The following is a 57,671-nucleotide window of genomic DNA, read 5'->3' on the forward strand; positions in this document are numbered from 1 at the left end:
CGGAATAACTGTTTGAGCAACAACATTTCCTCCGCCCAAAAAGGTACTCAGCATAAACGCCAAAAAACACAGGAGCGTTTTGGCGGTCTGAACGTGCAGCAACAATTGATTTTGCTTAGGGAGAGCGAACTGCATGTTATATAATGCGTTCATTTAAAGAAGGTAAGAAAATCTTACTATTTATCAACTATGGGCAAACCCCAGACGTGGAATACCGTATTTACAACTAATATGGCACCAAAAATCAAGCTCAAACTTGGCCACGGCAAAAGATCTGGCTCTCTAAAACCTGATGAACGATCTTTCCCAAGCGCCAGGCACCGTTGTCTCTGGGCCCACTTCATACTCTCATGGACCTTAGGTAATTTAATGAATCACCTTGCTATTTTCACACATGACTAGACAGGAAGCTTAGATTCAGACCAGCGAAGTTGATCAGTGACATGTCCTTCGTCTAAAAGCGTTCTCAACTGACTCATGCGCACAAATCGTGGTTTTGTTAAGATTTCATCAGTGATTTTCGCTGATTGATACGCTTCGTAGATTTCCTTCGCCCCTGCACGTGCATCCCAGCGTGGTTGAAAGCCTGGAATCTTACGGCTAACCTTACTGCAGTCAACTCGATAGCAGCGCTTATCCGGACCGGCTCCCTCAGCATATTCTATTTCACAACCAGGGACAGTTTCTTTCACAATTTCCCCTAACTCACGAATTCGATAGTTTTCCTGTGTGCGTCCAATATTAAATGCTTGATTATGAATGACGTCTACTGGGGCTTCAAGCACTGCTAAAAATGCTCTTGAAACATCCTCAACATGCACAATCGGACGCCAAGGAGTTCCGTCACTCTTCATAAGTACACGACCTGTTGTCACGGCAGACGCCATCAAATTATTAAGGACAAGGTCCACTCGAAGTCGAGGGGAAATGCCATACACCGTCGCATTCCGTAAGAATGTAGGATGAAAAGTGCTATCAGCAAGTTTTTGCAGGTCTCTTTCTACCCAAACCTTTGATTCGCCATAAGGCGTAACTGGATTCAGCGCTGAATCCTCGGTAAGGAAATTATCTCCAGAAGCACCATAATTGCTGCAAGAGGAGGAAAAAAGAAAACGAGAAACACCCGCAGCTTTAGCCTTCTCAGCAAGCCGGACGGAAGCTGCATGGTTAATTTCATAAGTAAGAGTTGGATCGAGGTCTCCTAAAGGATCGTTGGACAGCCCGGCCAAATGAATGACCGCATCAAATCCTTCTAGCTCAAGGGCAGATGTATCACGTATATCGATATTGAGAGAAGGAATTCGCGGAACATCATAATCACCAAAGATACAGTCTGCAAAAAGATCGGTATCTAACCCTATGACCTCATGACCATCGGCGAGCAGCATAGCAACAAGAACGCTACCAATATAGCCATTCTGACCAGTAACTAAGACTTTCACCATTTACCTCCCTGATTTCTCATACTCTCACATAACCGAGTGCCAAATTAAAAAACCATCTGTGCAATTTTACAGTCAAGATAACGACAATGAAGCCTTGAAGCACAATGATCCGTAGAAAAGATCTACAAGCAACAGGAGGAAACGAATTAGAGCTTCAACGAATATAAGCATTGTTGTTCTTCTTGTTGCTGAATCGACCAAACATTCTACATTTCGAAAACCTCTTGAGACTTAACGAATAACCGTTCTCGCTAAAAGAAAATTTCAAGGAAGTATTCTCATACCGGTTCTCGTCTGTAACAACAAACCGTCACAATTTGAAAATGATTCAACTTCAATCTTTGCCAGAATTACGTCGCACGCACTATGAAGTTTAAACTTATCCTGTCATTTATTTGGCTCATCATTCCTCGACGATCGTCTTCGTCAATACTCAACTAGTCGTTCGGATAAGCATTTGACAGGCAGACAAATGAGATCTTACTTATTGTAGAACAAATCTTGCTCGCATCTGGGACATCGGCAAGTAAACCGCATTTGACCTAGACCAATCGCAATGCCCAGAAGCCTTTTTTCATTTATCTTTAGGAAAATCCCGCACCGAAGAAAGATAGGTATTGTTTATAAATTAACAAGCTACTTGAATTCATCTTGTAAGTGCAACTCGTCACGTGGTCTTGGTCTGGCCTTGCGACACATTTAGAGAGACAAAAATGGCGGGCCACCCTGGCTTGACGAAATCTCAAAGGGGAGGCTTCGGTGAGGGAAGCAACCCGACAACATGGATTGACGATGGCCGGGATGGAGGGCTGGTATAAGCAGTTTTTACTGACTGAGCATAGGTTGAGACGGCATCCCAAGAACAAAGAGGTGCTTAAAGAAGAGCGGATCAACAAACTCAAACTGAAAATCGGGTACTTGGTCGTCGAGAACGATGTGTTACGGGTACGGGACGCGGCATCTCAGTGAATTTCTGCATATACTGCTTGACTCCAGAAATTCTCGAAGCCATTACCATGTTTGTGTTTCGTCACAAAGCGTTTGGAATGATTCATGCGGTAATGTTTGAATTCAGAAACATCGAGAACATTCGAGGAGTGAGAGGTGTCCGTACCGATGATGTGTTCCGGAATGATCCGCTCCCGCATAACGCCCATGAACGTCTTGGCTTTCGTATCCGGAATCACGTCCGTGTACGAACACCCGCCCCCACATTATGAATTTCCCAAGGCTGGCACATTCCCGGCTGCCCCTCGTCTACACGTTCCTTTTCGTGGGATCCCAATATAACTTGCATTGACTTCGATTGCCCCGTCGAGCGGTAGGTCATCCTGGAGCGTTTGAGGAATGATTTCTCGTACCCAATGAAAGTATTAGGCCGCAGTGTTTTTACTCACGCCCACTAAGACTGGAGCCGTCCAAGCTGTCGCCCTAGATACAAAGCCCTCAATCAACCGCACCAACTTTACTTGGTTGAGCCGACTCTTTCGCCTTCAATCACCCTAAAATCACTCTGTGATCGAGGATGGCTCCTCTTCTGTTCCTCCCGATTACACAACGAGTCTCGCGCGAGCATCGCAATGCCACATGAGGCTAAATGTAAAATGACATGAGTCAAAGAGACCAAAGCCACAAAATGGGGTCATACTCGACTTAAAATGATTCCCTTGATCGTGGGACAGGATAGTTCCTATTTTCTTTGTGACAATGCAACCCCATTTTACTAAAGAAAAATAAAGAGAAGGGGTGTTACACTGTCACAGGATCTATTGGAGATGAAAATCAATCAAATTTCATTAAAGCCTTCTGCAATTGCTTGTGCCTTAGGAACAGTGGCGATACTTTTGGTTCTGGCTAGTATCGGAGGTCAATTAATGACCTATCTAACTGGTCATAACCATATTTACGGACTTGTGTTGTTATTTAACGTTGACGCTGAGGTAAATATTCCGTCTAGCTTCTCAACGTTTTTATTATTCTTCTCCGCCCTACTACTTGCAATCATCGCCATTCTCGAAAGGAAGCAACTTAGATCTCATGTGTTGTATTGGGCAGTCCTTTCATTAGGATTTTTGATTATGACAATGGATGAGGCATTGTCATTTCATGAGAGATTGATTTATCCGATACGCGACCTGATTGGCGCTGACAGTTTCGGTATCTTTTATTACGCCTGGGTCATTCCATTTATCCCCCTTGTTCTCATTCTTATTCCGTTCTATGCAAGGTTTTTGTTACAACTTCCTGAAAAAACCAGATTGGCCTTCTTCGTAGCTGCGGCTCTATATCTCGGAGGGGCTATTGGGGTTGAACTCATCGGAGGGTACTATGTGGAATTACATGGGAAACACAATTTGACTTACAGCATGATTGTTACGGTTGAAGAAAGCCTTGAGATGGGAGGGGTGATATTATTTATTTGGGCACTTTTGGTCTATATAGCTGATAATTACCAAGAAGTGCGATTCCGGATTGAGTAAACCCCAGGATTTTGAAGTATTCATGATAGCGAAAATGACCCGAAAAATGAACCTTTTTAATTAAAACCTCGGAATCACTGTTCAGGCTACCCATGTCCATTGAATTCATGCAGCAGCACATGTCCATTGAAGATGTGCGTATTGATTCTCTACGTTTACTGTGCGAAGGGAAGAGTATCGTAAGAGTATCGAAGATATTCGTTGCGCACATGAGCCGATAGACAAAGAGGCCTTACTCCTTTCACCTGGTCTCCGTCTCACGGTTAATGGCTTTGTCTTATTGAACTCGAACCGGGATGTAAGCACGGTTGTTTGAACCGCTCACCTCATTAATATCGTTGCCTGTATCGACGATAATTGCCATCCAATAGTTTGAACCGGATTTTATATTATTCAGAATGATTACCGGAATAGTTGTGGTATGCACCTCAACTGGCTGGATTGAGTCACATGACCCACATCCAATGCGTGTATCACTTAGCTGATACCACCATTTATTAAGATGTAGATTAGTGCAGACGTTTGGATGGGTCTGATTGCCATGATTTTCAATCATGAATTCTGGTGGTATGGCATTGTCTGAACTCACACGGCACCCAGGTTTGCCCGTGAAAGTAATCCCTTGCAACGTCCGCGTCTTTTGCACTGCTTCGCGCGCGCTGCCATGGCCTGAACATTCACCAGTGAATTCTTGCACATCACGCTTGGCTCGAATCCAGAAATTCTCGATGCCATTGCCATGTCTGTGTTTCGTCACAAAGCGTTTGGAATGATTCATGCCGGTTTGAACTCAGAAACAGCGAGAACATTCAAGGAGTGAGAGGTCTCCGTATCGACGATGCGGTCTGGAATGATTTGCTCCGGCATGACGCCCATGAACGTCTTAGCTTTCGTATCCGGAATCACGTTCGTGTACACCCGCCCCCACATTATAAGGCTTCCAAGACTGGCACATTCCCGGCTACCCCTCGTCTACACGTTCCTTTTCGTTGGCTCCCGAAATCACTTTCATTAACTTCGATTTCCCCGGCGAGACGTAGGGCATCCTGAAGCGTTTGAGCAATGATTTCTTGTACCTGATGAACGTATTAGGCCACAGTGTTTTTATTTACGCCCACTAAGACTGGAGCCGTCCAAGCTGTTGCCCTAGCCACAAAGTCCTCAATCCAACTGCACCAGCTTTATTTGACTGAGCCGACGCTTTCGCCTTCAATCACCCTAAAATCACTCTATGATTGAGCATAGCCCCATATTTGGTGGCACATGAAAATCCTACAACAAGGTTTGTGGGTGGGTGACAGGACTTGAACTTACAGAAGGCCTTGGACCGAAAACATAATCGTATTACTATAAAAATCGAATTGATTCTGACTTGAAGCTCTTCTCTCAAATGAATACGCGAGTTTAAAACCTAGCCATTTCACCGTTCGGTAGTCCAGCTCTATTCTCCATCGAAATCGATCATCATTTCTCGAACCCGAAAAGTCGCTATTGGAATAAAGAAAGGACCCTCTGCTCGAAAGCCCTTTTCTGAATACCTTGCGCGCAGTAATCCCAATTCCCGTCTGTGTAAATGTTGAAGTATTAAACACCGCAGATTGCTGGATAAATCTAAAAGGAATAAGGCGGAAATCTAATTGAGACGTTGGCCTCCATCTCAAATCACCTCTCATAAACAGCAATTCCTGCTGTTTTCCACCAATACTCAAGTTTCTTTGCATCAGATCTATCACTTGCGCCGGGTCTGATGCTGGGGAACGGTCAAAATTCAGCACAGAATATCCTAGATTAAATTCTCCTGTGAGTTGACTCTTCGCTTCGAGTCTAAATCCAGTAAATATGCCGTAGGAGAAACTATCCAGTTGTGTATTTTCATCATAGCTTACATCGGAGACCTGTACACCTAACAGCGCAGAGACGCTTTTGCTCGCTGGCACAATTACCGTCATATCAATCGTGCCAAAACTCTGATCTCGTGGCGCGGCTTGATTGTTATTTCTATAATGCAACCGAGCATAGTTAATTCCGATACGTAGACCAATTTGGGGGCCAAGCATTTCAGCCTGAACCTTAATCAGGTCCGACCTCCATTTCGTAATATCCTGTTGCTGAATATCAAGTTCTGATCCTCTGGGATCAAAACCTTCAACATGCTCTGCCTGAAAATCGACCTTGAGACCACCAGGGAAGTCTAAACGTAGGAGGCCGACACCATTTTGAGCCAACGCATTATTTTCAGAAAACTTTCCATAAAGAAATTGTGCCGCGCGATAATCAAATAGCAGCTTATGTCTTTCACCAATCGGGAGAGATGCTTGAAGACCAGGAGCGATCGTGGTTAAGAAGTCGCCCCGCCTCCTTTTCTTCGTTCTGAATACATTATCCGTATAGACTTCAGCCAAACCCAAGAATGGATGCAGTCGAACCGGACCAGCTTTCAACCCTTTACCTGGAAGATCTTGACGAAATCTAGGATAAATAAGGGTGGGATTCACGGGGTTATGACTGCCTGTATATGAGAAAGAACCCGTATCTGAAAATGATTGGGCCCAACCGTTGATAGGTCCGAACAGATTCAAAAGCATAAGAAGGAAACATACAACACCAGAACGCCATTTTAGGTATTGTTTGTGGAGAGGGGGGATCGAATAATTCACAATGGTCTCACAAAATTTCAGACACTCAGATAAATGAAAGAGGGCTAAAATCAATTGTAAAAAATGGCAAACCTTGCGTCTTCTAACTTAGAATAAGTCTGCCAGGACCATGCATATTCGACATGATCGAAATCATAAGCACGATTTCCGCAAGACCTATCAGAAAAATCTAAAAAACACCGACCTTATCATAGAACTCCGAGCTAGCAACAGCTATCTCTGATTAGAAGAGATATTTAGATGTCTCTTCCAGTTCATCAGACCGTCACCATCGCATTGGAAAATTCACCAGAGGAGCCGGCAGCCGTTTTTCTGTCAAATCGACAATAAACGTTTCTATAAGAAACTTGGATAGGATTATTAAGGAATGGAGACAACCTTGCTTTTGGAGATCCGAACCAAGCAATAGATTGAATGGGACTTGGCTGACTCGTTTACAAATTCACTCGAATGCCATTCGAAACATTCCGTATAACACAGTACTCAATAAGCCGACTGCCTCAGTTAGCTAAAAGCGGAACATCCCCAACACAGAAAACCAGCTACAATCGAAAGGTGAAAATCTTTGACTCATCATTCACACAAATGTTCCTTGATCATTGTGCATACACGAAGTATTAGAGCTAATACAGATTACCATTGAGTAGAAATCTACAACCTCACCTTCAAGAATCAAATTTCTGACTTTACCTTTCCCTATGCCTAACTGAGGTCAATCAATGTTATTTATTTTCGGCAGATAACATTCATACAACCTTACCGCTAAACTCCTGACATCAAGGCTTCGAATATTTATGTTTCGTGGAGGCACAGGTGTCGAAGGTGCAATCTTCAAATCGACGTCTCCGCGAAGACACCAGCTTATAGACTTTAGGACCGATCGTGGAGGCAAAGGGAAGGTAAAAGAACGGAACCGCGAACCAGAACAGTGGAACAACCTTCACTAACTCCTGAAACGCAAAAAACCCTTTGCGTAATGAACCATCTGGCATCACCAGATACATTTCACGTAAAAATTCAGACAATGGAATATCTATTTGTCTTTCCTGCCGTAAAGCGTCCCAACGATCCAACACATTTGAGTATCGTATCCGCTCAAACCAATCTCCGTATTGAAGAATGGTCATCGATCGAATACAAAGAGGACACTGTCCATCGTATAAGACTTCGAGTTTCTCTGGTTTTGCAAAAAAGAGAGAAGAAAATTTGGTCAATGCACCTTTCCAATTCACAAACACTCCATACATGGCCATCCAGGTAAAAAATGGAGCTCGCATCGTCAAATATACGACAATGTGAAAGGTGAAACCCAAGGGAATATAGACCCATCGCAAAATCGGAAAGATGACGATGAGAAAAAACGTTCCTTGAAATACTAACGCCGTCCATTGAGATAGCCACGCTAACCAATGATGATCAGCAAACCATAATCCTAATGAGCTGTTCCATCGCAGACCATCTCGTGCCAGATAATATTGCAGCGTGAAGCCGTTAGCCCACTCAAACCCAGAGTAACGCATTTTACTCAGAAAGCTTGAGAAATAGCATAAAGCAAAAATCCACTGCATAAGCAAAACGGGCCATCGAGCGAATTCGCTAGACTCCTCTAACAGTGTAGAAGGGATAAACTTTCGTTGTTTCGCCGAAACCGAAAGTCGACGCAATAGATCATCAACGGACAGCACACGTCCGCATGGACTCAACGCAAGAATGGCAAGCGCAATCATCATCACAGCTTGCACATGATGAAATTCGCCAAACGAATAATTGAATGACCTCATGAATATTTGCCCAACCACAAACACAATCAGACTCAGATTGGTGAAAAGCCCAACAAAGGCCGAAAGGCCAGCACCCATCGTGATAACAAATATCACGGAAAGTAGAAATTCCGATGGTAAAAAAGGCTCGCCAAATGGAAGGGTCAGTAATTTATAAACAAGCGGAGGGGAGTATCGCGTCTGCACCATCATTGGGGCATTGTGTGCTGTATATGACACGACCTGGTAGAATTCTCGTCCTACCGACAGTAATAGCTCAACCCCAACAAGAAGCAACCGACAGCAGGCGAGATTGAACAATGGAGCTGGTGCAAACCAATAGGATTTCCAGAAAGTCCACATGTTCACCCCCCCCCACCGATCGACTGCAAGTCAACGACCTTAAAAATCTGAATCGGAACATCAGAAATTCCAGTTCGACTGATTCGTACAGGTGCTGCTTGAATACGAATAGCCTGAAACGCTCCATGATCGATCACACGTAATATTTCTACATACGGTTGAATCGATGGATCGCTTTGATTGTCTCGGAGACGAGGGATAAGCCAGTCGTTGAACTTAAAAAAACTCAGCCCAAGCTCTTGTCGAGTGATCCGTCGTTCCTGACCATCTGACGTGACCCCAACGAGTTCTAAGTTTTCGTTGACGAGCTCATTCTCAGCACGAGTTTTGCTATACATTGGATAATCCAGAAACGGCCAGTAATAAAATGGAACCGGGAGAATAATGGCCACCAGTTGAGCGATGAAGAATACGATAATAACAATGGAAACGACAGGGAACAGTAGAGCGTGAGAGTAGAGTGGAAATTTCCTCATGACATTAGCAACGAAGACTTAGCGGCTATCCACAAAAGAGACGGAACCGCTGCATGAGTAACGGGTTTCAGTATGACGTAAAGTTAGGAGTGAGGCAAGCACACAGGGAGACATCGACATTAATCTAGCCAGCCATGGGTACGGTACCAGCTAAATATTTTTTCCACTTCAGCTTCAAATGTTAACTGGGGATGAAACCCTAACTCTCTTTTGGCTTTGGAGGTATCGAACGAACGCGTTTTGGTAAAGAAATCGACTCGTCGCCTATGAAGTACAGGCTCAATGCCCAATGGCTTACACATAGTCTCAGTGAGGGATCCAAGAAGCTGAATCGGTAAGGCTGGCACTTTGAACGGCCAAGGCTTCACACCGGCCACACGGCTAATGGTCATAACTAATTCAGAAATAGAAACTGGCCGCTCTCCTGCAAAAATATACGTCTGTCTTTTCGCTACATCATTTTCAGCCGCTAACACAAAGCCATCGACTAAGTCATCAACATCAATCCAATGCACAAGCGTGCGTCCATTTCCAACAATAGGAAAACGACGCCTTGCCAGACCTTTAAACAGTTTTAATGTCCTGGTATCTCCTTGCCCCCAGATCATAGCAGGCCGGACAATGGTTCCATCAAGACGGCCAGACAGAAACCGTTCGCGTGCCAACTTTTCTCCTTCGCATTTCGTTAATTGGTAAATATCTCCTGGACGATAGTCTTCGTCCTCTGCTGCAGGCGGATACGGAATGTGACTATGAACTCCGACTGTGCTGCAGTGAACAACTCTCTTCACGTAAGCCTGTTCCGCCGCATCAAGAATATTTCTGGTCCCCTCAACATTGACGTCATAGTAGGTACGATCGTCATGTTTAGCCGAACGAAAGAGCGCCGCAATATGGAAAATACTATCAACATCCTTCACCACCTCAAATACCGCGGCTCGATCAGTGATATCACCATAGACAATTTCAGCTCCAATAGACTTGTGAGCATCGATGACTTTCGGATCGCTGCTTTTACGGACAAAAATACGAACATGAGCCCCATCACTCACCAAACGACGCGTTAAATGGCCTCCCACAAAACCCGTCGCTCCTGTTACAAGAACACGTTTACCGACAAGACGATCCAGCTTCATGATGTTTCGCTCTCTACCGTTCACTTGGTGACTTGAAGTATCTATCAGTAACCATTGGGGAACCTATCGTATGACACACGTGAACGTGTGCAAAACCTTTTGAGAAATAGCTCAATCTAACCGATGTAGGCCATGATAGACTTATATTTGTGGACGTAAACGAGTCCCCGAGAATCATCCATATACCTTCGACCTTAAAACAGGACCTCCAACAATCGCGCGTGATCTTGTGACCTCAGGCATTCGTTCATCCGCATTCATTTCTTGCTCTTCAACTCACCCGTAGCATCTACATAAACTACGGACTATAGCCAATCCAAACAAGTTCCAGTCGTGTGCTAAGGCCATGGACGTTTAACGCACCACTCGTTTTCTCTGTTCAACCTTCACTGAGCATTCCTATGGTCATTCTATATAGTGATCATAGATGGCCTCAGTGGATACGATTGACCAAAGACCAAGCGTAACTGAGGGACAATCTCTCGTGGCGACGTTATCCTTTAGATGCCACCATTATGGATATTCAAGTAACCCAGTGTAATTACACACATAAACATTGAAAGTAATTGAATCGGCTATAGACAGCAACTTCGTCAATTCTGAACTCAGCTGGGATCCTTACGTATCGATGATAGACTTCAGTGTTGTCATTAGGAGATTAGCAGAATGTCTTCAATGAAATGACATCAGAAATCATCTTAGGTGCCATAGGGTAATACGAATGATGAAATCATCGTGACAAAATTCTTCTGTAGGATCAGAAGGATAGGGTAACACGTGTACTATCGTGTCGAAAGGTAAGCACAAACTTTTTCTGAGACGAGATGAGCGGCAAGATCATGCCCTTTTTCATTCCAATGCCCTGCCCCCATTCGATAGTTAGGAAATCCATGGAGATATTCTTGATGTTCATCCACATATTTTTGAAACGCATACACAAGCGGCACAACGGGAACGTGTAATTTTCCACCGAGTTTCATGATTCGTTGTTCGGGATAATCCAGCGTATCAACACCAAGCCGTTCCTTTAAGTCACGTCGTTGCATAGGATCAATTTGACTAGGATTGGTCACCAGCGCCCAAAATGGCTCACCGTGATGTGCAAAGATTTCCTCAGTCAACAACTCAAGAATGCCTTCCGTCATTGCCCAGGCTTCATGATGCAGAGCACTACGAGGAGGAGCATAGACCCACTCCGATAATCCAGTTTCCTGAAACGCAAAATTGGTATATTGTTTGACCCGCCAGTTATTGATCACGCGCATGGCCTTATTCAGCACTTCAAGGGTGCGAGAATACTGAACCCCAGTCAGTAACATTCGATCCTTGAAGGACTCGAACGTCCAATTTCTAAATGAACTATCAAGCTTCAACTGTCCTTCATCCCAATAATAAAATGGGCGTCGATAGTCGGGACATTCACGACCTTGACATGTATTGATTTTCGGGAAATTATCGACTAAATCGTTTCCGTGGAAAATGGCCGTGAGAACCATATCAGGTTTGTATGGCCAAACATGATGCCTGAGGGTTAACAATTCATCTGTTGTTGAGTACCCGCCTTGTCCAAAACTCAACACTTCTATTTCATTATACTGGGGAGACGTACAAGATCGAAGGTAATCTTCTAAGCGTTGTCCAAATGTATCCTTCAGCTCAACCTGGCGTGCTTCCATATATGAATCGCCTAAGATTGCAATCCGATACGTGCCCTGCTTCTTTTCCACTGTGTGCTCACGATCTCGAAATCCTGCCGAATTAATCCGTATATACGCCGCGCCTTCAGAACGATACCATCCCTCTTTTCCCGCTAAAAGCGCTTTCCCTCTAATCGGATCATAGGTATGAAAGACGGGATATGAAATCCCCAAGACCCGTAAAGTGGCTTCTGCTATGGTAAAAGAAATAATGCCGCACAGACACAATACCGTAAAGATTATACCTGCCTTGTGGAACGAGCCTTTGCCCTTCATCAATTTCCTCTGAATCAGTAAGAACTGATGTTTAATTGTCTTTCATCGGATCATGTAGAGAGTTTTGTAAACGAATCATACCATGAATGTCGAATAACTTCGCCATTCATCACCCGTTGTTCCTCAAAATCATTGAACTTCTTGTTCATGAAGCAACTCCGAGATGCTCTGTTTGCATATTTCAACATGAACGATCATCGAGAACCATACCAACCAGGCCCTCTGGCATCTCAGCAAAACAGAGTCGGAAAATAATGAAGAGCAGAGCAATCTATAATTTTAAGCCAAAAATTTTAAGCCAAATGGCTTGAATAACATATCTAATTGAAATATTTATGAAACGTGCTGGCTAGACATGCAAGACCATGATTGCCTGCCCAAATTACTCATATCCTACGCACAATTCAACACTTAAGACAACAGAACCCTTGGCCTACCGAATCATGAGCCCTGTAGGAGCCTTAGGAGGTACTGTATCTGCCTTCCCTTTGGAAAGGAGAAGGACCGTATCACCTGATATTGGGGAATAGAGAGTTCGAGATCCTCCACCCTTGACCTTTCCACCATTTTGCGTTGTCCCAGTTATAGGGTTATACCAGAGCACATCATAGGTATTTGAACTCCCCGCACCTGAAAGATTGATCGTAATGGACCCACCATTTTCATCGTAGACTAAATATTCAAGCCCCTCTTTCCCAGAGGCAATTTGCCGACCTGATTTTGAAACAAGAGAGTTAAGCTGTTTGTATTCGCGATACTTCGTCTTCGAGTAAAAAAAGTCAAACATACGGCGAAAATCTTGCTCGCCTTTTCCTGTTCCTCCAATCCAAATACTCCATTCTGAATACAGCGGCAACACACCAGCCATCAAACTTCCCCAGGCTCCCCGTCTCACTTCCCTGGCATTTCTAGGTTGGTCATTGTGTCCACCTGGTGCTTCCCAGTGATCTTCTGACCCTATGATGGGTTTATTGACAAATTTTGAACCAATGCCAGATTGCCCACAGAATTTCTTACGATCCTCAAACTGGGCCCAAAAGGCTTGTCGAGAATTTCCCTTGAATATATCTCTTGTTGGGGTTTGTCGCATCGAAAAACCTAACCAGGACGAGAAACTATTGAGCGAACAGTCATGATTACTGAGGAGTCGTCTCCAAGGGTCAATACTATGAACGTAAGACATCACTTGATTAACTTCGGACCCACCCCAAATATCGTGCCATTCCCAGCTTGGGCTCCAGCCAAAAAAATTGTAATACCCACCAAAGCGTGCCACAAAATATCGAAGAAAAATCTTAAATTCTGAAAATGAGTACTCAGACTTCTGAGCAATCATGGCGGCAAATGTAATCGAATACACTTTCTTCTTTGCTAACCTTGTCATAATTCGTTCCCAGGTATGCCAAACAGGCAAATCAAACCTTTTCTTGTCGCTGGAATTGATCCAGAAGGATCGATTTCCCCAAGCATCTGGACGCTTTTTCGTGCGGTCGACCTCTAACATGACCATCGTAAAATTATACCCATTCCCAACAAGGTCCCGATCAATGACCCTGTTGATACGAGTTTCTTCGTCAATGATGCTTCCCCCAGTTCTCGTGGAGACATGTGAATTGTCATAATTGATTCCGTGTAAATCGTATCCTCGAAGATGAAAGGGCTTATTACGGGAATCCATAAAATACCATGGATTGTCGCTTGCCACTTTCAGAGGTCCAGGAAGTCCAGTATCCACAACATTGAAACTCCCTGAACCACCAGAAGTTCCGTCCGTCCATGTGTAATTGTATTTCCATGTCCCAGTCTTGTCGGGCATGAAGCGTAATTTCCACACGTTACCGTTTTGCCCACCTTTCCCATTGCCATCATAAAATCCAAAAAAATTAGTTTTACTCCCAGTAGGTGAAGTAAATGTCGCTCGTAATTCAATAACGTTATAGTCAAAAGGATTCGAATAACTTTTGGAATTCGTCACCTGAGTTTCCCACAGATCATACAACCCCACCTCGGTCCCTGCAGAAACGACATTCGGCACCAACACTGAAAGACAGCCAACCAGGACCCAAGAAAGGACACATACCTGATATCGTTTAGTTATATTTGTTGTTTCCAAGACGGGACTCCCTTTCGTCAATGAGCAGATAGAAATTGCGGGCTCGCGATAACGAATGTCGCTTACACACCTGTCACACTTTTGTTTTTTCGGCCGTTCCATCATGATTCTTGAGGTTATGCTTGAGTAAGAAAAGGATTGAGCATAGGTGTACCGAATTTCCCATCGGATATGTAATCAACAATCAACAGCCAAGACTCCGGAATTGTAGTGCCTATAGCGAATCCAAATACGTTCCAGTGGTGCGCTGAGGCCATGAACGTTCAACGCACCACTCATTTTATCTGTTCAACCTTCACTGAGAATTCCTACGGTCACTCAATATTGTGATCATAGATGGCCTCAGTGGATACGATCATTCTCAAGACCACGCTTTTCTGATGGGCAATCAATAATGATGACCTGGTAATCCTTTTGGTGCCAGCACGACAGGCATCCAAGCAACCCAGCATAATTACCTACTGCAAACATCGGAAGTTATTTGAAACGGCTATAGCAGTGACAGTCTCAGTCAGAAGGATTGCCGATCATCTTGGCTTACACTCCAATCCTCACGCGTTGTTTTTGGGGATGATTGGGAAGTCATAGCCATGCTCACATTCAACCCTGGAATCAACCTTGTATTGCTAGGTAGACTTCATAGAACATTTGATAGGATGGAAAAATTTTGCAGGCTGGTTTAGAGAGACAGTTGACTCACATTTAGTTCAATGTTAACGAGAAAGACCTTTCTTCGGCATATATTCTTTATCTCGCACGATTACTTTGATGGCACCCAACTTGACCGCATAGGACATCGAAAATTTCGATGGAAAACGCTAGAATCCGGAATAAAGAGACACGCATATATCGCAGACTGGACCCACCAGATATCAAAAAATACCATAAACATCTTCTCTACTCATCTCTTTCCATATGCTCGCGGAGTGGTCACCCAGAAACACTCAACAATTCAAATGGTAATTGAGCGAGAGCCGCTCATATGCCATTGCCATTTTTTATCTTACGATCCTGATTCCATCATTGTCGTATAAAGTTGACGATACTTTTCAAGAAATATTGTCTGGGAAAACTTTTTCTCAATAACCGCATGACAGTTCACGGCATATTCATCATAGCATTTCATAAGCTGACGAATTCCTCTATGTAGAGAATCAACACTAGGCTCAAAGACAATACCACAATTATATCGCTGGACGAGTGAAGCCAAAGAGCTTGGCGAACTCACAAGCAGGGGCTTACCCCATGCCAACGATTCGATGCCACTATGAGGAGATGGCTTAATACTATGATACTCAAGGCCAGGAAGGATTGTGGCGTGCACTGTTTGATAAATCTTGTCCATATCCATTAATCCATTTTTTATCTCAACGTTTTTCACACGGAGTCGTGTAATTGCTTCTTGTAGTTCAGCAAGATTTTTATTTCTCCATACGAACACAAATTGAACCTCTGGAACTCGTTTTGCCGCATTCAACATGAGAAAGATGCCTCGCGACACGAGGTCATAAGGAGATGTCGGACTTGTAGCAAACAGAATTTTAAATGGACCCGTGGCAGGTACGATCGGTTTCAATTCTACACCAGGGTATATTAATTTCACACGGTTTTCTTCTAAACTACATTGACTCATCACATCCTGATGTCGTTCAGATTCAACAACAATATATTTTAGTTGCCGTAGATAGGGAATATTCTTTTCTACGTTCGCTAGCGATACAGTGTCTTTCGTAATCGTGAGGAGAGCATTCATGGAACACAGTCTCGGTGTCAACAGACGTTCTCCCCCAGACGCAAAAATATGATTGATTTGAAATCGAGAAGCAAAGGTTCGTAAGAAAGGGAATAGAATCAAGCAATAGGGCAAAGGCAAAAACTTAGTATTCTTAAAGATGCTGACTTTCTTCGTCGTTTTCTGGTTACAAGTAATGAGGTTAACCCTATTTCCTTCCTCCATTTCATGGACCAAGCAATCGACTTCTTTTGAAGAAGCCTCCCACTCAGGCGCATAATTATATAACCAATAGGCAATACTAGGACCTGTTTTACCATGTTCCATTATTGAAATTTCCCCATGCGATTGTCCGCCTTCTCGTTTTGAATTCTATAGTTTTTGGGAATGTTTATTGCCTATGGACACAAAGGCGAAAACCCTGATGGCAGGAAATCCGTAAACCGAAGAAGAAAAGCAGTAAAAAAGATTACAACTTCTTTTGGCACACAAAAATCTGATTTTTCGAGAGTTTGTTTAAAACTGGAGTGTTCGATATCTTTTCTTCCAGCTTGATTAACATGTTTCTTGGCAATAACAGAATGTTATTATTTCCCGGCAAAACAAATAATCGATGAACTTCGCGAACAACAAATCCGGCTTCGGCCAAATGTCCTCGCAACTCCCCTTCAGACATCGTGTCGATAATTCCTCGCTCTCCTGGCTGAAGCTGACTTTTCTTTTTATACCCTAATACCTTGCGCATGAACCAAGCAACCATTCCCAACAACGAGTAGCGATTCATATGATTATCCAGAATCAATACGCCATTCTCATCCAATACATCATAAAGACCTTTTAAAACAGGCACACGATTTTTTTTCTCAAGGTTAAGAAAGAGTCGGAATGAGGTAATAAAAGAGAATTTCCTTCCACTCAACAATTGAGATTCTGTCACAATATTTCCTAAGATCAATTCTGCCCCAATGTTTTTGTCTTTAGCCTTTTTCAGTTGAATAGCTGACGCATCCATTCCAACTTTAGTCGGGATCACATCTTTCAATACGGAAAGAATGCGACCTGTCCCACAAGCATAGTCTAGCAGGGACAGATTTGAACCGAGTTGAGACCATCGATTGAAAATCAATAACAATATTTTCTTCTCAAGTTCGAATATGGTTAATTCAAAGTTATTACTAATTCCCTTATCGTAATTTTCTCCACTTGCATCTCCTTGGGCGTAGGATTCTAAATATGGGGAATGATAGTGCTTCATTCAACGATGACCTTTTTAACTTAAAATATTCTCAACATGCAGAATTTGAATTGGGGGGCCACTTCACATGCTATTTTTTCTTGAAGACGAACGTAGTCTCATTTGCGTTCATAGATATGAAAGATTGCTCTTCCACATATTGGCCAGGACCCCAGCCTCACTTCAACAGTATGATGTACGATTAGTAGCATCATACAACAATGCTGAGCAAGAGAGGATTTTCACACAAAGATTATCAAAAGATTAAGCATAAGGAATATCGACTTCCACTTCGCTAACCATGGGGTTGGCAATCTTTCAAAAATTCATCAGAGCCTTGTCTCCTTATGCACGGGAATGCTTAATAGGCGAGCGACTGCCATTTTTCGTACATTCCGGCGAATCATTTTGAGCAAATATCTGTAACGCATTTAACAATCGTAACAGATAGTCTATTTGAACATTCACCGCCCACTAAGGCAATCCTGAAAAAGAGAGAACTCAATTGTCTTTTTGTATAAATAGGGACACCGAGGACATATCCCCCCTTGATTAGACAGTTTTGGCCACATTGACTAGCGCTTGAGAGTTTTGATGAGGAGATTGTGAAAATGGCTTTTTCGGTTAACCCAGCCGAAGAAACAGAAAAATCTCCCGCTGAGGCCTATAGCCGTTTCGAATAACTTCCGACGCATGGAACGTATACTTCCGATCTGCCTGCCTGAATTGCTCAACTGGAAATTAATTGAGTTCGTGATAGTTGACAAACTTACCTCACTCCAACTTTAGAAGTGGCTTTAATGCTCTAGAGGGAAGAAAGATAATGAGAGAAGGATTGACTGGCGGTAGGAGACGTATTTGTAAAAACTATCGGTGCTATCAACACGATAGCACGCCTCAATCCACGCTGAAAAAATCTCTGATGAAACAGATTTTCTAAAGATTGAAAGAAGAGGAAGGCATATCATCCGACAACCATTTAGAAGAAGGCAACCCGGCAGATTCGGCAATGCAGGCATTGGGACTACAAGGGACACATTCTCCAAGCCCTACACTGTCGAATCTTACATGACGGCCTCAATCCAATAAGTAATAATTGGATAAGGAGTGCTGAGCTACCTAATTGTAAGACCGGTTGGGGCCTTCGGAGGTGTCGTATCAGCGTCCCCTCTAGTCAGTAGGAGAACCGTATCACCGGAAATTGGAGAGTTAAGCGTTCGAGACGAGCCTCCTGTCACTTTACCACCATTCTGAGTTGCGCCTGTTGTCGGGTTATACCACAAGACATCAAAGGTAGAACCGCTGGCTTTTGATAGATTAATCGTAATCGATCCACCATTTTCATCGTAAACCAAATATTCTTGTCCCTCTTTCCCTGAGGCAATCTGGCGACTGGAATTAGAAACGAGAGAATTGAGCTGCTTATACTGACGATACTTAGTCTTAGAATAAAAGAAATCAAACATGCGTCGCATATCAGGCTCACTCTTTCCACTACCACTAATAACAATGTTCCACTCAGAGTACATTGGCATTACACCAGCCATGATGATACCCCAAGCAACGCGACGAATCTCCGTTCTATTTCTTGGTTGTCCATTCGCTCCATTTGGATTTTCCCAAATATCTTCGGATCCGATAATTGGCTTATTCAAGAATGCACTTGCCACACCCCCTGTAGTATTACAATTCCCTTGGCTTTGTCCCGCAGTCCGTGAATTGGCTGAGAAGATATTTCTCATCGGAGCCGGTGGATTAGCAGCCTGGCGCATGGAAAAATCCAGCCAGCCTGTAAAGTCGCTCTTAGAACAGTCGTGAATGGTCAGCAGCCTTGAGAACGGGTCCCAAGCCTGTACTTGTTTCATAATCTGATTCACTTGTGAAGCATTCCAAATATCGGTCCATTCCCAGGTAGGGCTCCAGCCAAAATAATTGTAAAAGGGTGCAACCCTAGCAACCCAGTACCGGAGAAAAACTTTAAAATCTTGAACATTATATACATCTGGGTGATGGATCATACCATTGAAATTTATGATATAGACATTGTTATCTTTAGCTAGCGTAAGGATCTCTTCATAAGCCTTCCATACAGAGATATCAAATGTCTTGGTATCCGTGGTGTTCAGCCACCAAGAGTCCTTCCACGTATTGACACGATTCGTCTGACGTGCTCGGTTTGTCAGACCATCCAACATCGTCAAGTTATATCCGTGATCAATGACTTGTGTTTTAAGGAGGTTTTTCACTCTCGAAACCTCACTTAGAATCTTTCTTGTTGCTGTGCTTTTGGCAACACCATGCAGATCATAACCTCGAAAATCAAACGGTTTGCCTTTGGAAGTCATAAAGTACCAGGAATTATCGGTAGCCACCTTCAAAGGGCCTGGCAAGCCCGTGTCCACGACTGTAAAGCTCCCAGAACCACCCGACGTCCCATCCGTCCAGCTATAGGAATATTTCCAAGTGCCCACTTTGTCTGGCATGAATCGCAACTTCCATACATTCCCAGTTTGTCCCCCGTTGCCATTCCCATCATAAAATCCAAAAAAATTGCTTTTCTGTCCACTTGGAGAAGTGAATGTTGCTTGCAACTCAATCTTCGTATAATCAAAAGGATTAGAGTAGCTTTTAGAATTTGTCACCTTAGTTTCCCACACATCATAAAGACCCACTTGAGCCATCCCAAGGACAGGACTTCCCAAGCAAAATAAAAAAATGAAAACGAAAGTCCCAATGGACCCATATCGTCGATACATCCAGTTAGTGATATCAAAAAATTTCAATGGTAATCTCCACGGTTATAATTATTGGTGAGTAAGACCAACAATATCTTCTTGCTGATCCAGTAAATGACCTAATTGCACGAAACCTTCACTTTCTATTCGGCAAAATAAACAGGTACTTGAGAAAATCGGTAATAACGTGAAAATCAAAGCGCCACAATTCATCAATTGTTCTTGCGATACACTATTCGTTAAAAGAGCAAAAAATGAAAACGCATTGTACTAGGCAATGGTGGAGGTAATTACGGCTGTGCAACAAGCATACCCTAAAGGACAAGGTTAGAATTTGATAGGAAAAGCTTGAATTCGCAGGTATGAAAATAAATATAATCGACTATTTAAAAATATGAACCACTCTAATGCATTAAATGACATTCAGATATTATACGTAAGATAAATATTCATCGCCTGCTACAATTTGTTTATTTTGCTTATTTCCGCAGACTATAACGAATCCAAATAAGTTACAGTAGTGCGCTGAGGCCATGAATGTTCAACGTGTAAGCTTCCCCGTCAAGCGGACAATTCATAGTAGAGTTTTCCGGTGTGTTGACGTTGGCCCCGTTTCGAGACAGGTCTTAACCAGAACAGACGGCTTGTTCAGTGATCTCAAGTCCCTGACGTTGTCGCAGAAACTCATTCGGGGTCAGGTGCCCAATTGTGAGCTATGCGGACGATGCTGCTTATAGTCTAGTCGCCACGTTTGGATGATAACTCGGGCTTCATCGAGTGACCGGAACTGGTGGACGTTGAGACACTCATCTCCTAACCGCCCGTTAAAGGATTCAATACAGGCATGTTCGACCGGTTTGCCAGGGCGAATGAAATCCAGTTTGATGCCCTGCCGATACACCCAGTCTTCCAATGCACGCGATTGGCCTTCTCTCAATCTGGGAGTGCCTACAACTGTTTGGCACTGGCCTGCGTAAAGGTCCGCGACACCATGAAACTCGACAAGTCAATCGCGCCGGGGACCGCCGCCGCCGCGGCTTCATAATTCCGACACGAAATCTCATATTGCGATCGCCAATGATATTAATCTGTTTGACTGATCTGATGCTCGAGACAAATTGATCCTCCCCCACAAAATCAGACACGGGGTTAAGCTGTCTGCTCAAATATCATCAGTATATAATTCTTAACTCGGTGTCCGATATCATGGGGGAAGATCAAATCTCGGCTACGTATTTGCGTATGAGTCTCTCTAACCTGAATGACGTCATCGGTTTTCGCATCGCACTTTCTTACAATCATGGTCAATCGTTCCTCAGTTGATCGACCACACTGTATTGAGTTTCAGGACCCTTGTTTTGATGAGGCTAAATAAAGTAGCCTTGACTTTACAAATGGTGAGTTATGTGATGATAGAATGTAGTCGGAACTGTTTTCGTTCTAAGAAGCTCATGTATACATTTGGACTTCACTATAAGCTTAATGAAAAATATGAGGGCATCGACTCGGATTTAATGCACGAATTATGTGTTTAATTAGGTTAGGTAAAGATTGAACAAAAAGATTGAGTAAAGACGTGATGATTAAATCAAAGCTAGTCCACAGTCTTATCAATATTAAAGGCATTAAGAAGTTCCTGTGTTCGAACCGATTGTTGAGCCGGATATATTTCGAATACCTGTATCTCCAGAGGGATCCATACTTTATCGTAAACAGCGCTGAGAGGGACCAAAAGATGAGTGCGGTTGATAAGGCATTTGGTCTCGTTGAGGGGTTAAAGTTTAAGAGCGCGTTAGAAATTGGGTGTGGAAATGGAAAATTATCCCATTATCTAGCTATTATTTCCGAAAATGTTCTAGCAATAGATGTTTCAGAAAATGCCATTAAGTGGGCAAGGGAGATAAACAAAGGCATGACAAACCTGCAGTATCAAAGAGCAGATATGATCACAGATGATTTCGGATCAAAAAAATTTGATTTTATCTTTTGTTCAGAAGTTCTGTATTACCTGGATCGCTCACAATTGCCCAATGTAATCCTCAAAATAATCAGCCTTTTGAAGCCTGATGGAAAAGTTCTGTTGGTGCATAGCCGATCAGTTAAGGATGAAAGCAACAGCGCTGGCCTTACCCTGAAAGAATTTGGGGCAAAGACGGTCCATGAAATCTTTTGTAATGCGCCTGAACTCGAGAAAGAACAGGATATCATTATGGAAAGAAACAGAATTACGTTGTTGCGACGCCATATGTTTTAAGCAAGGAGAAAGGCCCTGGAAGAAGCTAGGGATGTGGATTGAAGGATAATGTGGCCCAGTCACATCATAATGAGATGACCAAGCCTCATAGGCGCTGTCTTTATAAGTCTTTCCCAGAAGAACCTCTAGACAGTCCAAACGTCTCGAAAGAGAGCTGGCAAGCAAATGGGTTTTATACTATTATTAAAAGTCTCAGTGCTTCACGTGGACTGTTCGGATCGCTTTTCCAAAAATTGACCTAATGGAATGATTTGAGCCATAAATAGATGGCGCAAGATGGGCGAATGACAGGAACGAAAGATCCGCTTTGTCGTAGCGGGTAGCTACACGTCGGAAATGCTTAAAGTAGCCAAATAATCGTTCCACTGTAATCTTTACATGCGCACTCTGGACCATGTAATTGGTTTTGGGCACAACCCTTGGGGCCATCCCGCTCACTGTCTCGACGATTGCTTCCATATTCGTATACGCCTTCTGTTTGCGTATATCGGACTATGCATGATGTCACACACATGATTGCGGCAGGAAAATACCACAACACTAACCTCGCAGCTTGAAGATTGCCTTAAAAAGCATCTTATAAAGGGTTTCGCTCTCCCCCCAAATGATCCCAGTATTTGTAGATCTCCTCATATGAATGTCTTTCGTTTTATATTTGACATATTTCAGCAATTCCAGAGCCAACACAAACGGGGAAATAATTTTTGAATACCAACTTACAACCTTTTGCTCATAACAGAATTTCTCCATAAGTTTGCCCGTCAATTTCTGAATAATGTACACTTGAGACATTGATAGTTCTTGTCTCCACCGTTCTACATTATCGGTGGTCACTGGCACAAAGGTTCCCTTCTTGCACTCTTCATTTTTAATATACCTGTCAGCAGTTTTGTAATATTCAAGCATCTTGGCATTAAATTCCTCACCGATAAACCTACAAATCATAGTAAGTTGCTTTTTGGGATCTGCCACAAGATCTTCATATCGCAATTCATAATATGATCTAAAACGTTTTGAGATTTCCTGGCTTTGCAAAACATCAAGCTTCCATTTTATTGTGTTTATTGCAATAGAAGGTCCAGACCAATCCACCTTTCGTAGTGAAGCCACAACTGCTCGTGGATCGCGAATTATGTGAATGATCTTCGCATGTGGAAAGATATCAATGAGATGGTCAATATATCGAATATTTTCAGGAGTCTTTTCTCCATACCTTCTGGCACCTTTCGCCACGGCACCTTCTTCAAGCATATACCTATAAAACATCTGATACGTTCGGGCATTATCACAAATCATACGTCGTTTAACTTGATCAAGTACTGCATCAACCCCGACGAGGAATTGACTGCCATAGGTCTTCCTAACAAGCAAGAAAAATGTTTGAAGGTCATCAATCTTCTCTATCGAAGGTAGCCGCTTCTTAATCGTTAATATTTGATCAAAATAATGTATCTCACCACAGATGAAAATATCTGGATGCGAATTAATCATCAATTGAAGCAATGTTGTACCAGATCGGCCAGATCCAACAATGAATATCGGAGAGCAATCTGTAAATTGTGTCACGCCCATACCTAACGCTTCATTGCCAAGGATTCACGCGACCATGAAAATTACAGCAAGCGGGATAGCGACAGCAGCCGTGGATCATATCAGCCTACATGCTTAGTAACAACTAAAGATGTTATCGGCGAATGCACACATCTCGAAACGATCATAATGTCTGTTTGTGGAGAGTTGAAACTTGCCGCTTGATCAGTATTCGCATAAGTTCTCTGTCAACCGGGTCAATCAAATAGCCGAGCGCGTAGAGAATATAGATAAAACTAAAGCACATCAACGGAAAAACTGTCACCGAAATGATATCCGAAACAGCGTCGGTGAACTGGTGCCAGCTCCACGCTCCCACAGAAGCGGTCAAGAGCATGAAGCCTAAATTGTGAATGTATTGACGAGCAAACGGATGGATGCCAAACTTCCACTTCAGCACGACCAAACACGTACCATTGATGGCAAAAATACTCAATAGTGATGCCACAGCTGCACCTTCGATCCCATACACGGGGATTAGGATGGCATTGCCTGCAACGTTAAGGACGAAACCACAAAAAAACACCACGAGTTGGGTCTTCGTCATGCCAGCGATGGCAAGGTTTAGTCCGGTGAACCCAACCATGGCATTACCATAGTAGGCCACAGCAAGGATTCGCAACGACGATGCCGCTTCGATATATTGCTCTCCATAAACTGTAACAAGCACTTCCTCGGGAAAGAAAAATAGTGTCGCGAAAAGTGGGAAGGCCATCACCGCAGACCACCGCGCTACACGAGCATTCATATCCTTCCACTGTTTGTTCTCACCCTTCGCGATAAAATCTGAACCTATTGGAAGATATAGGAAAGCAAAGGACATGAGGATCAAAGTCATTGCACTTGCTAGGTCGGAAGCTGATCGATAAAGCCCAACCTCATATGATGCAGCAAAAACTCCGATAATAATGACATCGATAAATCCTGTGAATTTCGCCAAGGGCTCTGTAAAAATCAATGGCCAGGAAAATTTTAATATTTCACGTGGGCGGTATTGAGGTTGAACTTGCACCATATTTCTGTAAGGAGTCTTTGTCCGCACAAATGCGACCGCCAATATACTCGAAAGGAAGTAGACAAGGACATATCCACACACAATCTGAAATTCTTTCCATCCCATTACCCACGCCGACAGGACTACGATCAAAAAACCTGCTGGGACCATAATATCCTCAACCAGCACCTTATACTTCGGGAGTTTGAACCCGCTGAACACTGCGATCATGACCCGCTGGAGATTCAAGAGAGGCAGAGCGACAGCCAATGTCGTGAGGATTAAGGCTTCACGGTTATCCCCCATCACACTCGCAGCGAGCCACCCTGCACCGATAAACAACCCAATCCCTCCAAGAAAGCCTCCAATTGCACTAACGAGTGTCGCAAGATTTATAACTCCACACGCTAACTCAGGTTTGCCCTCACTTTGATATATTGACACGAACCGTCGTATGGCTGTATTGAAACCGAGGCCAGTTAGTATGCATAGAAGGTTGAGAGACATCATCCCCCATGTGATCAACCCATAACGTTCTGGGAGAAGAATGCGGGCGGCTAGCACCTCTGTGATAAAGGTCAAGAGAACTTTTATCCCCATTCCCAGCATAATGAGACCGCTTCCTCGCACCAACATGTTCAGTGCTACGTGACGGTCTGCAGGTGGGTTTGATAAGACGTCTGAATTCACTTCTAATCCTGATTTCCGGGCGACAGATGAGATGTATCAAAATAGTGGGAACGACGACAGCGTCTCGCCAAACAGCAGCAGGGTTCTCACAGCTTCAAATCAACCTATCAAAATCCCTTATCACCCTTTAATCTTCGCTTAATTTTGGATTCAATGATTGACAGAAGGCTCGCTCTCCCTTCTCCAGGGAGTCTAAAGATAAAATCATTTTTTAGCCTCACACACCTGTACGGATTGTCCCCCTTTTTATTCGCTGGCTTTCCCGGGATACAACCACAGAAGTTGGTTAGATACCCTGCTTCCATAGATAGCTTGGTGGAAAGCTCGCTATACAGACAGTTCGGGTAGCAAAGATGATTGACAGGTTTTCCCAATCTGTTTTCTATCATCTCCTTGGAGAGGGAGAGATCCTTAAGGATAGCGAGAGAAGTGTCTTGGGCAGTACTGTAATAACTTGAACCATTTCTTTGCATTTTATGATGTTTGGCAAACCTCATCATTTCCTTTCGCCTGCTCTTAACGGATCCGTTTCCTTTTACATGCTCCTGATAAAAGCGAATACACGAAGATTGTAACTGAACATCACCAACATAATACCCCTTGCCTTCCATGAGCGAAGCGGACTCATAGATGGGCATTCCAAAGAAACATTCAGGGGGACTTGCAAGGTATTCTGGCTCAAAACCATATGGCATTACTTGATCATATATTGGTTGGATCCTATCTTCATCAAGGAAACCAATAAGCCGGTCACTTGTGAAAACCTTATGGTGGTAAAGGGAATGGCTTTGAATATCAACCAAACCACTTTTGTGCATAATCTCTATTTCCTCCCACGACAATAGTGCTTCTCCATTTATTGGTTCGGAGGTAGGGCATATCACGGTTTGTTCAACCGTGTAACCAGGGATTATAAACACCACCGCGGTAAATCCATATTTTAGGAGGAGAGGATACCCGTATTCCCATACGCTCCTACGCCCATCATCAAACGCAAGGAGGATCGTTTTGGGTGGAATTGGGATATCATTCGTTAGATATGCATACAGCTCATCCGCATTTATTGTCCTATACCCATTGCACTGAAGATAGGATAACTGCAGCTCAAAGCTTTGAGGATTTATCGTATGGAAAACGAAAATTGGGATTTCACTAAGACGAGCATTTGGAGATGATGACGTTACAAAATCCGGATACGCATGACGAACAAAACAGTTCATCTCACTAACGATTTCTGAAAGAGTATCCATCGATTACCCCAAAAATGGAGGTTACAATAACCTCTTGATAACCAACCAGTATACGTTAAATACCGCACTTATAGTCGTTAGTGTGACTGACACACCTCTACTGCACACTAATTGAGGCGATACATACAATCGCCCACTAACAAGAATTTCTTTGTCAAGAACTTTTCTTGAACCCTGTGAACTGTGCAGTTAAAATTTCTGTGGACATGTCAGACAAGGTATGAACCCGAGGTTATCTATAAACACGCTAGCAATAAAACTACAATATCTTCCGTGCCCCGGTATCACAACGCTATGGCATATCACAAAGCTCTTTTAACCATAGCCCAATAGGCGTTAAATATATAACTTGTGATGAGCACGAACAGCGATAGAAGTTTATTGTTCATAAGGTAAGGTGATACATATATGGGGCCACTAACCAGAAGCTGCCTATCTGAGACTTTTCTCGTCTTCTGGATTTGTTTTCTGCGTATCCTCAATTCATTTACTTCCTTTAGTAATTTATACAAGGCTTTAAAATAAAGGCTAGGAAATCGCTTGTAGAAAAAAAACCCTAATTGCAACAGATCATACACACATAACACGGGTAGGCAAAATACCATCGTTCGGGTCGAGTAAGACGTTATAATCAACCGCCACCGATTATAGACTTGGCCAAATGCTCGGAAATGTCTTGCTCCTGACCATTCTTTCGTTTTATGGAAGCATATAGCTTGAGGAATATGCCAGCATTTATAGCCTGCCAGTTGAAGTCTGTGATATAGCTCTCCATCGTCACCCCAAGCCATTAAATAGCCTTCATCAAACAAACCAATTTCTTCAACTTTTTGTTTTTTCAAAAGCAATATCCCACACCCTGTCTTCATCTGTGGCACACTATACTTGACGCATTCCGTCAATGGTGCATCTCTATTATAGGCAACAGCTGTTCCTAAATAATGCAGCTGTATCACATCCATATTTATTTTTGAGGGATCCGTATAATAGAGCAGTCTGGGCGAACAAATCGCCACATTATTTTCTGAGTTTATGAAAGCAACCAATATCTTAAGCACGCCTTTTCCTAGGACTATATCATTATCTATGAGAAATACCAGACTCGATTTCGCATTTTTAATAGCAACGTTTCTAACTCTATTAAGGTTTTTGGTATTCCCACCCATTTCAATTATGACAACTTCTGGAAATTTACTTTTTACAAACTCCACACTTCCATCATTTGAACCATCATCAACCATGATAATTCGTTTAGCTTCATAGTCTTGATCCAGACAAGAGCGAATAGTATCACCCAATATATCCCTTCCATTATAATTAACAATTGCGATCGTGACCTCTTCATGCTTCTGACCTGGAGACCTCATGCCTAAATCTAAATGCTCCTTTCTGTTTCTTACCATCCAAAAACTTGGCCGCCGCGAACGGGAAAATCTGAGCTTCTGAAATAGGCTTTTGACCTTAAATCTCTGTGAATTCGAATGGCGTCAGGTGGCCCGATGAGCCATGAGGCCGTTGCTCAGTGTAATCGATCCGCAAGACCTCAATTTTCTTGAATGGGTGCTAAGTCCAGTTGGAATTTGAAACGGCTCCTTCCCGGTGGTGAGATGGCGTTCGAGCAAGAATCGACTTCATCCCTCTGAGAAGAGAGGAGCCACCTCATGAACAGTATTGCGAAAACTCCTATAGAGAAGCAAGTAGGCGCGCCGCTTGGGACCCGAGCGTGTCCTTCTACCGGCGCAGTATGAGGGGTTCGATGTGGAGACGAAGGCCGAATGCATTTGTGCGCTTATCCCCTTGGGGCCGATGCATCTCCACGACCTCTTGGAGGAGGAGGTCGGGAAATTGGCAGGCACCCGCTATGCCCGGAAAGCCTCGCAGTTGCCTGGGCAGCAGCATGGGACTAATCCCGGCAGTGTGCAGGTGGCGGGCCAACGGCATACGCTTCGTATCCCCCGCGTGCAGCTCGTGGCTGGCAGCGAGATCCCGTTACAAACGCTGGACCACCTTCGTAGCAGGGGGCATTGGATGAGGTCCTCCTCAAGCGGCTGCTCTATGAGATTCCGCGTCGGAATTATGAAGCTGCGGCAGTACCCTGAGCCATTGGCTTGTCGAGTTCGACGGTGTCTCGTGCCTTTACGCAAGGCAGTGCCACGCAGCTCAAGGCCCTCCCAGAACGCGACCTGAGCGCGCTGGCTCTCGTGGCCGTCTTTCTGGAGGGGAAGACCTGCGCCGACATGACGATGGTCGTGGCCATTGGCGTCTCGCTGACAGGCGAGAAACACGTGCTGGGGTTTGTGGAAACAGGGACAGAAAACGAACCCAGTCTCACCACATTCCTGTATACGCTGGGGGAATGGGGCTCAATCCCTCGCAAGGCCTGCTGGTGATCATTGATGGTGGGAAGGGCTTGCGGGCGACAGTACGAACGGCCTGGCATCCTTCGGCCGTGGTTCAACGCTGCCAGTAGCATAAGCGAGAGAATGTGGTAAAGCATTTACCGAAAGGCGAGCAGGAGTCCTGACGGCACCGCCTTCAACGGGCCTATCAGCGTCCGACGTATGCGGAAGCGAAGATGGCGCTCGGTCACCTGCAGCGCGTACTTGAGACTCGGAACCAATCAGCGGCTCGGAGTTTGGCGGAAGGGCTTGCGGAGACATTGACGTTGCATCGGCTTGGGGTCTTTGCTCTGCTGGGGCTGTCCTTGAAGACGACGAATTGTCTAGAGTCGATCAATGCCTTGGTCAGCGGTGTGCGAAGGTGGATCGGTGGACCAATTCGAATCAACGCCAGCGCTGGTTGGCCACCGCGCGGTTGGGTATCAAGGCACGGCTTCGGAAAGTGAAAGGCTACCGACTCTTACCCCGATTGCGAACGGCACTCCAACGTGAACTGAACTTGGAGCCGACCACGACACAAAGGGTTGCCGAAGGAACAACTTGGGAGCCGTGACGAATTTCAACTAACTTTGGGCTTGACTCGCGTCAACGGGTTGAAATGATTGTTGTGCATCTAGATTCAAACACAAAGGAGACATCCTACTACGACCCAGTATACCTGTTACCTTGTTTACCCATTATAGCAACTGTGATTTGAAATGTATGGGAAACACTCCCAGCAAACGTTAGCACGACCGAAACCCCGTTGACCTAATAACATAATTCATGCTGCCCAGATTTAACGGAGACACACTCGAGGTCCTTCATTTCTTCATTCAAATAAGTTCATTGGAATTTTTTGAGTTCCTCCTTGGTACACCAGCGAGCCACAAAATGCATAGGTGGGTTTATTAGAGTAAGCAGTAGGAGATCTCAACGGGCGAAAACGAATATGTATAGTTGGAAACTCTCCAATAGTCACTTACTACTGAAAAGTTTTAAACCATTTCAACATCTATTCCGCAACTGAGTACAGGGGCCAAGCCTGTGCCCTCTCCTATCTCAACCGGATAACGGTCAGTGCAATTATTGACCCTCTAGTAAAACCCTAATATCCATGGCACAAAAATCTTTAGAGGTATCCCCTTTCCTTGTACCACGAAGCTGTTCGGTGAATACCTTCTTTCAAGTTAATCTTTGGTTGATAGCCGAGTTCCTTGATTGCCTTAGAAATATCAAATGCTCTGTTTTTTTTAAAGAAATCAATACGCCTCCGATATAGCGGCGGTTCAATGCCAAATGGTTTACAAATAACTTCACAAGCAAAGCCTGCTGCATACACGGGCCATAGAGGAAGACGCAATCCTGGAGGCTTCACCTGCAACTCATCGGCAATCATGGTAACCAGTTGATTAAGTGGAATATATTCTTTTCCACCCAGAATATACGTTTTCCCAATGGCCTGTTCTGATCGACTACACAAGATAATCCCATCCACGAGATCATCTATATAAGTAAAGTGATAGTTCACCGTCCCAGCTCCGATCATGACAAACCGACGACGGTGAATCGCTCGAAAGAGTTTGAGAAACCGCATGTCTCCCGGGCCATAGATTCCGGCAGGACGAACAATGGTCACCGGCAAATGACCATCCTTCATGTAGCGACGCGCAATATCCTCACCCTGCAACTTTGTTTCTTGGTAAATATCTCCAGGACCAAATGGAGCTTCTTCAGTAGCTGGTGATGTAACAACATGCCCATGAACGCCAACCGTGCTACAATGCACAAACCTCGACACACCACATTCAATCGATGCTTTGAGTAAATGCTCAACACTCTCCGCATTCACTTTTCTAAATACTTCAGGGCCGACTCCCTGCTGACGGAATAATGCTGCAATGTGGAAGACAATGTCGACACCATCCACTACATTCCGAAACGTGTCAGGATCACACAGATCACCCCTCACAAGTTCAACATTGAGTTTCTCTAATTCGCTGGCGCGAGTCTCTGGTCGAACCAAACTCCGAACGTGATAGCCCTGCCGGACCAACTCCGCACACAAATGGCCACCCGTAAAACCTGTTCCCCCCGTAACAAGAACCTTCACCACTCACTTCCCATCGGACAGGTTATTCATACAACAAAATAAACAAGCGAGAGAGCATTCCATACAAGACAGACTGTCAAGAACAATTTCAACCTCGAAACGTTAGCTACCTGGCACTTTCGGTCAAAGCCTCTTGCCAGCTCTTTGGCATATTTTTCAATATCTCAACTCCCTCGAACGTCTTTCCTCGCTTTGCACCGACCTTTTTAGCCCATGCCGCCATCCTCAGCACGCCATCATCCAAGCTCACTTTAGGGGCATCACCAAACACTTCGTGAAGCTTTTGATGACTTGAGAATGCATGCAGCACCTCATTTCGTGCATCTAAATATGTAATCTTCTTCTCGCACTCCATAGCCCCTGCAACAATCTCAGCTAACTCATTGACGGTATGCGGGGTTTCAGCACCCACATTGAACACCTGGTTCAACGCCCGCGAATTAAAGGGAGAACCAGCAATAATCGGAGCCACATCCTGGATATAGGAAAATGCTCGGCTCTGCTCTCCATCTCCAAATATGGTCATCGGTTGCCCCTGCATCAGTTGATTCATAAAGATGCCTACAACATTCCGATACCGATCACCGATATTCTGCCGTTCGCCATAGACATTATGAGGTCGAAACACCACATAATCGAGACCAAACATCTCATGACTTGCTTGCAAATCTTGTTCAACGGCCAATTTGGCAATACCGTATGAATCTTCAGGAACCGGAACCATGTCTTCAGTCATCGGTAACTGATTCTGCCCATACACGGCGATGGATGAAGTAAATACCACGCATTTGACCTCATAATTGACGGATGCATTGATGAGATTAATACTTCCAATCAAATTATTCTCATAATTGAATTTTTTAATGAAGTGACTTAATCCCTCCGCCGCATAGGCGGCAAGATGATACACATAAGAAAATTTGTATTTTGTGAATAACTCATGAATCAACTGAGTATCCACAATACTCCCTTCAACAAACTCTGCCCCCTCAGGAACATTTTCGCTGAATCCACCACTCAAATCGTCCAACACCACAACATGTAAGCCACGTGCAATCAATTCATCAGCGACATGCGAACCGATGAACCCTGCCCCACCAGTAACAAGTACCGTATCGGCCATGGTTTTCACCCTCCCTTCAGGCAATAGGCGCGACCCCTGCATGTTTCCCGTAGACTTCCCGCAACTGATATCCAACAGCTTCCCACGAATACTCTGACGAGGCTTTTTGATAACAATTTGCCCCAAGGTCCTGCGCTCGTTCATGATCGAGTAAGAGTTCCACAATCATCTTGGAAAAGGTCACGAAATCATTATTGGGGGCATAGACCCCTAAATTCCCTAAGATTTCTCGATTGACCGGATTATCAAATACGACACATGGAAGACCCAACGCCATGTACGTAAACAATTTTAAATTCGCTTCGGATGACGACACTTTTGGTGAAACCGACACACTTCCTAACGACAGATATCGAGGAGCATCGGCATACTCGATCTTACCGGTAAAGATCACTCGATCCCCAAGTCCCATTGCGATCGCTTTTTTCTGATACGATTCTTCGGGAAAACCAATAATCAAAAATTTAGCTGTCGGAACTTCCTTGAGCACTAACACAGCCATATCCAATAATAAATCAATACCTTGATACGTCGTCAACACGCCAATAAACACGACAACTTTATCATCTGGAACAATCCCGAGTTTTGTTTTCAGGGCAAGATCCTCAGGCTGACGAGAGAACACATCCAGATCAACACCATCTCCAATCGTTGACACATTCGTCACGCCGAACGTTTCTGTGACCTGTTGGGCCGTGCGAGAGGCACTGGTGATCAAATGACATGGCATGGCATTGACCTTTTTTTCTATCCATCGCACAACTGTTGCAAGCCACGTCCAACGAGGAAGAAACCCATGATCAAGGACTTCTTCCGTCAAACTTCCCTGCAAATCAGCAACCATGGGGATTTTGTACCACAGACTCGCAAGTTTCCCGATCACAATCCCTTCGTGCAAATGTGCATGAAGAATGCTAGGACGAAACGACCGACAGGCCTGAAGCACTTTCCATAACAACAAGACATCAATATAGAATTTATGGATAGAAGGACCAGCGGAAAGTTTTTTGTACCAAGGAATCGTCATGGTTCGAATCGTGTCAATGCCGTCGATATCTCTTCCCAAATGATACGTACAGAGTTGCACAACATAGCCTTGACTCTTTAACGCTTTAATCTCGCCAAGAATCCGTACATGGCAGCCTCGATCCGCAAAAAATGGTGTGGGCGCGATGACAAGAATACGATTAGACGCTAGTTCCTCCGGCATAGACTTGCTCCTCTCCGACGAAATTCAGCATTTGTCTCATCCAATTCACTTTGGATTCTGCGTTCGTCCCATTTCATTTCTTTGGCCATCAACATGGCACATGAGTGGAGACATTCAGTGCCAGGATATCCAATCGTGCCGAGCCCCGTCCGTCGAAATACCACATCACTGAGCGTCTGAGCCATTTCTTTCCTTACTCCATGAACGACTTCCGCTTTGGTCACTGGCATATGCGCGATTACTTGGGTGCCGAATTTCTGATCTTCTCCACTGTACTGAAAAATTTCAGAGAAACGAGACCCGTAGGTACTCACGATATGTGAGACACATTGAGGAGGTAGACTGTCAGGCTTTTGCTCCATTGCTTCCCGAACAAGCTTGTCTTGACAAAAAATATCCCCACCGTAAACTGGCACGGTCCCAGTTGTACATGGAATTGATCGTTTCCTTAATTTGAACAACACCAGATCAACCGTTTTTTCGGCTACCGCTCGCGCAGTCGTGAACTTCACACCACTTACGGAAAGCATTCCTCTGATGCCTGATTTTTTTTCATGATCATAAATCACAGCATGCTTGGCTAATTGAACATCTTTGTTGACACCTAACGCATCACTTCTCGGCAGGAGACCCCAGTTGACCAACTGGACATCATTTCGTGTAATCCTAGCTTCGGGAAGACTCGCGTTTATTTCTTCTAGCTGAGCCTCGATCTCCTCATCGGTCACACTTGCATCATCAGGATTTCCATCATATCGTGCTTGAAAGGTCCCAACTAATGATCGATTGCGCCACGGAGTAATAAAGAAATACCGACTTCCTTTATTGATGATCGCGTCAGCATCAACGTATGAATATTGACTGGGAACTCCAAGAGCCACACCATCAACAAGGGAATTGGTGACCAGAACGACAGCCTTGAGTAGCGGGATTCGAAAGGGGACAGCTGAACCATTCCCCGATGACATGAATCGATCCAACCATGGGCCACTACAATTGACGACCAATCTTGCTTGAATTTCCATGAGATTGCGGCTCAGGATATCCTCTGCTTGTACCCCCATAACTGAACCACGAGCCAGGAGAAGTTTAGAAACTTTTACATAGTTAAGCAAATCTGCCCCTTTGTCATAAGCTGACTGCAACATAGCCAGCAAAAGACGTTCAGAATTATGAACTTGAGCATCAAAATAATACGCCCCTCCAGTCAATTTTGATTGATTAATGACTGCGCAACGCTTCAGGGATTGTTCATTGGATATCACATGGCTTGGAGGAAACTGGACGGTTTCAGGTAATTGGTGATTTCGATCAAACGCAATGAGATCATTGACCTTCAGCGCAATACGCAGCAGAGATTTTTTGGCCCCAATATGCTGGTAAGTCGGGATGAGAAACGGCATAGGCTTCACAAGATGAGGGGCAATTCGTACGAGAGTACTCCTCTCTTTAATCGACTCTCTCATTCGAGTTAAATTCCCATGCTGTAAGTAACGTAATCCCCCATGAATGATCTTGTGGCTATTACTGGATGTTGCATGACCGAAATCACCTTTTTCTAAAAGAAGGACTTTCAAGCCACGAAAAGCTGCATCTCGTGCAACACAGGCACCGTAAATCCCTCCCCCGATAATCAGCACATCGTATTCTGTTCGAGAAGCTTCTTCTGGTGCTCGTTTCATCTTTTGCTCAGTAAGTCCATCCTAGTAGGTACGGAAGCCTCATATAGTCAATAAAAAATTTCGCATTAATACGACAAACGCGGGCAGACCCTATTCCTTTAATCATGAGGAACAATGTCGCTATCTGTCAGGTCTTGAGATATTTGCTGCGCCTGTGATAGAGACAAACTCATTTCCATGTCACAGACGCACCACGAGATTTCTGTAAAAAAATAATCAATTACGCCTTTTCTCATACTGAGAGTCGGGTTCGAAATGAGTCAAAGAAAGATTAGCGTTTCCGCTTGAGACGGACACTGTCAAACAAAAATAATCAAACAAATAAGAAAGACACCACTGTGAAGCTCAATGAGCTTACGCCCATAGCATCTTCAGATTTCTTCGGCTGAACCTGCCGAAGCCTCATCCTCCTTCGCGCTCGCCTCTGAAGCTTTGGCGCGCAAGCGGTTTAAGCTTCAGAGGATAACCCGTTTCGCATTCATCTACGGATTGAGTCTACTCCGCCGAAGTCGCTTTGGCTACGAAGGCCGAGCACTCGGCCTTTCTGCGGAGACGGGTGAAAAGTGTGCCAATAAAAGCTAAGATTTGAGCGAATAAAATGCCTTGCCCAAGTTATTACACCTGACAGTTAATTACCCAAGTGTTAGAAATAAAAAGCGATCTCTTCTTCATATAGGATATAGACGGGCTATGAGAATCAGCAGTGGATCAGAAGCCGTCGATAAACCACTCGGTCGATTGAGTTACCAAAAAACAGCGGATAGCTCAGAATTGACTAGGTGCTTGGGTCGTTATGTATGTCTAGGGTTTCAGCGTTTCTCCCTGTTGTGAGTTGTACCCCAAACCATCCCTTAAGTAAAGATACCCTCCAGGTAAAACAGCTAGGATCAAGAGGAGTCTCAGAATTAATGCCATAGTAAGGATGATTGTAGGGTTCGTTCCCGTCAATGAAAAAAAGTAGACAAAAGCGCCTTCCTGAACACCTAGACCCGCAATCGATACTGGCATCATGGCAATAAGCGTGATGACTGGAATAAATAATACATAGTAAGCCAACTCCACAGTTATGCCCAATCCCAGGCCAACGAACCAGGCGCCATAGACACGAACCAGTTGAATAATAAAAGAAAGGAGAAAGGCTAAAAATAATCTCACTTTTATTCCTTGATAAAAGAAAAAAGGCTGACGTAACCGTTCAACCAACACAGTGACTTTGCTATGCGGCTTTAATCGTGTTTCAATCCAAGGAATAGCAAAATAACAACCCATGAGTCCTCCAACAATCAAAGCAAATACGGTCATAAAAACCCTACTAATCGCAACTGAATGTATTTCATCCAGTTGAATGTTTAAAAACAAAAATCCTATCAAGGCCGTTCCTAAAAGTGAAATGAGTCCTAATAACCTTTCCATAAATATTGAAGAAAATGAATCTATGGCTCCCGAACCAGATTTCATGAGACCATAGCCCTTCAAAAACTCACCCCCTACACTGGATGGCATGACAAGTCCCACAAATGAACTTTTGAAATAAATCCCTAAAACATGCCTAAAACTCAAAGTCGAAGATGCCTGATTAATTAAAGTATGCCACCTAAACGCATTAATAAAACGGTTGAGCAACACGAGCATCCCAGCTATACAAAAATAGCCAACTTTGACATCGTTTAACCCAGGAAAATCATCCCACTCAATTGCTCGCAAGAGAAGCGCCGTGACGAGGATACTCACGATGAGACGAAACCAAAAGGCATAGTTCATGGAGAACGATCCATCTGTACGAACAAGATCAACATAAATTGCTGTCAAGATTTTTTAAAGATCATATCACAGTGACAGCATCTCTACTTAAAACCACTGCACATTCATTTTTTCTCTTAACGTCTCATTGAGAATTAGATGTATCGGCCTGGAAGAATCAATCTTCACATGATACTGATTGAACCATACATGCAAGAGGTGACGCGTGACTTCACACCTACTATCACAAAACAATCTCCTGAGAAAGCTGCGAGGTGTCGGCGTTCACATTGAATTTCTCATGCATGCCCACCTTATCAGGTGTCAAGCTTCGCTCTCATCTTTATTTCATTCGAACGTCTATAGATAAGTTTCGACAATTCCTTTCGACTTCTTGAAGTTTATCTATCTGAATTTCTAAACCAGACTCAAAAGAACTGAGGTAGCCAGGAATTGAAATACACCTAATAAAAAGGAACACGATTCCTTGGGGATATGTCTGATAGGCATGCAAACTTATATGGCAAAGTTTAAAAGTGGGAACCACGCGAGCCCTGAAAATTGCTCGTACACTAAAGACCACGCAAGACTAAATGCGTACATAGCAAAGAGAGCCTACAGTTCTCGAGGACTGCACATTTTGAAGGGCTCCAAACTGCAACCAGAACAGAAGAATGAAGCGAGTCGGCTAAAATAAGCATAGACACAGGGCACCAAGGAGTATGAAATCTTGAAAAGAGGCTGGATTGCTTGCCAAAGAACTCGAGAGGTGCATGCTTGAACCATGCACTCGGCAAGAGTTCAAAATCATTTGGTTGTGTAGGGTTTTGCAATAGGTTAGATGCGTGACAGCGCCTGATTTCAAAACGAAGTCTTCCTGAAATAAAATAATTCGAAAATTTATGGCCGCGGCCAAGAAGTTCTCAACCACTGCTCAGGCCCACTTTTAAAACCCGTGATTGGTGATGCTATCTGGTGGTGCTGCAGGAGCCCTATTTCACTGGACCCTGAGACTCGTAGGTGCGGCAGGAGGTGTGGTATCAGCCGCCCCTTTTGTGAGTAGGAGAACCGTATCACCTGAAAATGGGGAATGTAAGGTTCGAGATGCTCCACCATTTACCTGCCCACCGTTCTGGGTCGCTCCTGAGATGGGATTAAACCACAACAGATCGAATGTACCTCCAGCGCCTCCCAGGTTTATGGTGATTGAGCCACCATTTTCGTCATAGACCAAGTATTCGAGGCCCGTTTTCCCTGAGGCAACCTGCCGATTGGACTTCGACACGAGAGAGTTAAGCTGTTGGTATTCTCGATACGTTGTCTTAGAGTAAAAAAAATCAAACATGCGACGGACTTCAGGCTCCCCGGGCATATTGCCAGGATTATCACTCCATTTAGTCCATTCAGAATACAGAGGCATCACGCCCGCCATCATGATACCCCAAGCCGCTCTTCGAACTTCCGTCTTGTTGCGAGGCTCCCCAAAATTCCCACCGGGAAGCTCCCAAATCTCTTCAGACCCGATGATCGGTTTGTTCAAGAATGCACCCGCCACTCCCCCTGTGGTATTGCAGCTACCCTGACTTTGACCGGCAGTACGGGAATTGGCAGAAAAGATATCTCTTGTCGGCTTTGATGGACTTGCTGCCTGTCGCATGGAAAAATCAAGCCAGCCTATAAAATCGCTCTTAGAACAGTCATGGATAGTAAGCAAAGATGCAAAAGGATGAAAAGCCTGCACTTCATTCATGATCTGATTGACTTCTGAAGCACTCCAAATGTCCGTCCATTCCCATGTCGGGGAAAACCCCATATACGAGGCATAGGCTCCAAAGCGAGCAACCATATAATGAGCAAGTATCGACGTCATATGGTTTTTGTTTCCCTGTGAAACGAATCCATCAAAAGGAAACACATAGACCCCTTTACTCAACGCATGGAGGAGCATTTTTTCATAATCTCGCCAAACCGCAAGGTCAAACACATCTTTTTGTCCGTTCTTCCACCAGCTCCTCGAGTTTTCCGAGTTTGATGGGGAATCCACCATGGCCATATTGTACCCGCGAGCAATCATCTTGTTTGTCATGATATCAATATACGTAGACGAAGCAGTTGCCCAAGTCGTTGATGTATGAATTTCTGGGCCAACGTGATGAAGATCATAGCCTCGAAAATTAAATGGCTTACCCCTAGAGGTCATAAAATACCATGAATTATCAGTCGCGACTTTTAAGGGCCCTGGTAAGCCCGTGTCGACAACTATAAAACTCCCTGAACCTCCCGGCGTTCCATCCGTCCAATTATAGACATAACTCCATGTTCCTATCTGGTCGGGCATAAACCGCAGTTTCCAGACATTCCCTGTTTGTCCACCTTTTCCATCGCCATCGTAAAAGCCAAAGAAGTTGATCTTCTTCCCAGTCGGTGAGGTATACGTCACTTCTAGATTTATTTCATTAAAATTAAAAGGATTATTATAGCTTTTTGAATTAATCACCTGAGCCCACCACGCATCATAGAGCCCTACCTGGCTCATTCCCATGGCAGGACTCCACATGAAAACCATGACCGCAACAAAGAATGCCCCTACACACATAATCTTTTGAATACACAGAACAGTTCTCTTGGAAATCATAGTTACCCTCATACAGATCAAATTGGTAATTGAAGTATTAGCCGAATAAGGCTGATGTTTTTGGGAGAAGCTTAAACACTCAGGTGGGGACAATGCCAAGTGTAGACACAAACTGGAGGATTAAGAGCAACGTTCTCAGATCATTCCCTCAGTGGTGGGCGATCATCATGGAAAGAGGCACTTACTCTCAGATGTATCAATTGAATCTCGAAATGATAGATAGTATAAGTTCCAATCATGTTTCATCCTAGTCATCCTGACTTGACAAGATACTATGCAGATCGATGCATTTTAAGTTTCCACGAATTCTTCACCCAAATACACCTCAATCTCCCTCAACAATGATATATCAGTAGACCTCCTTAATTGTCTTAGACCGACATTTGCCTAAGAAGGTTATGAAAGATTTTATAAACTTACTACAAATGATAGGACGATCACACAATGCCCACATTTCCCGATGTGGAAGGCCACTTGGTACCATTGTTATCAAACACATTTTGAACCTAACATGTTCTTGTTACGTTTTTCTATAAACACTATGAGAAATACCCAACCTATTTTTTACTTCCAAGTAATCAAAATCATATGCTTCATTTCCCCTGAAACCAGAGGCTTTTCCTACATTGACACTTCTACGGACTCTATAGGTACATATATCTCCTTTGATGGGTGACTAGTACCTACTGAATCCGGATCGAAGTTTCGACTCATCTAATATGGGGAAGGGATCAGGGGGAACTCTTGAAAATATCTATGCAATCATGCCATGTAGGAATGCGGTTATGGTATCCCCAAAATGTGCTATTTGGGGTCTCGGGGCCAAGACCTATGGCCAACATAAGCTATTAGACTTTTCAAGCAGAGTAGATTTTTCGGTATTAATAAAAAAGGCATTGAGAAATCAACGGCTAGGAATTAGCAGCACGAGAATGCCGAAACACTGACACTGAGGCATTAAATAGAACTTTGTAATGGGATCATGAAGTTTTGAGCACGCATATCCACAAAACCAAAGACTGGCTCCACAAAGACATCCTATACTTCCGTCCTTGCCAAATATCTTTGGCACCATAATTAAGTATAATATACTAACTTAATAAACTAGCTTTACAAAAAAACAGCAGAAATTGAGGAGGGAATCGACGAACAAGGACCGGATCAATTTGCTTCAGCAACGTCGATGCAAAAGCAGATTAAGGATAAGTATTTCCGATGGAACATCCCCACACTCGTTAGCCAAGAAACCACTTGGCACAAGTCCAATACCCTCTAAAAAATCGGCACATGGCATGATGGCCAATGCGGACGAGTGGATTACGACAAAGGTCGGCTCTCATATTGATGAATCCGCCCGAGAGTAACTCACTGTCACCTCGACGCTTAAGAGCTTGAACCATTCGTCGCTTTCTCATAGTTTGAGGTAACATCTTTATCACATCCCAATTGGCCGTAACGTATCGTCCCAACTTCTTGTTAAGCGCCAAGAAGACAATTACTGACACTTCGTACACCACAAATGCTGGGAACAAAACCAATACTGTTCTCCACGAATATGTTTGAAGTATCATCGACCAACGATTCTTAACCTGACGATCCACGTGTGTAAATCCCCTCTGTTTCATCCGATGATATACCAACGCTGCTGGAACCGAGTAAATCTGGTGCCCTGCCAAAGTTAGGCGAAAGGTGAATTCACCGTCACTTCGACCGAAAAAGTAGCTTTCGTCGTATCCTCCCATCTTTGAAACTGCTTCCTTTTTTATGAGAAAGGCTACTCCGCCCTGTATATTGATACGGAAGGGATCAACTGGAAGAGGGAGCCTATCATGTAGCTCTTTTTCAATTAGTTGATTTGATGCCGTGTTTTTTGTTTGGGACTCTGTCCCATACGTGATCCGTCTTTCTGGATTCACAAGGACGGCTTCTCCAAGAAAATGAAGGTCGACGCCATCAAATTGCACTAACCCAGGATCTTGTTCATAACAAATGCGCGGTGACCACACTGAAGCATAAGGGATTTTCTGAACAGCCTTTTCCAATTCACTTAAACAATCTGGGGCTAAAAATGCGTCGTCATCTATTATCATCACGAAAGGGTACTTTGCATGACGAACCTGAAGGTTTCTCCCCCCACTACAACCGGAATTAGTCTGATTAACCACGAGACGAACATTAGGGAAATCATGCTTAACAATTACAGCCGTTTGATCAGAAGAACAATTATCAATAACGATAACTTCATCTGGAGGATGTGTTTGATTCATAACAGAGTTTAAACACTGATGAATACGGTGCTGAGCATTATAGGCTAATACAGCGACACTGATCTCGACACTTAGTTCGGAATTGGTCTTCCCACCTATCGATGTCGATGACCGAGACTCTGTGCTATTCAAGGTGTGCAACTCAGAAACTCCCTAAGTATTTACGGCAGTCGTAAGACACCCTCCTCAATCCCCGAGAACGCGTCTCGCTAGTGGGAATGTCTGAACTCGTGGACTTGCTTTTCTGCTTGTCCTACCTCCATCTTTTCGGAAAATCTGCCGTAAACTTAACCGACGCTGGGTGGGGTGGAAGCTTTCTTTATGGACGTGTCAGGCATGTGTGCAGCTGAGATCAACTCAACGGTGCTACAGCCCTCTCCCTTGATGATGTAAGATGCTTAGATCAAGGCAGTTGTGCGACCCACACAAAAACGGGACGGGCAATAAAGGGATTTCGGCGTTGCTTCATGAAGAGGGATGTCGACTGAATCTCATCAGGACGAAAAAGATTTGATGGAATGAAAGCCTAGAGGCATCGAGGAGACAACCCAAAAAAGATCGACTCGGGCTCGATACTTTCGGCCTCAGTATGGGCGAGAGCTAACGGTGAGAGCTATGAGTCCGTCGCTCAACCTGCTGGGCAGCGTTGGCACGACGGTTTACTACAGATGGAAGTCATAGGAGAATGGCGACCATACGAGTTTGAATGGGGAAGCCTCGAGATGAACTTGCGAATGTCGAACTCTTTGCTACCCTTTGAGATGGGAAAATACTGATTGATGATGGGGGTTGAAAGTGAAAGAACGGTGACAGGGATACGTCAGAAGCTCGCTCTCAATGTCGTCTGAATTATAGGAGAACCAGGCAATTGTTTATCAAAAACCTGATAGAGCGGCGTTTAAAACCTTTCTGAGGCTGTTTAAAAAAACCGCCAGCAGCGTTCCCTGCCTACGCCGAAGCGGCTACAAGTCTACGCGCCGAAACGCTTCGACGTGCAGGCGCGCATGCAGGTCATTATTCGAAGACCCTGACGTATCGAAAAGTGTCCTTCGACACGATAGTTCCCGTGAGCAAACGCAACCTATCGGGCATCCTTTGTTGGGGATATGACGGCTCCTGCCGTGTCAATCGCAGATGTCAAAGCCTCGCGGCATGCGGCCTTGCTGGTCGTCTGTTTTGAACGGTCCCTCGATGCCGTATAGAACTCAGCAAAATCCATGTCGGATTTGTCTGCTAAAAACGAGAGAATGAATGATTCAACAGGCTTTCTCTCATGTGAGCACGTTCTCGAGTCCGGTCGAGACTACCATTACCCTCGGGGTTCAAACGTTCGTTCACACATTGGCTTGTTTGATCGTCATAGCAACTGCCATGAGTGACGTATGCGACATACTCACAGCAAAAGGTATAGGGACAGGAATTCCGTTTTGATAATGTCGGAAGATTGGTGGAGCCCCATTGCTGGAAACGACCTCTAGGTTTTTCATTTCTTCAGAAAGATATGACGATTCGCATTTTTTGAGTGCCTCTTTGGCACACCAGCGAGCGGCAAAATGCATACGCGGATTCTCTTGCAGTAAGCAATAGGCAATCTCAACAGAAGAAAATGAATTCGTATAAAACGAATCTTTCCAATAGTCATCAACTTTTGGAAAACTATCGACCATTTCAATGTCTATTCCGCAACTGAGGACAGGGACCGATCCGATGCGGTTCTCCCCCAACATTACAGAGGGCTTCACGTTTGCTCCCATCTTGACGCTCGAAGATGACGTATCGGTCTCAGCACCGTTGACAGAAACCCCGAGAACGGCCTCTTGCAGTTCACCATAAGTTTGTGCCGAATAGACCCCACGACATTTCACTCCAAGACGATGTCGAATGGCCGCATCGAGTTTAGCCCGAGCCAAGGAACCTTGCATGCGCCTCGTGGACAAAAGAAAATCTGCATTGACTGCATGAAAATCTGTTTCGAAAAGTTCAGCAACGATCTGTTTAAGTTCATGTTCCATACGAATGGCTACCAACCCCGTACGCAGACACTACACAAATACCCACGCTGACCATTTGGCTTCACCATTGACACCATAAAGTGATCCCAATGATCAAATTTATCCCATTCTTGAATTTTCCCAAGCGGTGTGAGGCAACGAGCACAGCTGAGTTTTTCCACATCTTCTGCCTCTTGATCTCTCGAAATATCTCCGGCCAGTGCGGCCTCGTAAGCTTGAAGATGTTCACCGAGTTCGCGCAAAAACTTGGCCGCTTGACGTCCTTCAGACACTTGATGATCAAACGCTAAAATCAGGTTAAAGACACCCTCTCGACTTCCAGGTGGGAAAAACTCTCCACCAACACCCAAGATCGCCGATTGTCCCTGATTGAGAAGTGGGTGAAACGCAAAGACGCCTTCACCTGACAAATCTGTGACCGTGCACGTTCCACCCTGAAGATGAGCGTTGGATAGCGTATTCCCGAGATAGGCGACCATCAATTCTTGGATTTCATTAGTGATCTCAGCAATACTTTTGGTATCTGCAGTCCGGATCACCGGGACCTTTAAGCCATGATCTCCATCAACAGCAAAACCAATATTCACTTCACTGTAAAAATTCACATGGCCATCTTGATAAAACGCATTGAACCATGGGTAATGATGCAATAAACGCGCGACTTCAAAAATAATGACTGCAGTGGCTGAGGCTTCGACCTGTTTATTCTGTTCAACCGCAGCCCGGAGCCCTCTAGTCGGAATAGCCACGGTAATGACGCTCGGCAATGCATTCTGATAACCAGACGTTAAATATCCAATTTCTGTTCGTTTGCTTTTTGACAGCTTTTCGGTTCGGTATGGTATATCCAACGCAGGGGTCGGAGAGGCAAGGGATCGCGGTCGTTCCCCTCTCGAAACAACCGGCAAAGACGATGGAGATGTCGACGAAAGCCCTTCACCTAATTCATGGAGAATATCTTCCGTTCTGACGAGACCTCGACCAGCAAAACGCTCACGCGGAAGACCTCGTTGCTCTAGCAATGCGAGGGCTTTTTTCGTAAAGTGAGACTGAGCTTCCTTCTTTGGAGGGACAACGTTAGGATCTTCGCCGTTTTGATGGGTATCCATGGACGACCTTGGAACTTCTGGTGTAGCCGGGGACTGACTCTCCACTCCATTTCCTTGGTCGTCACCTCGAATAGAACACAGCATCGCTCCAACATCGATATCACTTCCTGGCTCAAGTGAATACTCTAGGATTCCAGCAGCTGGGGCTTCAATTTCCATCACCGCTTTGCTTGTTTCGATTTCAGCAATTGTTTGCCCTTGCGATACCAGGTCTCCATTGGCAACAGACCAAGACAGCAGCGTCACCGACTCATCGTTCACATTATCCTGTGGAATAATAACTGGGGTATTATTCTTCATGAATTTATCATCTTTAAAGCCGTTGCTACCACGTGATGCTCACCAGGAAGACACTGCTTCTCGAGAGGTCCGCTCGACGGAATTGGGTGTTTCGGTGACGCGACTCGGCAGACCTGTTGCAAAATCCCTGGCTGATGTTCAGCAATTTGGGCCAACAGTTCAGAGCCAAGAGAGGCAAAATTGATTCCTTCTTCCACAATCAGAAGCTTGCGTGTCGTTTGAAGCGACTCGATCACCGGCCAAGGGTTGAATGGGTATAACTGGAGAGGGCAAATCACTTCACACAAGATCTCATGCTCATCACACAACTCCTGGATGGCACGCTCGACATCGATCAGCATACCACCGTAACACAACACCGTAAGATCAGGGGGACTCAATGGTCGTATACGCGTTGTGGGAAATTGTTCATGGCTGTGTTCAAGCAGGAATCCACCGGGAACCTGATCGCTAACACGAAGACCATAGAGCAATTTATTTTCAATGATGATCGTCGGTCGGTCGATGGAAACAAAGACTTCATCATAGACGAGCCCAGGGTCAAATCGAGAATGCAGAGCCAACATTCTGGTTCCAGGAAGACCCATAAAATGCTTTTCGATACTTTGACTATGCGTTGGTCCATAGCCACGCTTTCCTCCCATTGGAGTTCGCACGACCAAAGGCACACGCACTTGATCATTGTACATATACCGAAATTTAGAAGCATGGTTTAAGAGTTGATCGAATGCCAGACCCAGAAAATCACCAAACATGACTTCACACACGGGCAGTAACCCGTTCAGTGCCAACCCATTCCCCAATCCCACCAATGCCGATTCACTAATTGGCGTATTTCGCACACGGCCTGGAAACTCTTGGCTCAAATTTTTCGTGACTTTGAACGCTCCGCCATAGGGGCCTTCAATATCTTCACCAATCAAGATAATGTTGTCATTCCGTTCCATGTTTCGCTGTAACGAAAGATGAATCGCATTGACCATCCGATCAGTCGATGGGATGCATGTGGGTTCCCATTCAACAACGGTCGAAGTTGGGTCCTCCTCATTAACTTCACTCATCGCTGAATAAGGCGTTGCATCAGATTTCGATACCGCAGCATCAATGCTGACTCGGATCTTCCGATCCATTTCATCTATATCCTTAGAAGCAGTCTGTTGCCGGAACAGTTCAATAGGATCTTTAGCCCAGTACTCTTTAACTTCCTCAGGATCACGGTCATCGTCGCCTTTGGAATGAGCCATTAGCCGATAGGTATCAATTTGCAATAAAAGTGGTCGGCATTCGTTTCGGACATAATCTACTGATCTGGCGGCCGCAGCCATGAGGTCTTCCGTTTCCCAGGTATTCGCATGAGCACTTTTGATCCCAAACGCTTCACCACGCGTAAGAATGTTGCCAGCCAACGTCTCACGTTGGGAGGTACTCTGAGCGTAGTAATTATTTTCCAGGACAACCAGTAGAGGTAACTCCCACTTGGAGGCAATATTCAGCGTTTCGTAGAGCGCACCCTCACCCAACGTTCCATCTCCAATAAACACGACAGCAATGAACCCCGTTCCCCTCATTTTCTGAGACATAGCGAGACCTGCAGCCACGGGGACAATTCCACCTTGAATTCCATTACTATAGAATCCTTGAGAACAGATGTGCTGACTTCCTCCCCGCCCCCCACACATCCCGTTCTGTTTGCCCATAATCTCGCCGATCAGACCTTCCACATCACCAGTTTTTGCCAAATAATGACCATGACATCGATGATTGCTGAAAATAAGATCTCCATCTTTGAGTGACTCCGCGACTGCCACTCCAGTCCATTCCTGCCCAATACAAGTATGAACTGTCCCAAACAACCGACCCTCTTTGAATAATTCAAGCAGCCTCTGCTCTACGCTTCGAATGAGTATGGCTTTCGCGTAAAGCTGTAAACTCACTGGTGCCGACTTTTCAGAAATCATCGCTTATCCGTTCCGTTATAAATAGACGTAGACATTCTAGAGATACGAGCTACACTAAGGACTCACCTCGAGGAAGGAACAGAAGCTTCCTATTAGGAATGACAATGGCATAATCAGGAATATCTTCAGTCACCACAGCTCCCGATCCAATCACACATCCGTTTCCTATCCTCACTCCATCCTGAACAATCACCCCGGAACCAATCCAGACATCGTTTCCAATGAGCACTGGACCTTGCGAATAGAGTCCTTGTTCCATCATCGGGATCTCTCGGTCAGCGGTATGATAGCGTCCGCCACCAATATAACATTGCCCTGCCATCATGACCGATTGCCCTAAGGTAATCCCTCCAACCGAGCTCAACTGACATTGGCTCCCGATTGAACAAGAGTCTCCGATCACAATAGGGCCATTTTTGGCCTGAATAATCGAACTACGCGCGATCAAGACATCATTCCCAACTTTTATCCCGTGGGCTTCACTCCCTTTCGCATCCACCAGACAATAATCGTCAATTGCCACCCGGTCACCAAGTTCAATTTTCCCTGGATGACGGAGGGAAACATTTCTTCCCCATACCACTCCAGCCCCAACCTTTTTACACAATGAGGGGAAAAACTGCTTTCGGAGCAATAGCCCAATCGCGCCTGGGAGTGGCCCAAACAGCATCGTCAACAATTCAAACTTTAACAATGCGCCAAAACTGGAAGAACCAACAAAAAACATCTGGTACTTTTTCAAAGCCGAGGTCTCTGTTTCTGCTAAACTTTTGACGAGCGGCTTTTTAGCAATCGCCTGTTCGGGCTTTGCCGAAATCATGACATCTCTACCTTTATCATTCCCATACTCGCCTTGAACATCACCTTAAAGTTATCGGCCATGACGGGTTGCTCATTAAGCAAAAAGCATGCTTCTTTATATCGATGACGGCCAGCATTATCTTTGTTTGCATGATAACATTCCGACTTCAATAGGTGTGGTAAGACCTGTTCAAGAAATTTTGGGAAGACAGGCATTCTACGGTTCTTCTTTTAACCCCATCATTACTGTGAATTGATAGTCTATGCCTCAAGTTACTATTGTAAGGGCATTATCCAAATTAAGGAACCCAGCCTCAACCATTAAGGCCTACACATGCTCTCTCACCCAGACATTCACTGTCGGCGTTTAATAATCGTGAGATAAACACGCATAAATGAATGGCTTCCCTCAAACATCCTTACCCAGGCAAGGATGTTTTCTTAGGTTTATTCGTCACGACTTTCCCAAGCCAGCCGTACAGATCATTAACCTTTTCGCGAAATGCCGTATAACTAAACTTTTGTTCAACTAACTGCTTACCTGCCGCCCCAACCTTCACCGCAAGGTCCTGATCATTGATCAAGCAAAGCATACCTTCGGCAAATGAATCGGGGGACGGTTCAGCAAGTATACCCACTTCTCGATTGAGCACTTGAGTATGTGTTGGCAAATTCGTTGCCACAATTGGTTTTCCACTTTGAAGATAGGAATACAGCTTCATCGGAGTATTCTGACCTTTGATGCGTGGCGAAACCAAGATATCGGCTTCGGCAAGGAAAGAGGCAAGTCGGTAAATTGGTTTTGGGCCCAAAAAAGATACTCGCCCTCGCATTCCCAAATCATTGGATTTTTGCTGATACTTCTGAATATCAGTCTTTTCCCCACCCACAATGACAAGGTCAACATGATCCGCTTGTGACGAAATAAGAGAAAAGCTATCTAAGAGTAGGTCAATACCCTGATACATTTCCAAGTTCCCGACATACATCACCCGTAACCGGTCCTGCTGAAATTTATGGTCAAGCGAACCAGCCCCTAAAGGCGTGCTCTTCACCAACATGGGTACATCATGGAGTGTCAGGACACGGGGATGACCATGACTCAATGCAATTTTCCCAAGAGAATCACACACAGGTACAACAACAAGAGCGTGCTTTAAGGCGACTGACTCAACGTAGTTGAGGATAAAGACCACGGACTTTAAGATGGGGAACTTTTCAACCATTTGCTGCGCCAACGAGGAATCCATATCATACACATACGGAACTCCAAACAGCAGCTTGAGGACCAGAGCAATAAAAACAGACTCCTCCACAGCATGAACGATGTGGTACCGTTTACTCCATGAGAGCTGAACAGCTTGTACGGTCATCAGGACATCAGCAAACAATTTCTTGAAAGAAAAACCAGGAAGGATACCTTGCATAAACGGCATGCTTGGAATCCGATGCATAGTCAATTGGTCATACTCCACATCGCTTCCCTCATGATAGGTCAGTAAGTCGACCGACTCCTTCCGCTCAGCCAGCACTCGCAACATCAAATCGACAGCAATGGGAGTGCCTCGAGTTTGATAGAAGGGATGAGGAGCGAGAAATAAAATATTCATGGGATCGACCATTCTCGACACATGACATCAAGCCTATCCAAAAACCTTCTCAAAGACATCTTGACCAACATATGAGAGCTTTGGAAAATTCATGAGTTAGCATATCCGCCAACCTACGTGTCCTTAATTTGACTAACATTCTAACGTCTTTAGAGCTATTTAAAGTAAAAAGGTATCAGGAATTAGAGCAAAAACTCCAGATCGCACAGCAACTTCTGGATAAGCCATTCAAATATGACTCATGACCCCTCACATAATTCTATTAAATCAACATGATCTCACGATTGGCCTCAATGGAGAAACAATTATTGACGATGCACGATAAGTTTCTTGTTTTTTTGCACAATACATTTCGAGCGCAAGAGAATCCATGGCCGCTCATGAACCTTTACCCCGAACCGACGATACCAAGTCTTACACGAAGCAACACACGCATCAGTTCCTCAACGCTCTGATTTGTTATTTGATACAAAACATAGGCTTACGCTCAAGAGAAAAAAACGAACCCGCGCAGATCATGCATGAAGGGAATAAAGGTTATTCACGCGACTGTAAGTGAAGCAAAGCTTATTTAGGCGTATAGCTATTGGCTGAATCCGAATGACTAGGCAGACTCGCAAATGACTCAACCTCTTCATGTCGTTGGCCAGAACTTGAGTGCGGATCTAAAGAGTAAGAGAAGGAGGGAAGCGTTTCACGAATTGGAGAAAAACGAAAATCCTGAAGAAGCCAAGTCATCCGTTTTTGTGTTTTCTGGAGATTGACATAATGTCGAAACTTAGAAAGGAGCGAACCATTCATCTTGGGCTGCTCAGGATCAAGTTCCCAGGGGTGGAAATACATCACCAAGGGATGCCCTTCTCGTTCAACTTTGGTAAGAAACCAGCGAAATATCGAATATGGAAAAAGGCGAAAATATCCACCTCCTCCCACTGGAATCCGCGTCCAGCCAAGTTGACAGGTAGAAGGCGGGACCTCCCAAAGCATCCCTGAACTCGTATCGAGAGAATGCAAACTCGGACTGGAATCAGGAATCCCGTATGAATCATGCATGGCCGGAACGATGCTTGAGTCGTACAGAAATCCCTCCTCCACAAGAATCGGCAAGGCCCATGTTGTTTCCTTCGTGATCGAGAAGGTTGGAGCACGATAGCCGAGCACAGCCTGTCCTGTAATATCTTCAAGTATCTTTTTAGCGCGACGCACGTCTTCACGAAACGTTGCTGGATTTTGCACTGAAATAAGTTCATGCGAATAACCATGACAGGCGATTTCATGCCCGGCATTCGCAATACGCTTCACCATACCGGAATGCCGCTCGGCCACCCACCCCAAAATAAACATTGTCGCTTTGACGTTCGCCGAATCAAGCAACGCAAGAATAATGTCCGTACTCTTTTCGACTCGACTTTGAAGAACCTCCCAATGTCGACGCCGAGCAGGACAATCGAATGCCGCAACTTGAAAGTGTTCTTCAATATCAAAACTTAAACTATGAATCACGTTTCATACCCCGTTAAAAGTTCTAACGCGCTCCTGTCCCAAGCAAGACCACATGAAACGTCCGAAGCAATATGCGAATATCAAGCCAGAGAGAGAGATTCTTGACATAATAGAGATCGTATTGCAGTTTCATATGCGAGTCTTCTAATGATGCGGCATATTGAAAACATGTTTGAGCCCACCCTGTGATTCCGGGACGCACTGTATGACGAAGATCATAAAATGGTATAAACGTCCGAAGCTCTTGCACAAAATGCGGACGTTCAGGCCTTGGCCCCACAAGACTCATTTCGCCCTTCAACACATTCATAAATTGTGGAAGTTCATCTAATCGCAACCGCCTCAGCCAATAGCCGACCCTCGTTACACGATCATCTGAAACAGAAGCCCATTTAACACCATCATCTTCGGCATTGTGTCTCATGGAACGAAACTTTCGAAGAACATAGGGATAACCATGAAGTCCTACTCGAGTTTGCCGATAAAAAACGGGTCCCTGCGAGTCTAATTTGATAAGAGATGCAATGATGAGAAGAAGGGGAGCAAGAAGAAATAGCCCTAATGATGCACCAACCACGTCAACTAACCGCTTGAGAACCATCACCACAGGTTTGCGTCGGAAACCTTGTGAAAAAATCAAAAAGCTTGGTTTGAGCTCATCAATACTCAGGCGTCCACACTCTGCCTCATACATCCGATGTCCATCGACAACTTCAACACCGAGGGATTTAATATCCAGCAATGCATCCAATGGCATCGTTCCGCGTCGATCTTCAAAACAAACGGCAATCGTTTGCACACGATGATTCTCAGTGAGTTCAAAAAGTTGATCAATGGTCCCAATAACTGGAGGAATGGAAGACGCCGTACCAACGGTCGCCACGTTCTTCGACAAGAACCCAATCACATCAAATCGACTTCGCCCATGGGTGACCAACACTCTTGCAAGATTACTTGCCAATCCACCGTCACCAAGGATTAATACTCTCCTTCGGAGACCTAGGACTTCAAAGAGCCGCTCAATAAACCTAACGTGCCCCGACATCACATGCGGTAAATCACCTAAATGAGAGTCAATCATCCTCTTTCGCCAATGGCATACGGGACCTCATACCCTTGTCGCACATAATAGGGCATCCCTTGAGACCATGCATCGGTCAAGATTAAACGAGCCTGTGCTGTCGTCTTTAACATATCAGTGGCTTTCATGACGACATCCTTCGGCGTGCTTCCGGATCGAACGACAAAGAGGAGGATTTCAGCCAGACCGGTTAATGCATTGATATCAGCTAACGGAAGAATAGGGGGAGCGTCTAATAAAATATACCGAAAACGTGGCTTTAACGCATCAATGACCGATGCCAGTTGGGGAAACTTTGACAGAGGTACAGGAAACTCTTTGATATTTCCGACAGTAAGAATCCAAAGTGGACCGTCAGAGACTTGATGCATACAGGCCTCAAGTGGTTCTTCCCCATGAAAATACTCGGCAAGACCCGGCTCACTCGCTATGGACATGAGCTCATGTACAGCCGGCCGCTTAAAATCACAATCAATAACAAGCGTGGGTTCATTCAGATCATTGGCTAACGTGTAGGCGAGATTCGCAACCGTCGACGTTTTCCCCTCACCTTTCATGGAGCTTGTGACGAGAACAACCGTACTTTCTTGAGTCGAATGCATGAGATTCAGCCTCGTCGCAGCCACTCGAAATTGCTCTGCGACAATAGAGCCAGGCCTCCACTTTGCCACCAGGCCAAGTTCCTGAGGAAAACCATTTTTCGAATGATTTCCAGACTTCCCATTCGTGGTCTTTGCCGGAAAACCCTGCGGTAAGTAATGAGTGCTCAAACCCCGTTCATCATGAGGCCCAGAACTAAATTCCGATGATGCATGAGACAGACTTTTAAACGATTTCCCGTATGCAATGTGAAAACTCGGAATGGTTGCAAGAATAGGCAGTCCAATAGACACTTCCGCATCTTCAGAGCGACGAAACGTCGGCTTCCATTGTTCAAGAGCAAAAGCTAAGCCATATCCCAGGCCACATCCAACGGCAAACCCGGCAAGAACGATGAGGTATCGAGGAGGACCCTCCGGAAGTGTCGGTAAATTCGCAGGATCCAATATTCGAAATCGTTCAGCTTTCTGACGCTTCTCTAAATTTTCAGAGATTCGAGAACTGAGCTGTTTTTCGTGCAAACTCTGATAATTTTCCCGCATATTTGAATAGTCACGTTGCAAAACGAGTAACTCTTGTTCATATTGTGGAGTCACTTCAATATTTTTCTGGTACTTCGCCATGTCAACAGTAATGTTCTTTGATCTCGATTTCAGCGTTTGTATTTGCATTTTGAGTTCAGCTTGGGTGTTGATCAAGTCTTGAAGATACGGATCAAACTTTTGGGCCTCCTGCCCCAAACCATCAGTCAAGAAATCTTCGGCAAGAGAATCTTCTGCACCCAGACCGAGTGCGCCTCTCTCTTCTATTTCAGCTTCAAGCCGTTTAATATGATTCTTCAACGAAATGACATCTGGGTAAGAATCAGTATATTCCACCAACATTTTAGCTAAATCTTCTTTCATGACCCCCAAACGATTGGCGAGCGGATCAGCCGGAGTACTTGCGCCTCCCTGGATTGGATTAAAGCTCGACATATCTGCCATGGTCCCGGCCATGGACTCATAATCACGAATAGACTTTTTCGTCAATTCAACTCTCGTGCTCAGGTTATTCAACGATTCTTGAATGGACTCCTTTTCCGCTTGAAGTCGATCTAAACTTCGAAGATTGGTAGTCAGTTGTCCGGGAAGCTGACCGACATGTTGTAATTTAAATTCGCTTAACAATTTTTCCTTCGCGTCTAATTCTTTCCTCGCAATCTCTAGCTCCTGATTCAGAAACTCGGATGCACCTTCGACAAACTGCTCACGAATTTTCAAATTTTGATCAATATATTGAGAAGCAATTTTGGACGTTACCTTCATGGCCGTCATCGGATCGCCATGCGCAAATGAAATCGTAAACGACTCTAAACGGCCTCGAGAGCCTTTGGTCTCCAATGTGACATTTTTGGCAAAAGCCGCAATAACAGCATCATAGCCATCCTGCTTAATAATTTCAGGATATAAGTTCAGCTCTTCAATCACCTTTTGAAGACTTGTGCGACTCAGAACTCGTTGCGTGATCGTTGAAACCCGTTCAGCCACTCCATCTGCAACCATCGGCCGCACAATGTTACCTGGAATTTTTTGGTGTTCAACTAATATGGTCGTGGAGGATCGATATAATTCAGGTTGATTCCACGCAAAAATCCCAGACGCGACCGTGCAAACAAACACGATGCTCATGATCAACCACTTCCGGCGAATGGCGATATCCAGGAGTTCTTCCACATACGCCTGGATCATAAGATTGTCGCCACCGCTTGCACTATTTGAATTTGTGATGTTTCCTGATTCCATACGTGTTACGAGACGAATCGTCCCCCTAAGATAGAGTGCTCACCCTCAGTTCATAATAGACACATTTAAAAGCTATCGATTTGGCAGTAATTCGTTGAGTCTCTGTACGCTTACTAGCAACGCGTAGGGTCAGGGAACGACAATGGTATCCCCCGACTGCAAAGTGACATTGTAGGCTGCACCATCATCTGAAATAAGATCGTCATATCTGACGGGAATACGCAATTCCTTGACTTTCCCGTCACCATTCAAAACATTTCTAATAATCCGAATGTCATTCTGTGAAGCAAACTGCGTGAACCCTCCGGCGAGAGATACCGCTTGTAAAATCGTCGTATAGGATTTCATCTGAAGTTTTCCAGGACTGTTGACTTCACCAACAACAAAAACATAATAACTATTCACTTCAATAACATTCACAGACACAGCTGGATTTTCTTTAAACGCCTTGTAACGTTCTTCAATTTCTTCTGCAAGTTGATCAGCTGTCAGACCTGCCGCAGGGACATCCCCAATCAACGGTAACGAAACCTTCCCATCTGGACGAATGACGACTTCCTTGGAAAGATCTTCATTCTTCCACACCACAACATCCAACACATCTTCTGGACCCAAAAGAAATCCTTCTTCTGGAGGTCCAGGAGGAACAATGACATCAGGCCGAGGACAGCCCAAGAGCAGACTAAAAATAAAAACAATCAACAGCGCAAAGAACAGGTGCTTGCATCGGGTCATGTATTCCACCGCCTATCCAGAAAATTTTGTATTCGTAGAATGCTCAAGGTAACAACACCATGGTTTCTGAAGGCACGACAATCGTATCCCCAGGTTTGACAACAATATTTTCTGCCCCACGGAGGATAATATCGTCATAGTTCACGATAAGTTTGTCCCCCCCATCACCATTGACCCCTAATCGAAAAATGACAATTCGACTTCTGACGGCATCTGGTGTTAAGCCACCCGCCAAAGTAATCGCTTGCACCAACGTCGTGCGACTGAGAAGTGGAAGTTTCCCGCTTGTTCCAGTGGCACCTTGTACGTAGTAGTAATAACTATTCACGGCTTTGACAACAATCGCGATCGTCGGACTTTCTTTATAGGCACTCAAACGTTGAGTAATTTCCTCACGAAGTTCTTGAGTCGTTCGACCAACCGCCTTGACGTCTCCGATTAACGGTAAGGTAATACGACCATCAGGTCTGACGACCACTTCACGAGATAAATCTGTATTTTTCCATACACTGATTTCCAAAACATCTTCTGGTCCAATGATATATTCCTCTGTAACAATTAACGCGGTCTTCTCCGCTCGTCTCTCTGTATCATCAGGAGTAGCAGTCTCCTGGGCATAGCCTGTCCCGACACCCACAGTCATAGCAAATACGAAAATCATCACCACGACGGATCCACCTTTGCCTCTGCAAACTCTCATAATCTCACCTCGTCCCTGAGAGATACTTAACAAGTATTCTCATTTAATCGATTTCTATTGATACATCAGTGGCATAACAAATGTGCGTGCAATCCACCCCGTGCGTTCTCTTACTTCTAAAACATTAGACAACAAAAACTTTCTTCTATTAATGTTGGCAGAAATACAGATTCGGTTGCGATGTTTTAACCATCGCTGAATACTCGCTTGAGTTTAACGTGTAATTATACCTAGACAATAATAACCAGGAATCGATGGGGAATTATTGTAAAAGTATACTATATTAGTAGAAAGAGTGATACCTCTCAAGACCATGCCTTATCACGTATTTTTCCCATCCGCCGTATTAGGTCCTAGGAGACCCCTAACGGCCAGACCTATCCCACATCGACTCATCCTCAATGACTGACATGCAATACAAATACCATTCATATAAGTTAGAGTTTGCATGAGGACCAAACATTCCTTAATATCAGCCATTTTTATACAATCAACATAAAACATCAGACTGACAGTATTGAACCTTCCTACTAGTCATCCTTCGGTTACTTAGATACGAATTCTTTAACAAAAGATTCATGTGAAAAATATCGACACCCTAGAGGAAAATATTTTTTCTAACACTTTCAATTCAACTCTGGCTGGATGAAAAAATTGGTGATAATACTCCCCATCCGTACATAAACGCATACAGTGTCTTCAATAAGTTAAGAGAAAACCATGGATTGACCAGATCAATTGAGACCTGTCAATAAAACTTCCAGCATGAAATGAATGAAATGGTGCCCCCGAGACGATTTGAACGTCCGACCTCCGGTTTAGGAAACCGCTGCTCTATCCACCTGAGCTACGGGGGCAACGAGAAAAGCCTTTATTAACAGGCAACGACCTTAAAAGAAGTCTACAAGAATTCATGTAACCAAACAAGGAAACACCTTAAATAACAAGTATCATGGAAACACCAGGGTCGTGATCATACATGATCCTGAAAAGAGAATGGCCCCTCGCATCTTCATGATGACTTACTGACCGGATTACCGACAGATCACCCTGCTGACAAAAGATGCACCGCTTTGTGTAGATTGTTTTTGAGCAACATCATGTGTTCTTCTCGACACAAGAAAAAATGTTCAATCTGAGATCAGAAAAACAGTCTAGCCGACAGAGAATTCTTCGAAAATACAGAGAGCAACATATTCTCTAAAAATGGCCAAATCCATACATCATTTCATCAAAACACGTATCATGCAAAGGCTTATACATCCGATTGTCCTGAAGAAAAAAACGATCGTTCATTCATGAAAGTCATTTCCAATCCAGCAAATCGTTTCCTGTCAGAACAACGAGAGCTTCTCGACCCGACAACTCAGACGACAATCACCGTTTATCATGAAGACGCGAAAAACATCCTCAGTCGCAACGAAAGCCCTGACCTGCCTTTTCGCTGG

The 57,671-nt window shown here is 44.4% G+C and carries 40 protein-coding genes, 1 tRNA gene and 1 pseudogene (1 of these 42 running past the window's edge); 6 read left to right on the top strand and 36 right to left on the bottom strand.

Annotation, left to right across the window (positions count from 1 at the left end; translation table 11 throughout):
- Window positions 1-398: 398 nt before the first annotated feature.
- Window positions 399-1,442 carry an NAD-dependent epimerase/dehydratase family protein gene (locus tag ACWQXP_RS11560; RefSeq protein WP_454063489.1) on the bottom strand — a complete coding sequence of 348 codons (1,044 nt, stop codon included), beginning with the start codon at window positions 1,440-1,442 and terminating at the stop codon, window positions 399-401.
- 762 nt (window positions 1,443-2,204) lie between these two features.
- Between ACWQXP_RS11560 and ACWQXP_RS11565 the strand changes: the two genes are divergently transcribed.
- Window positions 2,205-2,414 carry a hypothetical protein gene (locus ACWQXP_RS11565; RefSeq protein WP_454063031.1) on the top strand — a complete coding sequence of 70 codons (210 nt, stop codon included), beginning with the start codon at window positions 2,205-2,207 and terminating at the stop codon, window positions 2,412-2,414.
- Here the strand turns inward: ACWQXP_RS11565 and ACWQXP_RS11570 are convergent.
- Complete coding sequence (locus ACWQXP_RS11570) at window positions 2,408-2,602, bottom strand: hypothetical protein (protein ID WP_454063490.1); 195 nt, start codon at window positions 2,600-2,602, stop codon at window positions 2,408-2,410. The genes ACWQXP_RS11565 and ACWQXP_RS11570 overlap by 7 nt on opposite strands.
- 618 nt (window positions 2,603-3,220) lie before the next feature.
- Between ACWQXP_RS11570 and ACWQXP_RS11575 the strand changes: the two genes are divergently transcribed.
- Window positions 3,221-3,925, top strand: coding sequence for a hypothetical protein (locus tag ACWQXP_RS11575; RefSeq protein ID WP_454063032.1), 705 nt, complete (start codon window positions 3,221-3,223; stop codon window positions 3,923-3,925).
- Between the two features lie 277 nt (window positions 3,926-4,202).
- On the opposite strand, the gene ACWQXP_RS11580 is transcribed toward ACWQXP_RS11575, so the two are convergent.
- The 12 genes and pseudogenes from ACWQXP_RS11580 to ACWQXP_RS11635 all read right to left on the bottom strand — a co-directional run.
- Window positions 4,203-4,703, bottom strand: coding sequence for a hypothetical protein (locus ACWQXP_RS11580; protein WP_454063033.1), 501 nt, complete (start codon window positions 4,701-4,703; stop codon window positions 4,203-4,205).
- On the bottom strand, window positions 4,700-4,843 hold the full coding sequence (locus ACWQXP_RS11585; RefSeq protein ID WP_454063034.1) for a hypothetical protein: 144 nt from the start codon (window positions 4,841-4,843) through the stop codon (window positions 4,700-4,702). The genes ACWQXP_RS11580 and ACWQXP_RS11585 overlap by 4 nt, the downstream gene beginning before the upstream one ends.
- 392 nt (window positions 4,844-5,235) lie before the next feature.
- Entirely contained in the window at window positions 5,236-6,420 is a 1,185-nt protein-coding gene (locus tag ACWQXP_RS11590) for an outer membrane beta-barrel protein (RefSeq protein WP_454063035.1), read from the bottom strand.
- Window positions 6,421-7,358: 938 nt separating this feature from the next.
- The gene (locus ACWQXP_RS11595; protein ID WP_454063036.1) at window positions 7,359-8,705 is read right to left on the bottom strand and encodes a DCC1-like thiol-disulfide oxidoreductase family protein; all 1,347 of its coding nucleotides are present in this window, start codon (window positions 8,703-8,705) and stop codon (window positions 7,359-7,361) included.
- Window positions 8,706-8,707: 2 nt separating this feature from the next.
- Window positions 8,708-9,181 carry a hypothetical protein gene (locus ACWQXP_RS11600; protein ID WP_454063037.1) on the bottom strand — a complete coding sequence of 158 codons (474 nt, stop codon included), beginning with the start codon at window positions 9,179-9,181 and terminating at the stop codon, window positions 8,708-8,710.
- A gap of 119 nt (window positions 9,182-9,300) precedes the next feature.
- Entirely contained in the window at window positions 9,301-10,317 is a 1,017-nt protein-coding gene (locus tag ACWQXP_RS11605; RefSeq protein WP_454063038.1) for an NAD-dependent epimerase/dehydratase family protein, read from the bottom strand.
- Between the two features lie 782 nt (window positions 10,318-11,099).
- Window positions 11,100-12,290 (bottom strand): SGNH/GDSL hydrolase family protein, encoded by a 1,191-nt coding sequence (locus ACWQXP_RS11610; protein ID WP_454063039.1) that lies wholly within the window; start codon window positions 12,288-12,290, stop codon window positions 11,100-11,102.
- 433 nt (window positions 12,291-12,723) lie between these two features.
- A complete protein-coding gene (locus tag ACWQXP_RS11615) occupies window positions 12,724-14,403 on the bottom strand; it encodes a DUF5060 domain-containing protein (protein ID WP_454063040.1) in 1,680 nt (559 codons plus the stop codon).
- Between the two features lie 1,003 nt (window positions 14,404-15,406).
- Window positions 15,407-16,156 carry a glycosyltransferase gene (locus tag ACWQXP_RS11620; RefSeq protein ID WP_454063041.1) on the bottom strand — a complete coding sequence of 250 codons (750 nt, stop codon included), beginning with the start codon at window positions 16,154-16,156 and terminating at the stop codon, window positions 15,407-15,409.
- A 448-nt stretch (window positions 16,157-16,604) separates the two neighbouring features.
- On the bottom strand, window positions 16,605-17,390 hold the full coding sequence (locus ACWQXP_RS11625; RefSeq protein WP_454063042.1) for a methyltransferase domain-containing protein: 786 nt from the start codon (window positions 17,388-17,390) through the stop codon (window positions 16,605-16,607).
- Window positions 17,391-18,484: 1,094 nt separating this feature from the next.
- A complete protein-coding gene (locus ACWQXP_RS11630) occupies window positions 18,485-20,152 on the bottom strand; it encodes a DUF5060 domain-containing protein (protein WP_454063043.1) in 1,668 nt (555 codons plus the stop codon).
- A gap of 578 nt (window positions 20,153-20,730) precedes the next feature.
- Window positions 20,731-21,035 (bottom strand): annotated as a pseudogene (locus ACWQXP_RS11635) (integrase core domain-containing protein); the annotation flags it as partial.
- 648 nt (window positions 21,036-21,683) lie between these two features.
- Between ACWQXP_RS11635 and ACWQXP_RS11640 the strand changes: the two are divergent.
- Window positions 21,684-22,358, top strand: coding sequence for a class I SAM-dependent methyltransferase (locus tag ACWQXP_RS11640; RefSeq protein WP_454063491.1), 675 nt, complete (start codon window positions 21,684-21,686; stop codon window positions 22,356-22,358).
- Window positions 22,359-22,898: 540 nt separating this feature from the next.
- Here ACWQXP_RS11640 and ACWQXP_RS11645 read toward each other — a convergent pair.
- From ACWQXP_RS11645 to ACWQXP_RS11660, 4 genes are all read right to left on the bottom strand, one after another.
- Complete coding sequence (locus ACWQXP_RS11645; RefSeq protein ID WP_454063044.1) at window positions 22,899-23,930, bottom strand: sulfotransferase family protein; 1,032 nt, start codon at window positions 23,928-23,930, stop codon at window positions 22,899-22,901.
- Between the two features lie 142 nt (window positions 23,931-24,072).
- Window positions 24,073-25,632 (bottom strand): flippase, encoded by a 1,560-nt coding sequence (locus ACWQXP_RS11650; protein ID WP_454063045.1) that lies wholly within the window; start codon window positions 25,630-25,632, stop codon window positions 24,073-24,075.
- Between the two features lie 107 nt (window positions 25,633-25,739).
- Window positions 25,740-26,882, bottom strand: a complete 1,143-nt coding sequence (locus ACWQXP_RS11655; RefSeq protein ID WP_454063046.1) for a polysaccharide deacetylase family protein — start codon at window positions 26,880-26,882, stop codon at window positions 25,740-25,742.
- Between the two features lie 302 nt (window positions 26,883-27,184).
- The gene (locus ACWQXP_RS11660) at window positions 27,185-28,285 is read right to left on the bottom strand and encodes a glycosyltransferase (RefSeq protein WP_454063047.1); all 1,101 of its coding nucleotides are present in this window, start codon (window positions 28,283-28,285) and stop codon (window positions 27,185-27,187) included.
- 705 nt (window positions 28,286-28,990) lie between these two features.
- On the opposite strand from ACWQXP_RS11660, the gene ACWQXP_RS11665 reads away from it, so the two are divergent.
- Together ACWQXP_RS11665 and ACWQXP_RS11670 are read left to right on the top strand one after the other, a co-directional pair.
- The gene (locus ACWQXP_RS11665) at window positions 28,991-29,272 is read left to right on the top strand and encodes a transposase (protein ID WP_454063048.1); all 282 of its coding nucleotides are present in this window, start codon (window positions 28,991-28,993) and stop codon (window positions 29,270-29,272) included.
- Window positions 29,273-29,457: 185 nt separating this feature from the next.
- On the top strand, window positions 29,458-29,727 hold the full coding sequence (locus ACWQXP_RS11670; protein WP_454063049.1) for a hypothetical protein: 270 nt from the start codon (window positions 29,458-29,460) through the stop codon (window positions 29,725-29,727).
- Between the two features lie 665 nt (window positions 29,728-30,392).
- Here ACWQXP_RS11670 and ACWQXP_RS11675 read toward each other — a convergent pair.
- The 18 genes from ACWQXP_RS11675 to ACWQXP_RS11760 form a co-directional block, all read right to left on the bottom strand.
- Window positions 30,393-31,373, bottom strand: coding sequence for an NAD-dependent epimerase/dehydratase family protein (locus tag ACWQXP_RS11675; RefSeq protein WP_454063050.1), 981 nt, complete (start codon window positions 31,371-31,373; stop codon window positions 30,393-30,395).
- Between the two features lie 106 nt (window positions 31,374-31,479).
- On the bottom strand, window positions 31,480-32,496 hold the full coding sequence (locus ACWQXP_RS11680; RefSeq protein WP_454063051.1) for an NAD-dependent epimerase/dehydratase family protein: 1,017 nt from the start codon (window positions 32,494-32,496) through the stop codon (window positions 31,480-31,482).
- Between the two features lie 16 nt (window positions 32,497-32,512).
- Window positions 32,513-33,706 (bottom strand): glycosyltransferase, encoded by a 1,194-nt coding sequence (locus ACWQXP_RS11685; protein WP_454063052.1) that lies wholly within the window; start codon window positions 33,704-33,706, stop codon window positions 32,513-32,515.
- Complete coding sequence (locus ACWQXP_RS11690; protein WP_454063053.1) at window positions 33,691-35,388, bottom strand: FAD-dependent oxidoreductase; 1,698 nt, start codon at window positions 35,386-35,388, stop codon at window positions 33,691-33,693. Before ACWQXP_RS11690 ends, ACWQXP_RS11685 begins: the two co-directional genes overlap by 16 nt.
- Window positions 35,389-36,189: 801 nt before the next feature.
- Window positions 36,190-37,149: a lysylphosphatidylglycerol synthase transmembrane domain-containing protein gene (locus ACWQXP_RS11695; protein ID WP_454063054.1), complete on the bottom strand. Its 960-nt coding sequence runs from the start codon at window positions 37,147-37,149 to the stop codon at window positions 36,190-36,192.
- A gap of 976 nt (window positions 37,150-38,125) precedes the next feature.
- A complete protein-coding gene (locus ACWQXP_RS11700) occupies window positions 38,126-39,763 on the bottom strand; it encodes a DUF5060 domain-containing protein (protein WP_454063055.1) in 1,638 nt (545 codons plus the stop codon).
- Window positions 39,764-40,998: 1,235 nt separating this feature from the next.
- A complete protein-coding gene (locus ACWQXP_RS11705) occupies window positions 40,999-42,171 on the bottom strand; it encodes a glycosyltransferase family 2 protein (protein WP_454063056.1) in 1,173 nt (390 codons plus the stop codon).
- 1,193 nt (window positions 42,172-43,364) lie between these two features.
- The gene (locus ACWQXP_RS11710; RefSeq protein ID WP_454063057.1) at window positions 43,365-44,042 is read right to left on the bottom strand and encodes a 4'-phosphopantetheinyl transferase superfamily protein; all 678 of its coding nucleotides are present in this window, start codon (window positions 44,040-44,042) and stop codon (window positions 43,365-43,367) included.
- A gap of 8 nt (window positions 44,043-44,050) precedes the next feature.
- The gene (locus tag ACWQXP_RS11715; RefSeq protein WP_454063058.1) at window positions 44,051-45,451 is read right to left on the bottom strand and encodes a 2-oxo acid dehydrogenase subunit E2; all 1,401 of its coding nucleotides are present in this window, start codon (window positions 45,449-45,451) and stop codon (window positions 44,051-44,053) included.
- Entirely contained in the window at window positions 45,448-47,409 is a 1,962-nt protein-coding gene (locus ACWQXP_RS11720) for a dehydrogenase E1 component subunit alpha/beta (RefSeq protein ID WP_454063059.1), read from the bottom strand. The genes ACWQXP_RS11715 and ACWQXP_RS11720 overlap by 4 nt, the downstream gene beginning before the upstream one ends.
- Before the next feature lie 49 nt (window positions 47,410-47,458).
- Window positions 47,459-48,229 carry an acyltransferase gene (locus ACWQXP_RS11725; RefSeq protein WP_454063060.1) on the bottom strand — a complete coding sequence of 257 codons (771 nt, stop codon included), beginning with the start codon at window positions 48,227-48,229 and terminating at the stop codon, window positions 47,459-47,461.
- A 400-nt stretch (window positions 48,230-48,629) separates the two neighbouring features.
- Complete coding sequence (locus ACWQXP_RS11730; RefSeq protein ID WP_454063061.1) at window positions 48,630-49,820, bottom strand: glycosyltransferase; 1,191 nt, start codon at window positions 49,818-49,820, stop codon at window positions 48,630-48,632.
- A 567-nt stretch (window positions 49,821-50,387) separates the two neighbouring features.
- A complete protein-coding gene (locus tag ACWQXP_RS11735; protein ID WP_454063062.1) occupies window positions 50,388-51,323 on the bottom strand; it encodes an XrtA system polysaccharide deacetylase in 936 nt (311 codons plus the stop codon).
- 22 nt (window positions 51,324-51,345) lie between these two features.
- Window positions 51,346-52,404, bottom strand: coding sequence for a TIGR03013 family XrtA/PEP-CTERM system glycosyltransferase (locus ACWQXP_RS11740; protein WP_454063063.1), 1,059 nt, complete (start codon window positions 52,402-52,404; stop codon window positions 51,346-51,348).
- Complete coding sequence (locus tag ACWQXP_RS11745) at window positions 52,401-54,734, bottom strand: XrtA system polysaccharide chain length determinant (protein WP_454063064.1); 2,334 nt, start codon at window positions 54,732-54,734, stop codon at window positions 52,401-52,403. The genes ACWQXP_RS11740 and ACWQXP_RS11745 overlap by 4 nt, the downstream gene beginning before the upstream one ends.
- 183 nt (window positions 54,735-54,917) lie before the next feature.
- On the bottom strand, window positions 54,918-55,523 hold the full coding sequence (locus tag ACWQXP_RS11750; RefSeq protein WP_454063065.1) for a polysaccharide biosynthesis/export family protein: 606 nt from the start codon (window positions 55,521-55,523) through the stop codon (window positions 54,918-54,920).
- Between the two features lie 43 nt (window positions 55,524-55,566).
- Entirely contained in the window at window positions 55,567-56,223 is a 657-nt protein-coding gene (locus ACWQXP_RS11755) for a polysaccharide biosynthesis/export family protein (protein ID WP_454063066.1), read from the bottom strand.
- 780 nt (window positions 56,224-57,003) lie between these two features.
- A tRNA-Arg gene (locus ACWQXP_RS11760) sits at window positions 57,004-57,080 on the bottom strand.
- Window positions 57,081-57,521: 441 nt separating this feature from the next.
- Between ACWQXP_RS11760 and ACWQXP_RS11765 the strand changes: the two genes are divergently transcribed.
- Window positions 57,522-57,671, top strand: the 5' portion of a protein-coding gene (locus ACWQXP_RS11765; protein WP_454063067.1) for a PA0069 family radical SAM protein. 873 nt of this gene lie beyond the right edge of the window; only the first 150 of its 1,023 coding nucleotides appear in the window; its start codon is at window positions 57,522-57,524; its stop codon lies off the right edge, out of view.

This window comes from Candidatus Nitrospira salsa (assembly GCF_965152625.1).

Bases quoted from the DNA above. Each gene is read 5' to 3' on its own strand.
- ACWQXP_RS11570 (WP_454063490.1), bottom strand. From the start codon at position 2,602: ATGGGCGTTATGCGGGAGCGGATCATTCCGGAACACATCATCGGTACG.
- ACWQXP_RS11575 (WP_454063032.1), top strand. From the start codon at position 3,221: ATGAAAATCAATCAAATTTCATTAAAGCCTTCTGCAATTGCTTGTGCC.
- ACWQXP_RS11580 (WP_454063033.1), bottom strand. From the start codon at position 4,703: ATGAATCATTCCAAACGCTTTGTGACGAAACACAGACATGGCAATGGC.
- ACWQXP_RS11595 (WP_454063036.1), bottom strand. From the start codon at position 8,705: ATGTGGACTTTCTGGAAATCCTATTGGTTTGCACCAGCTCCATTGTTC.
- ACWQXP_RS11600 (WP_454063037.1), bottom strand. From the start codon at position 9,181: ATGAGGAAATTTCCACTCTACTCTCACGCTCTACTGTTCCCTGTCGTT.
- ACWQXP_RS11605 (WP_454063038.1), bottom strand. From the start codon at position 10,317: ATGAAGCTGGATCGTCTTGTCGGTAAACGTGTTCTTGTAACAGGAGCG.
- ACWQXP_RS11610 (WP_454063039.1), bottom strand. From the start codon at position 12,290: ATGAAGGGCAAAGGCTCGTTCCACAAGGCAGGTATAATCTTTACGGTA.
- ACWQXP_RS11620 (WP_454063041.1), bottom strand. From the start codon at position 16,156: ATGAATGCTCTCCTCACGATTACGAAAGACACTGTATCGCTAGCGAAC.
- ACWQXP_RS11625 (WP_454063042.1), bottom strand. From the start codon at position 17,390: ATGAAGCACTATCATTCCCCATATTTAGAATCCTACGCCCAAGGAGAT.
- ACWQXP_RS11640 (WP_454063491.1), top strand. From the start codon at position 21,684: ATGATTAAATCAAAGCTAGTCCACAGTCTTATCAATATTAAAGGCATT.
- ACWQXP_RS11645 (WP_454063044.1), bottom strand. From the start codon at position 23,930: ATGGGCGTGACACAATTTACAGATTGCTCTCCGATATTCATTGTTGGA.
- ACWQXP_RS11655 (WP_454063046.1), bottom strand. From the start codon at position 26,882: ATGGATACTCTTTCAGAAATCGTTAGTGAGATGAACTGTTTTGTTCGT.
- ACWQXP_RS11660 (WP_454063047.1), bottom strand. From the start codon at position 28,285: ATGGTAAGAAACAGAAAGGAGCATTTAGATTTAGGCATGAGGTCTCCA.
- ACWQXP_RS11670 (WP_454063049.1), top strand. From the start codon at position 29,458: ATGGCGCTCGGTCACCTGCAGCGCGTACTTGAGACTCGGAACCAATCA.
- ACWQXP_RS11680 (WP_454063051.1), bottom strand. From the start codon at position 32,496: ATGGCCGATACGGTACTTGTTACTGGTGGGGCAGGGTTCATCGGTTCG.
- ACWQXP_RS11685 (WP_454063052.1), bottom strand. From the start codon at position 33,706: ATGCCGGAGGAACTAGCGTCTAATCGTATTCTTGTCATCGCGCCCACA.
- ACWQXP_RS11690 (WP_454063053.1), bottom strand. From the start codon at position 35,388: ATGAAACGAGCACCAGAAGAAGCTTCTCGAACAGAATACGATGTGCTG.
- ACWQXP_RS11695 (WP_454063054.1), bottom strand. From the start codon at position 37,149: ATGAACTATGCCTTTTGGTTTCGTCTCATCGTGAGTATCCTCGTCACG.
- ACWQXP_RS11700 (WP_454063055.1), bottom strand. From the start codon at position 39,763: ATGATTTCCAAGAGAACTGTTCTGTGTATTCAAAAGATTATGTGTGTA.
- ACWQXP_RS11710 (WP_454063057.1), bottom strand. From the start codon at position 44,042: ATGGAACATGAACTTAAACAGATCGTTGCTGAACTTTTCGAAACAGAT.
- ACWQXP_RS11715 (WP_454063058.1), bottom strand. From the start codon at position 45,451: ATGAAGAATAATACCCCAGTTATTATTCCACAGGATAATGTGAACGAT.
- ACWQXP_RS11720 (WP_454063059.1), bottom strand. From the start codon at position 47,409: ATGATTTCTGAAAAGTCGGCACCAGTGAGTTTACAGCTTTACGCGAAA.
- ACWQXP_RS11725 (WP_454063060.1), bottom strand. From the start codon at position 48,229: ATGATTTCGGCAAAGCCCGAACAGGCGATTGCTAAAAAGCCGCTCGTC.
- ACWQXP_RS11730 (WP_454063061.1), bottom strand. From the start codon at position 49,820: ATGAATATTTTATTTCTCGCTCCTCATCCCTTCTATCAAACTCGAGGC.
- ACWQXP_RS11740 (WP_454063063.1), bottom strand. From the start codon at position 52,404: ATGATTGACTCTCATTTAGGTGATTTACCGCATGTGATGTCGGGGCAC.
- ACWQXP_RS11745 (WP_454063064.1), bottom strand. From the start codon at position 54,734: ATGATCCAGGCGTATGTGGAAGAACTCCTGGATATCGCCATTCGCCGG.
- ACWQXP_RS11750 (WP_454063065.1), bottom strand. From the start codon at position 55,523: ATGACCCGATGCAAGCACCTGTTCTTTGCGCTGTTGATTGTTTTTATT.
- ACWQXP_RS11755 (WP_454063066.1), bottom strand. From the start codon at position 56,223: ATGAGAGTTTGCAGAGGCAAAGGTGGATCCGTCGTGGTGATGATTTTC.